This is a genomic window from Serratia sp. Res13-Sevr-LER1-36-b (assembly GCF_015673035.1).
Taxonomy (GTDB): domain Bacteria; phylum Pseudomonadota; class Gammaproteobacteria; order Enterobacterales; family Enterobacteriaceae; genus Chania; species Chania fonticola_C.
The window spans coordinates 1-57,671 of sequence record NZ_JADACK010000036.1; the positions used below are offsets into that span (position 1 = coordinate 1).

General features: G+C 54.3%; 50 protein-coding genes (1 of these 50 running past the window's edge). 39 read left to right on the forward strand and 11 right to left on the reverse strand.

Going from position 1 to position 57,671, the window contains the following annotated elements; all coding sequences use genetic code 11:
* Positions 1 to 418 precede the first annotated feature (418 nt).
* The 4 genes from IMQ33_RS20730 to IMQ33_RS20745 all read right to left on the reverse strand — a co-directional run bounded on the left by IMQ33_RS20730 (position 419) and on the right by IMQ33_RS20745 (position 5,647).
* Positions 419 to 1,129: a flagellar brake protein gene (locus IMQ33_RS20730; protein ID WP_173409260.1), complete on the reverse strand. Its 711-nt coding sequence runs from the start codon at positions 1,127 to 1,129 to the stop codon at positions 419 to 421.
* Positions 1,130 to 1,201: 72 nt separating this feature from the next.
* Positions 1,202 to 1,984, reverse strand: coding sequence for an N-formylglutamate amidohydrolase (locus IMQ33_RS20735; RefSeq protein ID WP_196061596.1), 783 nt, complete (start codon positions 1,982 to 1,984; stop codon positions 1,202 to 1,204).
* A 174-nt stretch (positions 1,985 to 2,158) separates the two neighbouring features.
* Complete coding sequence (locus IMQ33_RS20740; RefSeq protein ID WP_186579816.1) at positions 2,159 to 3,859, reverse strand: lysophospholipid acyltransferase family protein; 1,701 nt, start codon at positions 3,857 to 3,859, stop codon at positions 2,159 to 2,161.
* A gap of 126 nt (positions 3,860 to 3,985) precedes the next feature.
* On the reverse strand, positions 3,986 to 5,647 hold the full coding sequence (locus IMQ33_RS20745; RefSeq protein ID WP_196061597.1) for a DUF4091 domain-containing protein: 1,662 nt from the start codon (positions 5,645 to 5,647) through the stop codon (positions 3,986 to 3,988).
* Between the two features lie 152 nt (positions 5,648 to 5,799).
* On the opposite strand from IMQ33_RS20745, the gene IMQ33_RS20750 reads away from it, so the two are divergent.
* The 12 genes from IMQ33_RS20750 (at position 5,800) to ogt (ending at position 17,496) form a co-directional block, all read left to right on the forward strand.
* Positions 5,800 to 6,057 carry a hypothetical protein gene (locus tag IMQ33_RS20750; protein ID WP_196061598.1) on the forward strand — a complete coding sequence of 86 codons (258 nt, stop codon included), beginning with the start codon at positions 5,800 to 5,802 and terminating at the stop codon, positions 6,055 to 6,057.
* A gap of 52 nt (positions 6,058 to 6,109) precedes the next feature.
* On the forward strand, positions 6,110 to 7,363 hold the full coding sequence (locus IMQ33_RS20755) for a sugar ABC transporter substrate-binding protein (protein WP_065685788.1): 1,254 nt from the start codon (positions 6,110 to 6,112) through the stop codon (positions 7,361 to 7,363).
* A 78-nt stretch (positions 7,364 to 7,441) separates the two neighbouring features.
* On the forward strand, positions 7,442 to 8,383 hold the full coding sequence (locus IMQ33_RS20760) for a carbohydrate ABC transporter permease (protein ID WP_098931052.1): 942 nt from the start codon (positions 7,442 to 7,444) through the stop codon (positions 8,381 to 8,383).
* 10 nt (positions 8,384 to 8,393) lie between these two features.
* A complete protein-coding gene (locus IMQ33_RS20765; RefSeq protein ID WP_021177895.1) occupies positions 8,394 to 9,212 on the forward strand; it encodes a carbohydrate ABC transporter permease in 819 nt (272 codons plus the stop codon).
* 24 nt (positions 9,213 to 9,236) lie between these two features.
* Positions 9,237 to 10,373, forward strand: coding sequence for an ABC transporter ATP-binding protein (locus IMQ33_RS20770; protein ID WP_196061599.1), 1,137 nt, complete (start codon positions 9,237 to 9,239; stop codon positions 10,371 to 10,373).
* 17 nt (positions 10,374 to 10,390) lie between these two features.
* Entirely contained in the window at positions 10,391 to 11,674 is a 1,284-nt protein-coding gene (locus IMQ33_RS20775) for a Gfo/Idh/MocA family protein (protein ID WP_161740885.1), read from the forward strand.
* 19 nt (positions 11,675 to 11,693) lie between these two features.
* On the forward strand, positions 11,694 to 12,602 hold the full coding sequence (locus IMQ33_RS20780) for an ROK family protein (protein ID WP_196061615.1): 909 nt from the start codon (positions 11,694 to 11,696) through the stop codon (positions 12,600 to 12,602).
* A gap of 333 nt (positions 12,603 to 12,935) precedes the next feature.
* Positions 12,936 to 13,706 (forward strand): transcriptional repressor AgaR, encoded by a 771-nt coding sequence (gene agaR / locus IMQ33_RS20785; protein WP_196061600.1) that lies wholly within the window; start codon positions 12,936 to 12,938, stop codon positions 13,704 to 13,706.
* Between the two features lie 372 nt (positions 13,707 to 14,078).
* Positions 14,079 to 15,242: an SIS domain-containing protein gene (locus IMQ33_RS20790; RefSeq protein ID WP_186528876.1), complete on the forward strand. Its 1,164-nt coding sequence runs from the start codon at positions 14,079 to 14,081 to the stop codon at positions 15,240 to 15,242.
* A gap of 9 nt (positions 15,243 to 15,251) precedes the next feature.
* On the forward strand, positions 15,252 to 16,106 hold the full coding sequence (locus tag IMQ33_RS20795; protein ID WP_024486999.1) for a tagatose bisphosphate family class II aldolase: 855 nt from the start codon (positions 15,252 to 15,254) through the stop codon (positions 16,104 to 16,106).
* A 342-nt stretch (positions 16,107 to 16,448) separates the two neighbouring features.
* Positions 16,449 to 16,760, forward strand: a complete 312-nt coding sequence (locus IMQ33_RS20800; RefSeq protein WP_024530139.1) for a hypothetical protein — start codon at positions 16,449 to 16,451, stop codon at positions 16,758 to 16,760.
* A 211-nt stretch (positions 16,761 to 16,971) separates the two neighbouring features.
* On the forward strand, positions 16,972 to 17,496 hold the full coding sequence (gene ogt / locus IMQ33_RS20805; RefSeq protein ID WP_065685780.1) for a methylated-DNA--[protein]-cysteine S-methyltransferase: 525 nt from the start codon (positions 16,972 to 16,974) through the stop codon (positions 17,494 to 17,496).
* Here ogt and IMQ33_RS20810 read toward each other — a convergent pair.
* Positions 17,493 to 18,440 carry a sugar-binding transcriptional regulator gene (locus tag IMQ33_RS20810; RefSeq protein ID WP_024530141.1) on the reverse strand — a complete coding sequence of 316 codons (948 nt, stop codon included), beginning with the start codon at positions 18,438 to 18,440 and terminating at the stop codon, positions 17,493 to 17,495. The genes ogt and IMQ33_RS20810 overlap by 4 nt on opposite strands.
* A gap of 188 nt (positions 18,441 to 18,628) precedes the next feature.
* Between IMQ33_RS20810 and dalD the strand changes: the two genes are divergently transcribed.
* The 5 genes from dalD to uspE all read left to right on the forward strand — a co-directional run bounded on the left by dalD (position 18,629) and on the right by uspE (position 25,099).
* On the forward strand, positions 18,629 to 20,014 hold the full coding sequence (gene dalD, locus IMQ33_RS20815) for a D-arabinitol 4-dehydrogenase (RefSeq protein WP_196061601.1): 1,386 nt from the start codon (positions 18,629 to 18,631) through the stop codon (positions 20,012 to 20,014).
* 12 nt (positions 20,015 to 20,026) lie between these two features.
* Positions 20,027 to 21,490 carry a xylulokinase gene (gene xylB, locus IMQ33_RS20820; RefSeq protein ID WP_065685778.1) on the forward strand — a complete coding sequence of 488 codons (1,464 nt, stop codon included), beginning with the start codon at positions 20,027 to 20,029 and terminating at the stop codon, positions 21,488 to 21,490.
* 57 nt (positions 21,491 to 21,547) lie between these two features.
* Complete coding sequence (locus IMQ33_RS20825) at positions 21,548 to 22,837, forward strand: MFS transporter (protein WP_065685777.1); 1,290 nt, start codon at positions 21,548 to 21,550, stop codon at positions 22,835 to 22,837.
* Between the two features lie 409 nt (positions 22,838 to 23,246).
* Entirely contained in the window at positions 23,247 to 24,011 is a 765-nt protein-coding gene (locus tag IMQ33_RS20830; RefSeq protein WP_021177882.1) for an FNR family transcription factor, read from the forward strand.
* A 125-nt stretch (positions 24,012 to 24,136) separates the two neighbouring features.
* Complete coding sequence (gene uspE, locus IMQ33_RS20835; protein ID WP_024486035.1) at positions 24,137 to 25,099, forward strand: universal stress protein UspE; 963 nt, start codon at positions 24,137 to 24,139, stop codon at positions 25,097 to 25,099.
* A gap of 65 nt (positions 25,100 to 25,164) precedes the next feature.
* On the opposite strand, the gene fabV is transcribed toward uspE, so the two are convergent.
* Entirely contained in the window at positions 25,165 to 26,358 is a 1,194-nt protein-coding gene (fabV, locus tag IMQ33_RS20840) for an enoyl-ACP reductase FabV (RefSeq protein ID WP_021177880.1), read from the reverse strand.
* 155 nt (positions 26,359 to 26,513) lie between these two features.
* Entirely contained in the window at positions 26,514 to 27,332 is an 819-nt protein-coding gene (locus IMQ33_RS20845; protein ID WP_024530145.1) for an IclR family transcriptional regulator, read from the reverse strand.
* A gap of 373 nt (positions 27,333 to 27,705) precedes the next feature.
* Here IMQ33_RS20845 and IMQ33_RS20850 point away from each other — a divergent pair, with 373 nt between their 5' ends.
* The 12 genes from IMQ33_RS20850 to araD all read left to right on the forward strand — a co-directional run bounded on the left by IMQ33_RS20850 (position 27,706) and on the right by araD (position 40,181).
* Complete coding sequence (locus IMQ33_RS20850; protein ID WP_196061602.1) at positions 27,706 to 29,247, forward strand: sugar ABC transporter ATP-binding protein; 1,542 nt, start codon at positions 27,706 to 27,708, stop codon at positions 29,245 to 29,247.
* Positions 29,237 to 30,322, forward strand: coding sequence for an ABC transporter permease (locus tag IMQ33_RS20855; RefSeq protein WP_196061603.1), 1,086 nt, complete (start codon positions 29,237 to 29,239; stop codon positions 30,320 to 30,322). The genes IMQ33_RS20850 and IMQ33_RS20855 overlap by 11 nt, the downstream gene beginning before the upstream one ends.
* 14 nt (positions 30,323 to 30,336) lie before the next feature.
* The gene (locus tag IMQ33_RS20860) at positions 30,337 to 31,437 is read left to right on the forward strand and encodes a substrate-binding domain-containing protein (protein WP_196061604.1); all 1,101 of its coding nucleotides are present in this window, start codon (positions 30,337 to 30,339) and stop codon (positions 31,435 to 31,437) included.
* Between the two features lie 13 nt (positions 31,438 to 31,450).
* Positions 31,451 to 32,299 carry an SMP-30/gluconolactonase/LRE family protein gene (locus tag IMQ33_RS20865; RefSeq protein WP_098931042.1) on the forward strand — a complete coding sequence of 283 codons (849 nt, stop codon included), beginning with the start codon at positions 31,451 to 31,453 and terminating at the stop codon, positions 32,297 to 32,299.
* A 256-nt stretch (positions 32,300 to 32,555) separates the two neighbouring features.
* Positions 32,556 to 33,554: a 3-dehydro-L-gulonate 2-dehydrogenase gene (gene yiaK / locus IMQ33_RS20870; protein WP_065685773.1), complete on the forward strand. Its 999-nt coding sequence runs from the start codon at positions 32,556 to 32,558 to the stop codon at positions 33,552 to 33,554.
* Positions 33,555 to 33,564: 10 nt separating this feature from the next.
* Complete coding sequence (locus tag IMQ33_RS20875) at positions 33,565 to 34,044, forward strand: YhcH/YjgK/YiaL family protein (protein WP_161712339.1); 480 nt, start codon at positions 33,565 to 33,567, stop codon at positions 34,042 to 34,044.
* A 61-nt stretch (positions 34,045 to 34,105) separates the two neighbouring features.
* The gene (locus IMQ33_RS20880; RefSeq protein WP_196061605.1) at positions 34,106 to 35,086 is read left to right on the forward strand and encodes a DUF4862 family protein; all 981 of its coding nucleotides are present in this window, start codon (positions 34,106 to 34,108) and stop codon (positions 35,084 to 35,086) included.
* A 96-nt stretch (positions 35,087 to 35,182) separates the two neighbouring features.
* Positions 35,183 to 36,481 carry an MFS transporter gene (locus IMQ33_RS20885; RefSeq protein ID WP_196061606.1) on the forward strand — a complete coding sequence of 433 codons (1,299 nt, stop codon included), beginning with the start codon at positions 35,183 to 35,185 and terminating at the stop codon, positions 36,479 to 36,481.
* Positions 36,478 to 37,971, forward strand: coding sequence for an FGGY-family carbohydrate kinase (locus IMQ33_RS20890; RefSeq protein WP_196061607.1), 1,494 nt, complete (start codon positions 36,478 to 36,480; stop codon positions 37,969 to 37,971). Before IMQ33_RS20885 ends, IMQ33_RS20890 begins: the two co-directional genes overlap by 4 nt.
* Entirely contained in the window at positions 37,968 to 38,624 is a 657-nt protein-coding gene (ulaD, locus tag IMQ33_RS20895; protein WP_065685769.1) for a 3-keto-L-gulonate-6-phosphate decarboxylase UlaD, read from the forward strand. The genes IMQ33_RS20890 and ulaD overlap by 4 nt, the downstream gene beginning before the upstream one ends.
* Before the next feature lies 1 nt (position 38,625).
* Positions 38,626 to 39,486, forward strand: a complete 861-nt coding sequence (locus IMQ33_RS20900) for an L-ribulose-5-phosphate 3-epimerase (RefSeq protein WP_196061608.1) — start codon at positions 38,626 to 38,628, stop codon at positions 39,484 to 39,486.
* On the forward strand, positions 39,480 to 40,181 hold the full coding sequence (gene araD / locus IMQ33_RS20905; RefSeq protein WP_065685767.1) for an L-ribulose-5-phosphate 4-epimerase: 702 nt from the start codon (positions 39,480 to 39,482) through the stop codon (positions 40,179 to 40,181). The genes IMQ33_RS20900 and araD overlap by 7 nt, the downstream gene beginning before the upstream one ends.
* A gap of 160 nt (positions 40,182 to 40,341) precedes the next feature.
* On the opposite strand, the gene pntB is transcribed toward araD, so the two are convergent.
* Entirely contained in the window at positions 40,342 to 41,733 is a 1,392-nt protein-coding gene (gene pntB / locus IMQ33_RS20910) for a Re/Si-specific NAD(P)(+) transhydrogenase subunit beta (RefSeq protein ID WP_021177867.1), read from the reverse strand.
* 12 nt (positions 41,734 to 41,745) lie between these two features.
* Entirely contained in the window at positions 41,746 to 43,272 is a 1,527-nt protein-coding gene (gene pntA, locus IMQ33_RS20915) for a Re/Si-specific NAD(P)(+) transhydrogenase subunit alpha (RefSeq protein ID WP_024486776.1), read from the reverse strand.
* A 538-nt stretch (positions 43,273 to 43,810) separates the two neighbouring features.
* Here pntA and ydgH point away from each other — a divergent pair.
* Both ydgH and IMQ33_RS20925 read left to right on the forward strand, forming a co-directional pair.
* The gene (gene ydgH, locus IMQ33_RS20920) at positions 43,811 to 44,761 is read left to right on the forward strand and encodes a DUF1471 family protein YdgH (protein WP_024486777.1); all 951 of its coding nucleotides are present in this window, start codon (positions 43,811 to 43,813) and stop codon (positions 44,759 to 44,761) included.
* A 229-nt stretch (positions 44,762 to 44,990) separates the two neighbouring features.
* On the forward strand, positions 44,991 to 46,382 hold the full coding sequence (locus IMQ33_RS20925; RefSeq protein ID WP_065685766.1) for an amino acid permease: 1,392 nt from the start codon (positions 44,991 to 44,993) through the stop codon (positions 46,380 to 46,382).
* Positions 46,383 to 46,412: 30 nt separating this feature from the next.
* On the opposite strand, the gene IMQ33_RS20930 is transcribed toward IMQ33_RS20925, so the two are convergent.
* Positions 46,413 to 46,829 (reverse strand): hypothetical protein, encoded by a 417-nt coding sequence (locus tag IMQ33_RS20930; protein WP_098931026.1) that lies wholly within the window; start codon positions 46,827 to 46,829, stop codon positions 46,413 to 46,415.
* Positions 46,830 to 46,949: 120 nt separating this feature from the next.
* On the opposite strand from IMQ33_RS20930, the gene folM reads away from it, so the two are divergent.
* The 8 genes from folM to IMQ33_RS20970 all read left to right on the forward strand — a co-directional run bounded on the left by folM (position 46,950) and on the right by IMQ33_RS20970 (position 57,414).
* The gene (folM, locus tag IMQ33_RS20935; protein WP_024486780.1) at positions 46,950 to 47,672 is read left to right on the forward strand and encodes a dihydromonapterin reductase; all 723 of its coding nucleotides are present in this window, start codon (positions 46,950 to 46,952) and stop codon (positions 47,670 to 47,672) included.
* Between the two features lie 71 nt (positions 47,673 to 47,743).
* Positions 47,744 to 48,472, forward strand: coding sequence for a two-component system response regulator RstA (rstA, locus tag IMQ33_RS20940; RefSeq protein ID WP_021806502.1), 729 nt, complete (start codon positions 47,744 to 47,746; stop codon positions 48,470 to 48,472).
* Entirely contained in the window at positions 48,469 to 49,773 is a 1,305-nt protein-coding gene (rstB, locus tag IMQ33_RS20945; protein WP_065685764.1) for a two-component system sensor histidine kinase RstB, read from the forward strand. Before rstA ends, rstB begins: the two co-directional genes overlap by 4 nt.
* A 46-nt stretch (positions 49,774 to 49,819) precedes the next feature.
* Positions 49,820 to 51,316 carry a carboxypeptidase M32 gene (locus tag IMQ33_RS20950; protein WP_196061609.1) on the forward strand — a complete coding sequence of 499 codons (1,497 nt, stop codon included), beginning with the start codon at positions 49,820 to 49,822 and terminating at the stop codon, positions 51,314 to 51,316.
* A 71-nt stretch (positions 51,317 to 51,387) separates the two neighbouring features.
* Entirely contained in the window at positions 51,388 to 52,188 is an 801-nt protein-coding gene (locus IMQ33_RS20955) for an MBL fold metallo-hydrolase (protein ID WP_098931022.1), read from the forward strand.
* Between the two features lie 396 nt (positions 52,189 to 52,584).
* Positions 52,585 to 52,875 carry an acid resistance repetitive basic protein Asr gene (asr, locus tag IMQ33_RS20960; RefSeq protein WP_065685761.1) on the forward strand — a complete coding sequence of 97 codons (291 nt, stop codon included), beginning with the start codon at positions 52,585 to 52,587 and terminating at the stop codon, positions 52,873 to 52,875.
* Between the two features lie 296 nt (positions 52,876 to 53,171).
* Positions 53,172 to 53,993: a serine protease gene (locus IMQ33_RS20965; protein WP_065685760.1), complete on the forward strand. Its 822-nt coding sequence runs from the start codon at positions 53,172 to 53,174 to the stop codon at positions 53,991 to 53,993.
* Between the two features lie 376 nt (positions 53,994 to 54,369).
* The gene (locus IMQ33_RS20970) at positions 54,370 to 57,414 is read left to right on the forward strand and encodes an amino acid adenylation domain-containing protein (protein WP_370571776.1); all 3,045 of its coding nucleotides are present in this window, start codon (positions 54,370 to 54,372) and stop codon (positions 57,412 to 57,414) included.
* A gap of 168 nt (positions 57,415 to 57,582) precedes the next feature.
* Here IMQ33_RS20970 and IMQ33_RS20975 read toward each other — a convergent pair whose 3' ends face one another.
* A protein-coding gene (locus IMQ33_RS20975) for a helix-turn-helix transcriptional regulator (protein WP_196061610.1) crosses the window boundary here: on the reverse strand, positions 57,583 to 57,671 show its 3' end. It continues 694 nt past the right edge of the window; only the last 89 of its 783 coding nucleotides appear in the window; its start codon lies beyond the right edge, outside the window — the gene reads right to left on this strand; its stop codon occupies positions 57,583 to 57,585.

Consider the following 57,671-nt stretch of genomic DNA (forward strand, 5'->3'; position numbering starts at 1 on the left):
TCAAAAGTGTCTTTGGCAATGTCGATACCGACGGTTGCATGTCCAGTCATTTCAAGTCTCCCGGCCTTGTAAGATACGGGCTGGCTGATGCCGCCCTGGCAGCTGTTCGGGTTAACAGGAAAACTGACGCTACGCCATAAGCTCTCCCGCGGGCTTGTTGTCCCAGAGGGGAAACGGGCTGTGGCGTCAGGTACAACTCGGTTAAAGTCTACCCGCCTTTGGGCGGGTAATTAAAGTGTCTTTAAACATACAAGGGGACCGATCGAGTAAGGCTGAAAGTAGAGTTATTCACCTTGAACACCGACTGACTCAACTTGGTTGCAGGGGCGAGTGAGGTTGCTGAAATTACCTCTGTACTTCCAAATTAGCAGGGGCTATCAGCTCCCTCTCCCTGTGGGAGAGGTTTGGGGTGAGGGGTTCAACGTTTTTTCTTTTTATTGAAATCCAATTCAAAAGCAAACACCGCGCTTTGAATTTTGCGTTCGGTCAGCATACCCATCTTGAGAAAACGGCAGGACAGGCGCATGAAATGATGCGCTTGGTCTTCATCAATATCATGATCTTGATTCACGGCAATCAGTTCCATATTCACCTTGAACTTGCCGTAATCCCCCAAATCCAGCTGAGCCTTATTAAACACCAGCCCCGGCTGCATATAGTCGGGTACCGCGCCATCAATACGCAAACCAACGCCACCCGGCGAAAGATCGTGGATACGCAGTTGATAAGGGGTGCCATCGCTGTGTTCACCGTTACAGAAGAATTCACGCCAATAAGGCGTGGTGATACGTAACTGGCGGCGACGCTGGATATAAACCAGCTGTTTCGGCAGACACGCCTCGTAAACCGGCATAGCGTTATGCTCGGTCAGCTGCGCCTGGTCAACGGAGAATTCGATTTTTGCATCGTGGTTTTCAATCACAATGCTGAATTTCCCACCGGAGATCTGCTCTGGAGCATTACAATCAAAGACGATGTTATCAGCGCCAACGCTCAATAATTGGCCGGTGAATTCATGTTGTTGATTAACGACACGCAGCGGCGTTCTTTGCTTATAGATGTCGCGTAAGATTGCCAGAACTTCAAAACGCTCCTGCTTGATAAACCGTCCGTTATCAATATGTTCCACCCGTCACTCCCAGCATTGTCCATCGACGCTAACGCTTTCCTTACGCAATCATCACCGCCATCAATACTAAAGTCAAATTTCCCAGCGTTGCCATAATAATGGCAATAGCCGGGCAAAACGAGCAGCCCATGCGGCCTGGCCTGCACTATCCCCGATTAAATCCTGGCGGATCTCGATGCCAACATAGGGTAATTCATGGCGTTCCGCATGCACCGGCAGCGTGTAGTCTGTCGCATCGGTCATCGCATAAGGCTCATTAATACCGACCTGTAAATCCCCTTCTGCACGCAGCAACTCCGCCAACAGCAGGGCAAATTGTGGCTGGCGGTTAAACAACAGCCCAACCTGCCACGGCCGCGCATCGCCTTTAAACACCGGCGTAAAGCTGTGCATAGCGATCACCGCGCAGGGTTGGTTATTGGCGCGGCGAGCTGCCAACGTGTGATTGATGGTCTGGTGATAAGGCTGAAAAATTTCCTGTTCACGGGCGCCCGCTTCGGCCGCGCTGATCCCTTGGTTGCCGGGAATTGGCGTGACTTCCGATAGCGCTGGGATCGAACTGGCAATCCCGGGCGTTCGGTTACAGTCGATCACCAAACGCGAGTAATGCTGATGGATTAATGTCGCATCCAACTGTTGGGCCAGCAGGCGGGAAACTGCCAGCGCACCAATATCCCAGCCGATATGTCGATCGATATCGCCGCTGGCCAGACCAAGATCGCCCAGACGTTTTGGGATGGCCTGCCCCGCGTGATCGCACAGCAGTAAGAAAGGAGAAGTCGCCTGTGGCAGCTCAACGCTCACGGCCGCAGGCTCATCGGCAGACAACAAGGTTGGGGTATAGGGGTGATACATAGGGCACTCCGGCGCGAGAAAGCGCTAATTCTAGGCGATCCTCTCGCCGGCTACCAATTTCCCATGGGAGAATTTGGCGCGGCCGCACTTTCGGTCAAAATGGAGCCGGTGTGTCATGATCCATTGATTTTATGAATGGGCGCAACATGTGCCGCCCTCACGTTGTGAGCCGATCTAAAGATGAACGGCAATATAGCGCTGATAGCGGGCAGGCTTCAGCCGCGTCAGGTCGACCAACACTAAACCATCGATACAGTGGTTAAACGCCGGATCGGTACCGAAGTCGATAAACTGCACACCACCGGGCTCACACAGCTCGGTGTATTGCTTGTACAAGGTCGGGATCGAACAGCCGAGGTTACTCAACAGGCTTTTCAGGCGCAGCAAATCTTGCTGATAATCATCACCGGCGAACTGGGCCAATACCTGCGGCAAAGAGGCCGGATAAGGCTGCCGTGACTGAGCCATAGCATGGTCTGGAGAGAAATAGAGGCGATAGAAAGCAATCAGCAAATCGCGAGCGGCAACCGGCATACCACCTGAAATCGACACCGGGCCAAACAGGTAACGATACTGCGGATATTTGGCCAGATAGGCACCAATGCCGAGCCACAGGTAATCCAGACCGCGCTTCCCCCAATAGGCCGGTTGAATAAAGCTGCGGCCCAACTCAATCCCTTGTTCAAGGATTGGGGTCATATCGCGATCGTAATGGAACAGGCTGTTGCTATAGATGCCGTCCAGTCCTTTACTGGCCAACTGCGGTGCAGTGGGGATAAAGCGATAGGCTCCGATAATCTCCAGTTCCTCCTCATCCCACAGCACCAGGTGATAATAATCGTCGTCATAGCTGTCTAAATCACGCCGCCGCCCCGAACCTTCGCCCACGGCACGGAAAGCGATCTCACGCAGACGGCCAAGCTCCCGCAGGATCGGTGTTCTGGCCTCCCCCTGTCGGCGATAAAGGAAAATGGTTTTTCCATCCGGCGTAACCCCCAGACGCTCGCAGGCAGCCAACGCTTTTTTCAACTCGAGGCGATCCTCCGCCAAAGCGATGGCCGATTCGCTGGTAAACAGCCCCGGTTTCCCCTGACCAAGCCGATAAACATGGCGGCGGAAACGTTCGGCAAGATCGCGTGCTTGAGTATGGCCATCGTGCCAATGGGCAAATGGAATGCGCCCGCCGATGCGGATTTTGATCCGTCCGCCCCGCTGTTTGAACATCTCACGCACCAACAGCAAGGTGGATAACGGGCGATAAATCAGCGAGGTCAAATAGAACAGGCCGCTGTTTCGGGCGCTGATATGGATGGGAACGATCGGCACACGAGCCTTGGCGGCTAGCCGCAGGAATCCGGTATGCCAGTGACCATCGCGTATCCCTTTGGGACTCATGCGGGATACTTCCCCCGCCGGGAACAGGATCAGCACACCCTGATTATCCAATTGAGCCTGCATGGCTGCAATCTGCTGGCGGTTGGTACGGTTACCCAGGTTATCAACCGGCACAAACAGATTGCGTAAGGGTTCAATACAGCTCAGCAGCTGGTTGGCCACTACCTTGACGTCTGGCCGAACCGCCGCCACCGTCCGCAGCAGTACCAAACCGTCCAGCGAACCAATGGGATGGTTGGCAACCAACACCACCGGGCCTTGGCTGGGGATGTTTTCCAGATCCCCATCCACCAGTTCACAGCTCAAATTAAAGTAGTCCACCACCTGCTCAATCAGATCCAATCCTTTCAGGTGCGGATAGTCGGCAGCAAACTGTTTGAATTCTTTTTCGCGCAGTAAGGTTCTTAGCAGGCTACGCTGCCAGGCTGGGGGAGAACGCTGTGGGAAGACATCTTGCAGCAGGCTATCCAAAGTAAACATCGGGTCATCTCCTGGCCTAGTCGCTGCAAACTTAAGCCAGCGCCATGACCTGAACATGACCGTTTGATGACGAAAAGATGAAATCAAAAGCCAGGGGCGAACATGCTCACCCCTCTACCCTCTAGTTTACAGAGCCGCTTCAATACAGGCGTTAACCTGTTCCCGCAGCCGCAGTAGCGCAGAAGCCTGGTGAGGATAACGTTTGAAAGTGATGCGCATCCCCAGTTCCTGATCGATCAACTGCTCCACCGTGGCACGATTGGTCAGGCTCTCCAGCAGCTGCAATGCCCGCAGATCCTGTAGCCCCTGATGGAACACCCGCAAACGCAGCGATTCTATCGGCATAAAATTCGGCCCTGGATAAACCACAAAAGGATCGCCAGAGGGGAAGGCGTTGCCGCTGTCGGTTACCGCATAGGGATTCAGTTTCTCCCGGGAATGGCTACTATTATAGAAGTTGTAGCCCCAGTGGAGGAAACCGCTGATGTTATAGAGGTAAAGCTGGATACCCAGAATGCGGTTGCGGGCCGAAGGCTGAGCAAAGAAGCGGTTGGCCACCTCGGTTCTTTGCACGCAGCAGTAATAGGCCCACAGCTGCGGGGTTTGATGCTCGAGGAACGGCTCGATATGATCGGTGGCGACTACCGGAGTTTCTACCAGCCCACGCTGATAGAAGTCAAAGTCGGAGAGCGCATCGAAAGTGCGGAACCCGTCCAGCAAGGGCCGCAGTGAATCGCTGGCACGTTGGTAGGCGGCGATATTTTCCAGTTTAGGTTCATCCGAAATGTGGAACCACACCTGTCGTTGCAAATCCCGCGCCCGGAACCAGCCGGTTAACGCTGGCATCAATGCCCGCAGAAACTGCTGATATTCGCTGCCGTGGGCATCGGTATGCCAACCAAACAGCGGCTGGGTTTCCCCCGCAACCTCAACCATAATTTTGGGCGCATGCGCCGCGCCCCATTGGGTAAACAGGTGAGCAATTTCGAAGTGTTCGATCCCCTCCTCCTGCGCCAATGCTACCCACTGCGCCAACCGTTCAAAATCAAATTGGTAACCTGCAACGGTGCGTTTTACCCCAACCAGCTGCACGGTGGTGCGTTCGCCGCCGATGGCGGTATCCAGCGGCGGCGTAAAGATTGGCGTTAGCAGCATATTCACGCCGTTTGCCACCGCGTTACGCACCAGGTTGCGCACCGCCAGCCAGTATTGCGGGCTGAACACCGCAATCTGATAATAGTCCGCCAGACAGTCGGTATGTAACCATTCGGTATGGAGCAGCCTCTGTTTTGGCAACGCGGCAGGTACCACATGCAGCGTCATGCTGGCTGCGGCCAACTCTTCCCCCGTTTCTTGATCGAACAGCCGCAGCGTTAGCGGATAGTCGCCACCGGCAATACCCTGCGCTGGCGGCGTAAAGGTCAGCCACAGGCTGGCGTAATAACGGCAGGCGGCAAAAAAACGCCGATCCTGAATGGGCATTAGCGGGTCGGGAAATAGGCCAGGCTCGGTCGTCAGATAGTTCTCATCAGCCTCGGCATAGCAGGGAAAATGGCTGGGCACCGACTGCACATGGCGCACGCTGATATCATCGGCCAATTCCCCCTCAAGTTGATAACGTAATTCCCGACGGGTTTCATTATCCTCACGGTACAGACAATACACACCTTGCCATGAGAGGCTTTCATTATTCAGGCAACTGAATTGGTTTTGCTGTTCTACCTGCGGTGCGGCTTGGCGATGGAATATCTTCTCCAGGCAATGGATAAATAGTAGCGTGAGACGCATAATAGCTGCCCTGTTTTTATTTATGGTGAGATTGAATTAATTTCAGGCTAGCGCGTTTTTTCGCCACAGGCAATATAGGCCAACAAAAAAAGCCAGCAAAATCCCTCTCGCCCAGCAAAAAAATAATTTTTTTGTTTATTTGCATCACAAAAATGAAAGATGCCGTGGCCTGCACAATAAAAACGTTTTTAATCCCCATTATGGTGCAAGGGTTATCAGTTAATCCTATGACCCCAGCAAGCCATAACTGCCGCCCGACAACGGATTTTCGCCCTTCGACATTAACAATTCATCAACAAAAAAGGCTTTCGGTTGTTGGCTTTGACCTTTCGTTGTTAACAACAGTGAAAGATACACGCCCCATTTTTGGGCAAAATGGCTGCATTGACACATTGAAAGTTAAGGGATAGAAAGAAATCACGTTCACCAAAAAATGTATTCGCCGACACCGAGGGTAAAGCAATGTCACCTAGAAAAAACGCCGGACGTTTTCTGTTGCATTCCGCTGTTGCAGCCGCTTTATTGTTGCCGACCATGTTATATGCCGCCGACCAGATAACGTTACGTTATGCGGTTTGGGATCGAAACCAATTACCGGCCGAACAGGAAATTGCCAAGCGATTTGAGCAGGCCAACCCGAATATCAAAGTGGAAATAGAATTAACCCCCGCCGCACAATACTTTGTTAAATTAGACTCCGCCGCCGCCGGTGGTGTCGCGCCAGATATATTCTGGATTAATATGCCCTATTTTGTGCAATATGCCAAAAACGGCATTATGCAGCCGCTGGGCGATTATTTAAAAGACGGCACGGTCAATCTGGATAATATCGTTGCCAGCTCCGTTAAGGCTTATCAATACGACGGCCAGCAGATGGCCATCCCGCGCGACGTCGACTCCATCGCCGTGTGGTACAACAAAAAACTGTTCGATCAGGCTGGCGTCAGCTATCCCACCAGCGACTGGACCTGGGACGACATGAAGAAAAAGGCCGCCGAATTGCAAACCGGCCTGAAGGGCAGCGCCTTCCCGCTAGTGATGGATCTCAGCATCGACGGCCAGGACAGCTATATGAACCTGCTGTTCCAGAAAGGCAATCATATCGTGCCAAAAAATGGCCAACCCACCGATATCGCCAACGACAACGCCATCTGGGTCTACCAGCAGTTACAAGGGATGATGAAAGACGGCCTGATGCCGACCGCCCAACAGATGAGCGAAGTGAAGACCGAGAACATCTTCCAGTCCAACCGCGCCGCCATGGTGTATGCCGGTTCCTGGCTGGCCGCACCGTTCGCCAACAATCCGCTGATCAACGAGCACATCGGCGTGGTGATGATGCCGAAAATCGAGCGCCAGTCTGGCGTGGCCCACAGCCTGGCCTATGCCATGTCCGCCAAGAGCGATCACAAGCAGGAAGCCTGGAAGTACATCGAATTTATGAGCAGCGAAGCCTCGCAGGCCACCCTGGCGAAGGTGGTGATCCCGGCCAACAAGGTCGCGGCTAAAGCCTGGGCGGAGGAAGTCAAAAAGGTTGACGTCACTCCGTACATCCAAACGCTGGAGGTGACCGAGGCCTACCCAACCGCAGGCACCAACACGCCTAAGTGGCAAAACATGTGGATTGGCAGCCTGAAGAAAATCTTTATGGGCGCGGATGCCCGTACGGAAATGGATAAATCGATCAAGAAGATCGAACGCATCATGGAGCAGTAATTCCCCCCGTTGCGGCCTGCCTGCCCGAAGACAGGTCGCAGCGGAAACACTGAGCAGCCAAAGGTGAGGAATGGCGACATGTCGCTGGCAGAAACGGCTACGGCCAATATAAAACAGGCAAAGAGCAAACCTCGTGCCGCATTAAGCCGCCTGGAGCGAGCCGAACGCTTCTGGGGCTGGGTGATGATCCTGCCGCTGGTGATCGGCCTGACGGTGTTTTACTTCATCCCGTTTTTACAGAACATTTTTTACAGCTTTACCGACCTCAACCAGTTTATGAGCTGGACGACCATCAGCTTTGACAATTACATCAACCTGTTTGAGGACGATGACTTCTATACCGCCGCCTTCAACACCCTGTTTTATGTGGTGGTGTGCGTGCCGGTGATCTTGCTGCTGTCGTTGCTGCTGGCGATTGGGCTGAACCAGAACATTCGTGGCAAGGCGCTGTTGCGCACCCTGCTGTTCTTACCGGCGGTGACCATGCCCGCCGCCGTGGCAATGGTGTGGCAGTGGCTGTTCAACAAGGATTTTGGCCTGATTAACCAAGGACTAAACCTGCTGCACATTGCGCCGGTCGCCTGGCTGTCCGATCCGGACGTGGTACGCATCAGCGTGTCCATCATCATTATCTGGTCGTCGCTGGCGCTGAAAATCATCATCCTGCTGGCCGGTTTGCAAAGCATCCCCCGCCAGCTGTATGAAGCCGCCGATATCGACGGTATCAGCACCCTGCGCCGCTTCTTCTTTATCACGCTGCCGATGATGGTACCGACGCTGTTCTTTGTGTCGGTGATGAGCTTTATCGAGATCCTGCAAATCTTTGACGTGGTGTTCCTGATGTTCGACCGCGCCCTGGTGGAGGGTGACGTGATGACCATCACCAACCTGTTCTACAAATACGCCTTCTATCTGCAAGAGAAAGGTTATGCCTCTGCCATTACCGTGGTGCTGTTCGCCGTGACGCTGGTGATCACGCTTGTGCAGATGGCGATCGGCAAACGCCTGAGAGTGAGCTGAGGATCCATTGATGACGATAAGCAAACAAGCCCTGGTCTATCTGTTTATGACGCTAGCGGCGCTGGCCTCGGTGGTGCCCTTTATCTGGATGCTGGTGACCTCGCTGAAAACCCAGGCCGAAAGCATTCAGATCCCGCTGACCCTGCTGCCGGAAAACCCCAGCTTGCAGGCCTACGGCAAGATCATGCGTGAGATCCCTTTTGCGGATTTTTATATCAACTCGCTGCTGGCCACCTTCTCCACGGTGACGCTGCAAATGGTGATCGCCACCATGGCCGCGTATGGCTTCTCCCGCCTGCACTTTCGTGGCCGTGACGCGGTGTTCCTGGTGTGCATCTCGATCCTGATGGTGCCCGGCCAGGCATTTCTAATCCCGCAGTTCCTGGTAGTGCAGAAAATGGGGCTGGTTAACAGCATTACCGGCCTGGTGCTGCCGGGGATCTTCAGCATTTATGCCACTTTCCTGCTGCGGCAGTTCTTCCTGGCGGTACCTAAGGAGATGGAAGAAGCGGCGCTGATCGACGGCTACAGCTACTTCGCCATCTTCTGGCGCATCATGCTGCCGCTGATCCGCCCCGGCATCATCGCCTGCATCATCATTAACGGTTTGTGGAGCTGGAATAACCTGATGTGGCCGCTGATCGTCAACACCACCACCGAGAAATTGACGCTGCCGGTGGGGCTGGCTTCGCTGTCCAGCCGTGCCGGAGTGGAATACCCGCTGCTGATGGCCGGTGCCTTGATGGCGGTGATCCCGATGCTGATGCTGTTCATTCTTTTCCAACGTTATTTCATCCAGGGCATCGCCAGCGCTGGCGTTAAAGGCTAACCGCGAACAATAAGGTAAACAGACATGGCCGGTATTCAATTATACAGTGTGAAAAAGGTCTATCCCAACGGTTTCCGGGCGTTGCATGGCGTGGATCTGGATATCAAGGACGGTGAGTTTATGGTGTTTGTCGGGCCTTCCGGCTGCGCCAAATCCACCCTGTTGCGCATGATCGCCGGGCTGGAAAGCGTCAGTGAAGGCCAAATCATGATCCACGACCGCTGCGTTAACGACACCATGCCCAAAGATCGCGGCATCGCGATGGTGTTTCAGAACTATGCGCTCTATCCGCATATGACCGTCTACAAGAACATGGCCTTTGGTCTGATTGGTAAAGAGAGCAAGGCTGAGATCGACCGGCGGGTGCAGGATGCCGCCGAGAAGCTGGAAATCACCAACCTGCTGCACCGCAAACCCGGCCAGCTCTCCGGTGGCCAGTGCCAGCGTGTGGCGGTTGGGCGGGCCATCGTGCGTAAACCCAAGGTGTTCTTGTTCGACGAGCCGCTCTCCAACCTGGATGCCAAATTGCGCGTCTCCATGCGTGTGCAGCTCATCGAACTGCATAACCGACTGAAACAAGAAGGCGCCGCCGCCACCATGGTGTATGTGACGCACGATCAGGTCGAGGCGATGACCATGGGCGACCGCATCTGCGTGATGAACCGGGGCACCATCATGCAGGTAGACAAGCCGATCAACCTGTATCACCACCCCGCCAACCGCTTTGTCGCCGAGTTTATCGGCAGCCCGTCGATGAACCTGCACGATCTGGACTTGCTGCGTAATGCTCAGGGAACACAGCTGCGTATCGACGATCGCTATCTGCTGACCCTGCCGCCCGCGCTGGAAAAGCAGTTGGAAAACTATCCGCACCAGCGCGTTTGCCTGGGTATTCGCCCTGAAGCCCTGCGCCTGTGCGCTGCCGGTACCCAAAACTGTTTCCCGGCCCGTATCGCCACCATCGAACGCATGGGTAACGAAGAGTTGCTGCACTGTGAACTGGCCGGATTACGCTTCGTGCTGCGGATTGCGTCTCAGCCGGACTGGGAACCGAGCATCGGCGAACAGATCCATTTGACGTTTGATTTGGCCCGCGCCCACCTGTTCGATCAGGCCAGCGGTGACAACCTGAATAATAACTCTACCCAGTCACTGGGATAATTTGGGAGTACTTTGCAATGTCGTCAGCTCAACCTAATGACTATACCGGACGCCCGGTACGCGTGTTGGTGATTGGTGCCGGTGCTCGTGGGGAAATTTATTCCCGCTATGCGCTCGCCCATCCAGAATTGATGCAAGTGGTGGCGGTCGCAGAGCCGCGCGATACCTATCGCCAGCAGTTTGTAGCCCAGCATGGTATCTCGCCCGAAAACGTGTTTACCGACTGGCAGCAGGCCGTAGCGGCGGGCAAACTGGCCGATGCGGTGATGATTTGTACCCAGGACACTCTGCATCTGGCTCCGGCCCTGGCCTTCGCCAAACAGGGTTACCACATGCTGTTGGAAAAACCGCTGTCGCCGGACGCGAGTGAGTGCCGCACCATCGTTGAAGAAGTCGAGCGCCAGGGGATCATCTTCTCCGTTGGGCACGTGCTGCGCTATACCCGCTATACCCAGAAACTCAAGCAACTGCTGCGCGATAAGGTCATCGGCGACATCGTTAGCCTGCAGCATCTGGAGCCGGTGGGCTATTGGCATCAGGCCCACTCTTTCGTGCGCGGTAACTGGCGCAATGACCAGCAAGCGGCCTTTATGCTGTTGCAAAAATCCTGTCACGATATCGACTGGATCCGTTACGTGATGGATACCCCTTGCGAACAGGTCAGCTCATTTGGTGGGTTACGCCACTTCCGCCAGGAAAACCAGCCTCAAGGCGCAGCGGATAACTGCCTGGACTGCAACGTTGAGGCTGAATGCCCCTATTCCGCCAAACGCATCTACCTTGGCGATAATCACAAGGCAACACCGGGTTTCCTGCGGGTGCTGACGCCGGAAGTCGATCAGGAGCATCTGGTCGCCGCGCTGCGCAACGGCCCGTATGGCCGCTGTGTCTACCGCTGTGATAACAACGTGGTGGATCATCAGGTGGTGAATATGCAGTTTAGCGGTGGCCGCACCGCCGCCTTTACCATGACCGCCTTCACCAAAATGGAAGATCGCAAAACGCGCATTTTTGGCAGCCAGGGATGTCTGGAGGGCGATGGCCGCTACATCCGCATCACCTCCTTCCTTGACGACCGCGAAACGCTGTATGACGTGGATGAAGCCGAAGATTTGCACACCATGTCTGGCCACGGCGGCGGCGATTATTATCTGATGCAGCATTTTATCGCCGCCGTGCGCGCCAACGATCCTTCACAAGTGTTGTCTGGCCCGCAGGAAACTTTGCAGAGCCACCTGATGGTCTTTGCCGCCGAACGCGCCCGCAGGGAAAACGCCGTCATCACCTTGGGCGAGGAGTAAAGCCGTGGCTACTCATGCTATGCGTTACGGTTTTGATATTGGCGGCACCAAAATCGAAATGGCCGCCTATGACGCCCAGTTGAATCAGGTGCTGTGCCAGCGCGTCAGTACGCCCACCGGTGACTACCGCGAGTTTCTCGCCTGCATCGCGCAGTTGGTCAGCCAAGCCGATCGCAGCCTGCACACCCAAGGCAGCATAGGCATTGGCTTGCCGGGGATCACCGACCCACGCAGCCGCAAGCAGTTGGCGGTAAACGTACCCTGCCTGACCGGCCACTGTCTGGCGGACGATCTGACCCAAGAGCTGTCGCGACCGGTAGAGATTGAAAACGATTGCCGCTGTTTTGCACTTTCGGAGGCCAGCACGCCCCAGACCGAACGGTTGGAAGTGGTATTTGGTGCCATCATCGGTACCGGCGCTGGCGGTGGGCTGGTGATGAACAAACGGCTACACAAGGGCCGCAATGGGCTGGCTGGCGAATGGGGGCATACGCCTATCTCGGCCCAGTTGGCGCAGCGTTACGATCTGCCGCTGTTTGTCTGCAACTGCGGTCTGACCGGCTGTTTTGAGCGTTACGTCTCCGGCAGCGGTCTGCTGGCCCTGAGCCAACACTTTGGCCATAGCGCGGCCAACGTCCCGGCACTGATCGCCAGTTACCGTCAGGACGATCCATTAGCGCAACACCTGATGGGGATCTACATCGATATCCTGGCCAGCGCGTTGGCCAGCCTGCAACTGCTGCTGGATGTGGATGCTTTCGTGTTAGGGGGCGGGCTTTCTAACGTGAGTGAACTCTATGCACAGTTGCCCGCCGCGATGTGCCGCTGGCTACTGCCAGGGACGGAACCCGCGATGGTTTATCCCCCAGTGTATGGCGACAGCAGCGGCGTACGTGGTGCGGCACTGTTGCGCCAAAGCTGGCAATAAAAAATTTAAGGAAAGCTCACCCGCATTATTCACCGTGGGTAGCTTTCATCCACGACGGAATTAATTGGCGCCTCCACGGAGATATTAGCCGAATAAATAAGGCATTACCGGTTTTCAGTTTATTTTCATGCTGCTTTCAGTTGATGACCAACCGAAAGATATCATGACAATAACCAATTGAAATATAAGATTATATTTAAATTTTTCCATTGCGTTGCGCGGTTTCGTTTGCTGTAATTTGCAACGAAAGACTGAAAATACGCCTGTAACGGTTGCTGTGGCCCCTATGCCACGGCCGGGGTTTGCTACGGGTAAATCAGGAGTCAGCTATTCATGATCAATACCGTAAAACGGCGGGAATTAATTATCGACCAGCTATGCCGTGAGGGCACGGTACGCGTGGAGCAATTGAGCAGCCAGTTTGCCGTCTCTACCGTCACCATTCGCAGCGATCTGCGCCATCTGGAAAAAAGTGGCTGTGCGGTACGGGCCTACGGCGGCGCGATGCTCAATAAACAGTTCGCCTTCGATCGCCCGCTACAGGACAAGGGGCGCATCAACCGCGATGTGAAATTCGCCATTGCCTGTGCCGCCGCCGCGTTAGTGAACGACGGTGATGCGATCATTCTCGACTCGGGTTCCACCACTAGCCAGATGGCTACCCAGTTGGCTGGTAAGAAAGACCTGGTGGTCATGACCAACGCCTTGAATATCGCCTTCGAATTGGCCAGTAACGAACAGGTGGATTTGATGGTGGTCGGCGGCAGCGTACGGCGCAAGTCTTGGTCGCTGTACGGTCCTGCTGCCGAGCAGCATATTCGCCAATATCGCTTTGATAAGTTCTTCCTCGGCGTTGACGGCTTTGATTTGGTGGGTGGTATCACCACGCCAGATCCCGGTGAGGCGCAGCTCAACCGCGCCATGTGTGAAGTGGCTCGCGAAGTGATTGCAGTGGTTGACGCCAGCAAGTTTGGCCGCAGCAGCTTCTGCATGATCCGCGAGATCGGCCAGATCCACCGATTGGTTACCGACAGCCGCATTCCGGCCAACTACCTGCAAGCACTGCAAAATCTGGGGGTCCAGGTGATTATCGCCGACCAATGAATCGCCCCTCACCCCAACCCTCTCCCACAGGGAGAGGGAGCTGGTACGGCGCAGCCGTCAGGTACAGAGGCTACTTCGAAAGCAGGCAGTTATACGGCATGAACGGAACGGTGGTCAGGTCCAGGAGTATTAGGCATCCGTGTTCGCCCCCTCACCCCAACCCTCTCCCTCAAGGGAGAGGGAGCTGATACGGAGCAGCCGTCAGATGCAGGAGCTAGTGTGTGGTGAGCGCAGGAGTTGGCCGGTGGCACGGTTCGATCCCCTCTCCCTGTGGGAGAGGGTTAGGGTGAGGGGCAGCAACAGCACCGGACCCTCCGCATCCACAGGTATTTATAGCGTATTAACCGTTTTATTTTTTAAGGAGTTACCATCATGACAGGTTATTTTTCTTACGATGCGGACTGGCTGGAGCAACATCATGCGCTGCATACCGCCCGTGAGATTTGGCAGCAACCGGATCTTTGGGCTGCCTTGCACCAGCAGTTGGTCGCCCAACAGGAGCAATGCTCCGCTTTCCTGACGCCGCTGCTGCAAAACCCACGCCTGCAGATTGTGCTGTGCGGTGCTGGCAGTTCAGCCTTTGCTGGTCGGGCCTTGGCCCCATGGCTGAGAGAAAAAACCGGCCGAGATGTTGCGGCCTATGGCACCACCGATATCGTCGCCAATCCGCAGCAGTTTCTCGATCCATCACGCCCGACGCTGCTGGTCTCTTTCGCCCGTTCCGGCAACAGCCCGGAAAGCGTCGCCTCGGTGGCGCTGGCAGATCAACTGCTCCCCCAGTGCTATCACCTGATGCTGGTGTGCAACCCGGACAGCCAGTTGGCCAACTACGCGCACGGCCGTAAGAACGTCTGTGCCCTGGTGATGCCACAGGGCTCAAACGACCAGAGCTTTGCCATGACTTCCAGCTTCAGCTGCATGATGCTCAGCACCGCGCTGCTGTTAGGCCCCTATTCCCTGGACGCCGCCAAGCAACCACTGGTGCAAATGATCGAGCGCTGTAGAGAACTGCGTGAAACGCTGCAATCCCAAGTAAAAAACCTGGCCAGCAGCGGCTTTAACCGTTACATCGTGCTCGGCAGTAGCTGTTTCACCGGCCTGGCGGAGGAAGCCTCGCTGAAAATGCTGGAACTGACCGCCGGGCAGATCGTCACCCGCTACGACTCGCCACTGGGCCTGCGTCACGGCCCTAAATTTATGGTCGATCCACAGACGTTGGTGCTGCTGATGCTCTCCAGCAACCGCTATACCGAGCGTTATGAGCAGGATCTGTGGGACGAACTCCAGCGCGACGGTTTGGCCAAACAAATGGTTGGCCTTGGTAACTCGCCAACAGAGAAAACGGGCCAGTCCGATTTGCATCATGCCGACGACGATATCTGGCTGTTATTCCCCTATCTGCTGTTCGCCCAAATGCTGGCGTTTGAAACCTCGCTGGCGCGCGGCCTGACTCCGGATAACCCTTGTCCAACCGGAGAAGTCAACCGCGTGGTAAAAGGCGTGACCATTTATCCCTACTCTGCTACCGAGCTGTAAGGAGCCGTTATGTATCTGATATCCAACCGTGAAATGCTGTTGAAAGCACAAAGGCAGGGCTATGCCGTACCGGCGTTCAACGTCCACAATCTTGAAACGGTGCAGGTAGTGGCAGAAACCGCCGCCGAACTGCAATCCCCGGTGATCATGGCCGGGACACCAGGCACCTTCAGCTATGCGGGTACCGACTATCTGGTGGGAATTTGCCGTTCGGCAGCCCAGCGCCATGACCTGCCGCTGGCACTGCATCTGGACCATCACGAAGAACTCGAGGATATCGCCACCAAGGTCAGAGCCGGGATCCGTTCGGTAATGATCGATGGCTCGCACCTGCCTTTTGAGCAGAACATCGCGTTGGTTGCGCAAGCCGTCGCGTTATGCCATCGCTATGGGGCCAGCGTAGAGGCGGAGCTGGGCCGCCTGGGTGGCCAGGAAGACGATCTGATTGTCGATGCCGCAGACGGCTTTTATACCGACCCCAAAGCCGCCCGCGAGTTTGTCGCGGCGACCGGGATCGACTCCCTCGCCGTCGCCATCGGTTCGGCTCATGGGCTGTACCACGGGGAGCCCAAGCTGGATTTTGACCGTCTGGCGCTGATCCGCGAACAGCTGGAGATCCCGTTGGTGCTGCACGGTGCCTCCGGTATCCCGGAAGCGATGGTCAAGCGAGCCATCTCGCTGGGGGTGTGTAAGGTGAACGTGGCGACCGAACTCAAAATCGCCTTTGCCGATGCGGTGAAGAGCTATTTCTCGCAGCATCCGGAGGCCAACGATCCGCGTAAATACATCGTCCCGGGTAAATTGGCGATGAAAGAAGTGGTAGCAGAAAAGATCCGTATCTGTGGCAGCGCAGGGATGTTGTAACTCTAAAGAGTAAGATCAAGGGCCGCAGAATAACCATGAATATGCGGCCTTAACATTAATATCGCTATTTAAAGTCACACCCGTTATTATAAGCAGTATCAAAAGTAATAATTCTCACATTAGCCCCTAAATTCCCCCCACTATGATCTAAATCATGGTTTTACTGCCTGCCCATCCCTACTATTAAATTCAATTAACAAACGATTGCTGTTATTATTATTTACTCAATACATGATAGTAACGTTGGAAATTAAATCACCAGGCAATGGAAGTTTATTTTTTAGACAATAATCGACTTTTTTGTTAATGGATGGTTTTACTTTATGCTAATAGGAATAGCTTATGAAATCTATTATTACTGCTTTGGCCATACTGGCAGCCTTACCACTTTCGGCCCATTCAAAACAAGATGTTAGCCACAACGCCATCTCAGGGAGCATCCAGTTTTCCGGCAAAATCAGCGCACCAACCTGCGAGATTTCGCGCAACAATGGTCAGTATATATCCAGTTGCTATCGTGAAACCGCCTTCAACACCAATGAATTTATCCAAATGCCATTGGATAATATGGGTTCGGAATTAATGGGAAAACCTATTCGTGAATCGGTGTTTAATGACCCTTCTCTACAACGAATTACGTTAATTTACAATTAATCCTAATCGACGTAATTATGTCATACAATTAGCTAGCGAAAATGACCTTGTTATTTTATAAACATTTCGGCGTTTCACCTTTCGGGGTATACCTACTTGGGTGTACCCCGTTTTTTCCTATAGCCTCGCCCCATCAGCATGTCCGAAATCCGCCATCACATCCGGCTCTTTCATGTAATAATCGCCTTATCAAACGCAAGGAGTGAACAACATGCTGACCTTTTTTATTGATCGTATGCCGACGCCGGTCGGTGAACTGGTGTTGATCGGAGATGAGCAAGGACGGATGCGCGCGCTGGACTGGACCGATCACGAGGCTCGCCTGATGAAGCTGCTCAACAGCCACTATCGAGCCACCCCCTTCGTGATACAGGAGCGAGCCAACCCGGGCGGCCTGACGGAAGTGATGCAGCGTTATTTTGCTGGCGAGTTGGCAGCCATCGACACTGTGCCAGTGATGACTGCGGGCACCGAGTTCCAGCGCACGGTTTGGCAGCAACTGCGGCAAATTCCCTGTGGGGAGATCATCACCTACGGTGAATTGGCCAAACGCATTGGCAGGCCAACCGCATCACGCGCAGTTGGCATGGCAAACGGCACTAACCCAATCAGTATCGTGGTGCCCTGCCACCGAGTGATCGGTTCACAGGGAGCGCTGACCGGTTACGCCGGAGGGGTGCAGCGCAAGCAATGGCTGCTGAAACATGAAGGTTTCCTGCCCCAGGATCTGATTTAATCGGCCAGCAGCGCCAACGCGCTCTCCTCATCCGTCACCAGGCCGTTGATCCAGCGGCCCAGCAAGGCGGCACGAATGGCCTGATGTTTTTCCGCCCCTCCGGCCAGTGCAATCACCGGCTTTTCCGGCCGCTGGCGCAGATTGACGCTGGTCAGCCGCCGATCGAGTTCACTGGCCACCCGCTGGCCCTGCGGATCGATAAAATGGCCGAGCATTTCTGCCACCGCGTTAGATTCGCACAGGCGATCGACATCTTCTGCGGTGATAAACCCATCCTTGTGCAGCGGGCAGTGATATTCGATGGTGCCAATACCGATAAAGGTCACATCGGCCTGGCTGGCCTTATCGTTCACCGTGCGGTAAATGCGGTGGTTACACCACAGGGCGCGATCCTGTTCGCTATCGGCAAACAGCGGTGCGGGCAGGATAAAATAGCGGCCCTGGGTTTTCTCCGCCATCCATAGCGGTACGTCATAACGGGTACAGGAGCCATCAGCCGCGATCGCCCCAATCAGTGAGACGCAACTATGCTGTGGCCGCTCCAATTCTGGCAGCTCATCAATCGCCGCCTTCAGGCTACGGCCTGAACCAACCCCAATGTTCAATGGCTGTTCACTGCGCAAAAACTGCGCCATCACTTCAGCCCCGGCCACCGCCACCGCGCGGTTTATCCCGGCACTCTCCATTCCCTGGCTAGGCACCACCTGGCACAGCGTTAAGCCATAGCGTGCGCTAAGACGGGCCGATAATTCCATGCAGCGCCCTACCGGGTGGGAAATGTTGACGCTGATCAGTCCGCTGTCGATCGCCAATGCGACCAGCCGCTGTGCAACCTGGCGCGATACGCCCAACGCTTCGGCAATTTCATTCTGAGTCTGTCCGGCCACGTAATACATCCAGGCGGCCCGTGCCGCCTGATCCAGCTTCTTATCGTGTTTGACCATGTTGTTTCACCCGCTACCCCTGATGACCTCATTTTACTGGCATTCCTGCTGCCCGCAGAGGTCGATTTGCACATTTGTGAGCTAAAGCCCATTTAAAGGGCAAAAGTTTATTTACTCTATCGTCATTAATGGAGCAAATGCCCAACAAAAGGGCGGATGCCCTAAAATAACCTTTAGTGGAGAACCTTATGAGCAAACCAGTGAACTCTTCTCAGGCCATTTGGCTGCATATCGGCGCCGGATCTTTCCATCGAGCTCATCAGGCGTGGTATCTACACCGGCTGATTGCAGCGGGCGATAGCCGCTGGTCAATTGCGCTTGCCAACATTCGCGATGACGCAACACCGTTACTGGATACGCTGGCTGAGCAACAAGGCCAATACGTGCTGGAGACCGTCACTCCACAGGGCGTACGCCAGTATGAAACCATTACCTCCATCAGTAAGGTCATTCCCTGGGATAACGAACTGGCCGCGTTGACCGAACAGGGGGCCAAACCAGAAACCCGCGTCATTTCCTTCACCGTCACCGAAGGTGGCTATTATCTGGATAACCAGTTCAACCTGGATCGCGCTAACGCTGATATTCAGGCCGATCTGCTGGGAGCCTGCCGCACCATTTACGGCACCATGGCACAGTTGCTGGCACGTAGAAAGCAGCTCAATGGTGACCCTGTCACGTTATTGAACTGCGATAACCTGCGCCATAACGGTGAACGCTTCCGTCACGGCCTGATGCAGTTCCTACAGCTGCGTAAAGAGCCAGAGCTGATCGCCTGGATCGATAGCCACACCCGCTGCCCCAACACCATGGTTGACCGCATCACGCCACGGCCAGCGCCGGAAGTTGCCGAGCGCGTTGCCGAAGCCACCGGCTTCCAGGACCGTGCGCCAGTAATGGGGGAAGCCTTTATCCAATGGGTGATCGAAGATGATTTCATCAATGGGCGGCCAGCGTTGGAAAACGTCGGCGTCGAAATGGTTGAATCAGTGCTGCCCTATGAAGAAGCCAAGATCCGCATCCTCAACGCCAGCCATAGCTGCATTGCCTGGGCCGGTACGCTGATTGGCCAAAGCTTTATTCATGAAAGCACCGGCACCCCGGGCATCCACCAGTTGGCTTATGACTATGTGACCCAGGACGTGATCCCTTCCCTGACGCCTAGCCCGCTCGACTTGGCCGCCTACCGTGACGTGGTTCTGGAACGCTTTAGCAACCCCTATATTCGCGATACCAACCAGCGCGTCACCGCCGACGGTTTTTCCAAAATCCCCGGTTTCATTACCCCAACGCTGCAAGAGTGTTATCAGCGCGGTCAGGAGCCGAAAGCCACGGCCATGCTGCCTGCTCTGTTCTTTGTCTTTATGCAGCGCTGGCACCAAGGCCAACTGCCTTATGAATATCAGGACGGCATTCTGGACGCCGCCGCAGTCCACCAGATGTTCGAAGCGGCCGATCCGGTGGCGGTATTTGCCTCAGATGAGAAATTGTTCAGCACCTTGGCTCACAGCAATGCCTTTAGCCAACTGCTTCGCCAATCCATCGATCGGGTTAACCACTGGCTGGCGCAATAAAGGGAGCGAACCATGTATCTAGGACTCGATTTAGGCACCTCAGAAATCAAAGCCGTGGTGATTGATGACCACGGCACTCTGATCGCCAGCGCCGGTGAACCGCTGGAAGTACAACGCCCGCATCCTCACTGGGCAGAGCAGGATCCGGCCGATTGGTGGCGAGCAACGCAGGCAGTGGTGAGCCGTTTACGCGCCAAAATTCCACAACAATGGCCGCAGATCCGCTCGCTAGGGCTTTCCGGCCAGATGCACGGTGCGGTTCTGCTCAACCGTGATAATCAGGTTTTGCGCCCGGCGATTTTATGGAATGACACTCGCAGCGCAGAACAATGCAAACAGTTGACGCAGAACGCACCAGAGTTGCATGACGTTGCCGGTAACCTGGCGATGCCGGGTTTCACCGCACCCAAGCTGTTATGGGTTGCCAAGCATGAACCAGATATCTTCGCGCAAATCGCCACCGTGCTGCTGCCCAAGGACTTCCTGCGCTGGATGATGAGTGGCGACAAGGTTTCGGATATGTCGGACGCGGCGGGTACGCTGTGGCTCGACGTCGGCAAGCGGGACTGGTCAGATTCCTTGCTTGCCGCCTGTGGCCTCAACCGCGATCAGATGCCTCGTCTGGTAGAAGGCAGCGAAGTCTCCGGCCAGTTGAAAGGTGATATTGCCCGCTCCTGGGGCCTTGCTGACAATATTATCATCGCCGGTGGCGGTGGAGATAACGCAGCCAGCGCGGTGGGCATTGGCGCGGTTAACCCAGGTGACGCCTTTATCTCGTTGGGGACGTCCGGCGTACTGTTTGCCGTTAACGATCGCTTCCGCCCCAATCCACAATCCGCCGTCCATGCGTTTTGCCATGCCCTGCCTGAGCGTTGGCATCAGATGAGCGTGATGCTTACCGCCGCCAGTGCCCTGCGCTGGTTCTGCCAACTGGTGGGTAGTAATGAACCCACGCTGTTGGCCGAAATCGCCCAGATGAACCTGGCGGAACAGCGCCTGGCACCGGTCTTTCTGCCCTACCTGTCCGGTGAACGGACGCCGCACAACGATCCGCTGGCGACCGGTGCGTTCCACGGCCTGACCCACAGCCATCAGCGTGCATCAATGGGCTATGCGGTACTGGAAGGCGTGGCATTCGGCATGGCGGACGGCCTTGAGGTGCTTTCGCAAGCGGGAACCCGACTGGAGCAATGCTCACTGATTGGCGGCGGCGCTCGTAGCGAACATTGGGCACAACTGATGGCCGACGTACTCGATTTGCCGGTGGTCACCCATCTTGGCGGCGAAGCCGGTGGCGCTTTGGGCGCGGCGCGGTTGGGATGGTTGGCAGCGGGTGGAACGGTGGATCAGGTTTGCCACAAACCCGCCATCGATCGGCGCTTCCTGCCGGACGGCGAACGCCAACCTTTACTCGCGGAACGTCTGGCCACCTACCGTCAGCTCTATCAACAACAATTGGCCCTGCGCCGGGCATGATCCTGGCGCAGTAAAAAATAATAAGACTGTACCCTTACACCTATCCTGGAGTTTGTTATGCCACAAACACATAAACACTGGTTCGGCCTGCCAATGAACCTGTTCTGGGGCTACATCGCCATCGCCATTTTCATGAGCGGCGACGGCTTTGAGATGGCTTTTCTGTCTAAACACATCACCGATATGGGGTTCACTCCGGCACAGTCGGCGCTGGTGTTTACCGTGTATGGCCTGGCAGCGGCGCTGGCAGCCTGGAGCTCCGGCGTGGTGGCCGAAATCATCACGCCACAAAAGGCAATGCGCATCGGCTTTATCCTGTGGCTGGTGATGCACGTGCTGTTTATGCTGTTTGGCCTGGGGATGCGTAACTACCCGCTGATGTTGCTGTTTTACGGCATTCGTGGCCTGGCCTATCCGCTGTTTATCTATTCGTTTGTAATGTTGGTGGTGCAGAACGTCCCTAAACAGCAGCTCTCTTCCGCGATGGGCTGGTTTTGGGCGATGTATTCGATCGGCATCGGCTGTGTCGGCAGCTATCTGCCCAGCTTTACCATTCCGTTGATGGGCGAAACCGGCACACTGTGGTTTGCGATTGTCTGGGTGGCGGCCGGTGGCTTGATGGCGATGTTCCTGCTGCGCAACGTGGGTGAGGCCAGCCCCAAGGCCGATCTGTCACCGCAGGAGAAACTCAAAGAGCTTTCCCGCGCGGTGACAATCCTGTTCACCAACCGCAATATCTTCCTCTCCTGCCTGATCCGTATCATCAACACGCTGTCGCTGTTTGGCTTTGCGGTGATTATGCCGATGCTGTATGTAGGCCGGCTGGGCTTTAGCATGTCAGAGTGGCTGCAAATTTGGGCGGTGTTCTTCTTTGTCACCATCTTCACCAACATTATGTGGGGCATTCTGGGGGAGAAAATCGGTTGGCTGCGCCAGGTGCGCTGGTTTGGCTGCATTGGTTGCGCCATCTCCAGCCTGGCGTTTTACTATCTGCCGGTGCATTTTGGCCATAACTTCTGGATCGCGCTGGTGCCAGCAGTGATGCTTGGGATCACCGTTGCGGCCTTCGTCCCCATGACCGCAGTATTCCCCGTGCTGGAACCCAACCACAAAGGCGCAGCCATCTCGATCTATAACCTTTCCGCTGGCCTGAGCAACTTCGCGGCCCCAGCCATCGCCTCTATAGTGCTGCCCTTCTTTGATATCGAAGGCGTAGTGTGGGTGTATACCGGTTTGTATCTGGTGGCGGCGGTGTTGACGCTGATCGTCAAAGTCGACCAGCCAGGACATAACAACGTCCCGCGCTATGCCCCGGCTAATGATGCTTTAGCTAAAAATAGCGCCTGATTTTAAAGCTGGGCGCAGCATGCTGCGCCCGTTCGCTCCTGCACAGTTCCGTCACAACTGGCGGGCTCATTCACCGCACAGTTTTGTGTAGAAATATTTACTCGTTAACCTACGTGACCATCACGGATGAAAGCTATCCGCCCATTAATGCCCCCACAATCGATAAGACTAATCGCAGAAAGCCGATGATAATGCGAGATTTATTCGTTTTTCATATGGTTTTAGTCAATATCAGCCAGGCTTTTCCGAAGTCAATAAATCACTAAACATCAGTATGCTACGGAATGATGAGCAAGAGGCCTGTTTAAAAAAGACACAAAATGTCGCCATTGTTGTTCTTGCTGTACTTATCACCTGCCGCAAAAGATGTTAAAATTGACTCATATCAATTATTGCGTGAGCTTAATCTATGATCCCGGAAAAACGCGTGATTCGTCGTATCCAGTCTGGTGGTTGTGCGATCCATTGCCAAGACTGCAGCATCAGCCAATTGTGTATTCCTTTTACGCTGAATACGCATGAGCTGGACCAACTCGACAACATCATCGAGAGAAAAAAGCCGATCCAGAAAGGCCAAACGCTGTTTAAAGCCGGTGACGAACTGAAATCACTGTACGCCATCCGCTCCGGGACCATCAAAAGCTACACCATCACCGAACAGGGTGACGAACAAATTACCGGCTTCCACCTGGCGGGCGATCTGGTGGGCTTTGACGCCATCGGTGGCCTGAAGCACCCAAGCTTCGCTCAGGCACTGGAAACCTCTATGGTCTGTGAAATCCCGTTTGAAACGCTGGACGATCTCTCGGGCAAAATGCCTAATCTGCGCCAGCAAATCATGCGTTTGATGAGCGGTGAGATCAAAGGCGACCAGGATATGATCCTGCTGCTGTCGAAGAAGAACGCCGAAGAGCGCCTGGCCGCTTTCGTGTATAACCTGTCGCACCGCTTTGCCGAACGAGGCTTCTCACCGCGTGAGTTCCGTTTGACCATGACCCGTGGCGATATCGGCAACTATCTGGGCCTGACGGTGGAAACCATCAGCCGCCTGTTGGGGCGTTTCCAGAAAAGCGAAATCCTCAGCGTGAAAGGCAAATACATCACCATCGAAAACGCAGACGCCCTGTCACAACTGGCAGGTGCCGCACGCATCAACGTCTCCGTAAGCGCCTAACCCCTACTGGGCCAATAATTCGCTGAAATTGTTGGCCTAGTCCCCCTCTGCCGCTGTTCTGTTTTTCAATGTTGGGTTACTCTGTATGTAAACAGACTGTTGATCTACAGCTGTAAGGAGGCCCTATGGCGAAGTATCAGAATCTACTGGTGGCTATTGACCCCAATCAGGACGATCAACCGGCACTGCGCCGGGCAGTTTACCTGATCAAGCGGAACGGTGGGCGGATTAAGGCCTTCCTTCCTATCTATGATTTCTCTTACGAAATGACCACCCTGCTTTCCCCTGACGAAAGAACGGCAATGCGGCAAGGGGTGATCAGCCAACGGGCGGCGTGGATTAAAGAGCAATGCCGCTTCTATCTTGAAGACGGTGTCCCCATTGAAATCAAAGTGGTGTGGCACAATCGCCCCTATGAGGCGATCATTCAGGAAGTGCTGAGCGGCAAGCACGATTTATTGTTGAAGATGGCCCATCAGCACGACAGGCTGGAATCGGTGATCTTCACCCCAACAGACTGGCATCTGCTGCGCAAATGCCCTTGCCCGGTGTGGATGGTGAAAGACCAACCCTGGCCTGAAGGGGGTAAAGCGCTGGTGGCGGTTAATCTATCCAGCGAAGAGCCTTATCACGACCCACTCAATATCCGGCTGGTGAAAGAAACGCTCGAACTGGCGCAAAACGTCGATCAAACCGAAGTGCACCTGGTGGGTGCCTACCCGGTTACCCCCATCAATATCGCCATCGAACTGCCCGATTTTGACCCCAGCATCTATAACGATGCGATCCGCGGGCAGCATCTGATCGCCATGAAGGCGTTACGGCAGAAATTCCACATCAACGAAGAATTCACCCACGTGGAGAAAGGCCTGCCGGAGGAAGTGATCCCGGATTTGGCCGAGCATTTGCAAGCGGGCGTGGTGGTGTTAGGTAGCTTGGGCCGCACCGGTATTTCTGCTGCATTTATCGGCAATACTGCGGAACAGGTGATCGACCATCTGAAATGTGACCTGCTGGTGCTCAAGCCGGATGACTTCGACTGCCCGATCGTAATGGATGAAGACGACGAGCACGACGATGAGGATTGATTTCGGTACGTTTTAAAAACAAACAGGGCCCAATCGGGCCCTGTTTTACATTCTAGGGGTAGAAATTAAAGCTCTACCACATCGAAACGCACGTCTGGATTAACGTCCGCGTCATAGTCCACTTCTTCCAGACCAAAACCGAACAGGCGCAGGAACTCCTGCTTGTAGCCGGTGTAGTCGGTCAGTTCGCTCAGGTTTTCCGAAGTGATTGACGGCCACAGATCGCGGCAGGCCTGCTGCACATCATCACGCAGTTCCCAGTCATCCATACGGATACGGGCATGATCGTCCAGCGGCATCTCTTCGCCGTACAGACGGGTGTGCATCAAACGGGAAACCTGTTCCATACAGCCTTCGTGAATGCCCTTCTCTTTCATGATCTTGAAGGCCATGGAGATGTACAGCGGCATCACTGGGATCGCAGATGAAGCCTGGGTGACCACGGATTTCAGCACGGCAACATGTGCAGTGCCGCCCTTGGCAGCCAGGTCGCCACGGATAGCGGTTGCTGCGCGATCCAAATCTTCTTTGGCGCGGCCCAAAGTACCGTGCCAGTAGATTGGCCAGGTCAGGTCGGTACCGATATAAGAGTAGGCAACAGACTTGGCACCTTCGGCCAGCACGCCTGCTTCTTCCAGCGCCGACATCCACAGTTCCCAATCCTGGCCGCCCATCACGGTGATGGTGTTCTGGATTTCTTCTTCACTCGCCGGTTCAACAGTGGCGGTGATGATTTGGTCTTTGTTGGTGTCGATAGCGGTGGTGGTGTAAACCTCACCGATTGGCTTCAGCGCGGAACGCACTACTTCGCCAGTATCTGGCATTTTACGCACCGGCGAAGCCAGCGAGTAAACCACCAAATCGATCTGGCCCAGGTCGGCTTTGATCAGCTCAATTACCTTGGCGCGGCATTCGTTGGAGAAAGCATCACCATTGACGCTTTTCGCGTACAGGCCAGCTTCTTTAGCGGCTTTGTCAAAAGCGGCCGAGTTGTACCAGCCAGCGGTGGCGGTTTTGCTTTCGCTGCCCGCTTTCTCGAAGAATACGCCGATGGTGGCGGCGTCGCTGCCAAAGGCGGTGGCAATACGGGAAGCCAGACCATAACCGGTAGATGCACCGATCACCAGCACACGTTTAGGGCCATTGGCAATCTTGCCCTGCGCCTTGGTGTAGGCAATCTGACGACGAACATTGGCTTCACAACCGACCGGATGAGTGGTGGTGCAGATAAAGCCGCGAACCTTAGGTTTGATAATCATATGGGTCTAGGATCCGTTAAAGGGATGAAATCGGGACATAAGATAACTCATTGTGTCCCTTTTTTGTGATCTGATGTGTTGGATTGCACAAATGTTGCGCAAATCTTGTTAAATTAAGCACAAATTCCGTCAGGGATCTGCCTTGTTAAGCAAAATTACCCCTGCGTCACAAACCCCAATTCCTGAGAGATGCGCCGCGTGGTCTCCAGCAGCGGTTTCATCAACGACTGCACGCCAACCTGTTGCAGCTTGGCGGTAGGCAGCGAAACCGAAACGGAATAAGGCACCCGTTGCTGAATATCGAACACCGGGGCAGCAATACAGGACACGCCCAGCTCGTTTTCTTCGCGATCCATCGCCACGCCCTGCTTGCGGATATCCGCCAACTCCTCATACATCTTCGGCAATTCGGTAATGGTATTACGCGTCAGCACCTGGATCTCCTGCTGGTGGGTTTGCCAATAGTGATCCGGATAGTCGCTCTTGCCATAAGCCATGAAAATTTTACCCATCGCCGAACAATACAGCGGCATATGCTGGCCGATATAGGCGCGGGTACGCATCATGCCGGTGGTCGGTTCCAGCTTGTAGATCAGGATCACGTGATCGTCTTCCCGGCTGGAGAAGTTGACCGTTTCCCCCACTTCCAGGTTCAACTGCTCCAAATGAGGGGCAGCCACGTGGATGATGTTCAGTGAAGAAAGTGCCTTTTGACCAATAGAAATGAATTTGGTGGTCAGGCGGTAACTGCCTGGGGAAGGCGCCTGCGTAACATAGCCACTGGTATGCAGCCCTTGTAACAGGCGGTGCACGGTGCTTTTGTTCATCTCTGCCAGCTCGGACAGGTGTGCCAGCGGGCAGCCATTAGGGAAATTGCTCAATATTTCAATCAGCTGCAAACCACGAAACAGGCTTTGGCTGCCCAGGGGTTTGTCTTTTTTGTCATCTTTTTCGTCAACAGCTTTCAGGCTCATAGCGAAGTCTCTCCATTGTTGAGCCGCCAGCCGTTGCCACGGCGTAAGAAGCGGACCTACTGGAGGAGAATGTTACTCCATGGGCCGCATCAGGTGAAGTTGGAACGCCGTATCATTTTCAGTAACGAGGTTAAAACCCGCAACATTCCGGTAACCTTATAAGTGAGTTGTGCGTCACAAATTGACAAAATTAAAAATAATCCATTGTTTATTAAAGAGAATTAAAACTGTCCCGGCTTTGCTTTAGCTCGACGTTAGGCATATCATTTTTGAAATCAGATTTCGCATGTTGAAATTTAAGGTTGATTTAAACAGCAGCAGTTCACTTATTGGCATCGCGCTGATGGCGCGAACCGACACAGGGGCGCATCAAATGATTCAAGGCAATGCGGATCAACCCATTCTTACGCTCAGCCATATCGTCAAACGTTTTGGCGGCAACATCGCGGTTAACGACGTCAGCCTGCAGGTGATGCCCGGCGAAGTGCTGGCGTTGCTAGGAGAAAACGGCGCGGGTAAATCCACGTTGATCAAAGTCCTGGCCGGAGTGTATCCGCGCGATGGCGGCGACATCCACTTTCAAGGTAACAGCATTGCCTCGGCCGCGGCGATCAAAAGTGATAGCCGCCAGCCGATTGCCTTTATCCATCAGGATCTGGGCCTGATTGAATGGATGACGGTAGCGGAGAACATGGCGCTGGTGATGGGGTTTCCCCGCCGTTTCGGGCTGATCGACTGGCGTGCCATTCGCCGCCGTGCGCTGGAAGCCTTGCAGGACGTTGGGATTGCCCTGGACCCTGACGCGCGCGTATTTGAACTTTCCCGCACGGAGAAATCGTTGCTGGCCATTGCCAGAGCGGTGGCGGTGAATGCCGAACTGCTGGTGTTGGATGAGCCCACCGCTTCCCTACCCGCCAACGACGTGCGTCATCTGTTTGCGGTGATCAACCGTCTACGCGCCAAAAAGGTCGGCATGATTTACGTCACCCATCGCCTGGATGAAGTGATTGAAATTGCCGATCGGGTTTGCGTCATGCGTGATGGCCGCTACGTTGCCGGAGGCAACACCGCCGATTATTCCCTGCGCGATCTGGTGCAGATGATCGTGGGTGAAGCGATGGCGGAAGATCAGCGTGAACCGCTGCCGCAGCACCAGCCACCAGTGTTACAACTGCATAACGTCAGCGTCGGGGATATCGGCCCGGTCAGCTTCGAATTGCAGCCGGGTGAAATGCTCGCTCTTGCCGGGCTGCGCGGCGCTGGCCAGGAAGAGATTGGCCGCCTGCTGTTTGGCCTGCGTCAGCGAGACAGCGGCGAAATCCAGTTCCGCGATAAACCTTACGCGGCCTGTACCCCACAGCAGGCGATGGCTTGTGGCGTGTCTCTGGTCGCAGGCGATCGCACCGGCGAAAGCCTGGTGATGTCGATGAGCGTACGGGAAAACCTGTTTATCAACCCCTGTGCCAGCGGCCATAAGCTGTTCTCACGCTATAGCCGCCGCGCCGAAATCGGGGCCAGTTGGTGGAAGGTGCAACTGTTCGACGTGCGGCCCAAGGACGTCAATATCGATATCAGCGCCCTGTCGGGTGGCAATCAACAAAAAGTGGTGATGGCCCGCTGGATGCATCTTGCGGCACCGCTGCTGATCCTGGAAGACCCCACAGCCGGGGTTGACGTGGGCGCCCGCGCCGAAATCTATCATCTGTTAAATAAATCCCTGGCAACCGGAGTGGCGGTATTGGTGATCTCCAACGATTTTGAAGAGATCGCGCATATCTGTAACCGCGCCCTGGTGTTTAACCGAGGGAAAGTGGTGGGCGAGTTGAAGAACCAGCAGGTCTCGTTCGCCAATTTATTGGAGCTGGCCTCTGCCAGCACCGGGGAAGCCGTTGTGGAGGAATACCATGTCGAATAAAACGTCCGTCAAATCAACGGCGCTGGAACAGCGTGTCAGCCTGGGGCAGGACGGCCTTGGCCCATGGCTGATGCAAATCATCACCCGCTACGGCCTGCTGCTGCTGTGTATCGCGCTGGTGATGGTCTTCTCACTCACCACGCCGTCGTTCGCCTCGATGCTGACGGTACAGGCAATCCTTTCCAGCAAGGCCAAAATCGCCCTGCTGGCGCTGGCGGCCACCATTCCGATGATCGTCGGCAAGATCGACCTGAACGTCGGTTTCGGTATCGTGCTGTGGCACATCCTGGCGATCACCTTGCAGGTGGAATATGGCTTCTCCTGGCAGATGGCGGTGCTGACCGTGCTGGTCATTTCCGCGCTATACGGCCTGCTTAACGGCATCCTGGTGGCGCTGGCGGATATCGACAGCTTCGTGGCCACCCTGGGTTCAGGCACCGTGCTATATGCGGTGGCGCTGTGGCACTCCGGCGGTCGGCAGATTGTCGGCGACTTGCCTGACGCCTTTATCGCCTTGCATCACACTGAAATTGCCGGGATCCCGATTGTGGCCTTTTACGTGCTGATCGTCGCCATCATCCTGTGGCTGATCACCGAACACACCCCGCTGGGCCGCTGCATGTATGCGGTAGGCGGCAATCCGGCTGCAGCGCGGCTCAACGGTATTTCGGTCAATCGCTTTACCATTGGCGCCTTTATCGCCTCGAGCGTGCTCACCGGTTTTAGCGGCGTGCTGATCGCTGCCGAACAGGGCGTAGGCCAGGCCAGCGTCGGGATGGATTACCTGTTACCCGCCTTGGTGGGCGCATTCCTCGGTAGTACCACTATTCGCCCAGGACGGGTGAACGTCTGGGGCACCGTGGTCGGCATTGCCATTCTGGCGATCGGCATCGCGGGGATCCAGCAGTTTGGTGGGGAATTCTGGGTCGAACCGTTATTCAACGGCGCCACGCTGCTGCTGTCCATCACGCTGGCGGGCTATGCCCAACGCCGTCGGTTACTCAATCAGAAAGCAGTACAACGCAGTCAGGCGGCATCTGCCGACAACAACAACCAAAAAGCGATCAATCCTTAATCAGGAGCACAGCCATGAAACATTGTTGGATTTTGCCCGGGATCACCACTCTGCTGTTGGCCACCTCATCGGCCTGGGCAGATGCCTATCTCGATCAGGCTACGGCGGCGGTAGCCAAAGCCACGGCCAGCAGTACCCAATGGGATGGCCCTACCAGCGGGCCGCAGTTGCAGGCGAACAAGAAAATCATCTTTATTGCCTCCGACATGAAGAACGGCGGCGTGCAGGGAGTGCAGCAAGGGCTGAGCGAAGCGGCCAAGGTGGCAGGCTGGCAGTTGGAAACGCTGGACGGTGGCGGCTCGGTTAAAGACCAACTGTCGTCGCTGAATCAGGCCATTGCCCAAAAGCCAGACGGGATCGTGATCGGCGGCTGGAACCCTAACGTGGCTAAAATCCCGCTGAAAAAGGCGGTGGCTCAGGGGATCGTTCTGACAGCCTGGCATGCTGTGCCAGAGCCTGGCCCCATCGCCAAATACGATGTGTTCTATAACGTCACTTCCGATTCCAACGAGGTAGCGCGCATCGCCGCACAATATGCGGTAGTGAAGTCCGACGGGCAGGCCAACGTGCTGATCTTTACCGATTCGCTGTACCAAATCGCTCTGGACAAAGCCAACGTGATGAAAGAGGAAGTGGCTAAATGCAGCGGTTGTAAGCTGGTCGAGTTTATCGATACCCCGCTGGCAGACACCGCCAGCCGCATGCCAGCCATGACCTTCAGCCTGTTGCAGAAATACGGTGACAAGTTCCAGTACGCGCTGGCGATCAACGATCTGTATTTCGATTTTATGGCCCCAGCGCTGAAAACAGCCGGTAAAGGCGGCAGCAATGCGCCGTTCAATATCTCGGCCGGTGACGGCTCCATTTCTGCCTATCAACGTATTCGTTCCGGTGACAACCAGTCTGCCACCGTGCCCGAGCCGCTGAAGCTGCACGGCTGGCAGTTGCTGGATGAGTTTAACCGTGCCTTCGCCAAGCAGGCGCCTTCCGGTTACGTGACTCCGGCCCATCTGGTCACCCGCGAGAACATCGCCAATGACGGTGGCCCGAATAATATGTATGACCCACAAAATGACTATCAGGGACATTACAAAACAATTTGGGGCGTGAAGTGATCGGGAGGTTGGGATGATCGAACAACAACTGGAACGTTTGTGTTCCCCCGCCGTCTGGGCTGAAGGCCCGGTATGGCTGCCGCAACAGGATGCAGTGGTATTCAGCGATGTAAAAGGCAATCGCATGTTCCGTTGGGAACGCAATGGCGAGCTCAGCGTATGGCGTGCTGCATCCAACTATGCCAACGGTAATGCCCGCGATGCCGAGGGGCGTGTCATCAGCTGTGAACATGGGCGGAGGGGTATCAGCCGCACCGAACACGACGGCAGTGTCCAACTGCTGGTCGACCGGGTGGACGGTAAGCGTTTCAACTCACCAAACGACATCGTGGTGCGTTCCGACGGTACATTATGGTTTACCGATCCGCCGTACGGCATCATCGGCGATGAAGAGGGCTACAAGTCTGAAAGCCAGGTGATCGGCTGTTATCTGTATTGCTACGATCCCCGGGATGGCTCGCTGAACATTGCCGCCAGCGATCTGCAACGGCCCAACGGCCTGGCTTTCTCACCGGATGAAAGCCTGCTGTATGTGGCGGATATGTCGATTATTGACTTCCCTACCCTTGGGCGTCGAGAGCTGCGGGTGTATCAGGTTGAAGGGCGGGAGTTGAAGGCTGGCAGGCATTTTGCTCAGGTCGCGCCGGGGATCCCAGATGGCTTCTGCCTGGATAGCGCCGGTAATCTGTTTTGCAGCTGTGCCGACGGCGTGATTATCTTTAATCCGCGTGGGGAGCAAATTGGCAAAATTCCGGTGCCGGAGTGCGTTTCCAACTGCACCTTCGGCGGGCCAGAAGGCAATGAGCTCTACATTACCGCCACCACATCGTTGTACCGCATTGTCCTGAATACCCACGGGTAATCATGGGCTGATCATCACGCAGGGGGAGTTTGCCTCTCCCTGCTTCGTCACGTCTGTAGCACGCCAACTCCCTCAAACTGTGTTGCCGATCACATAATCGCCAGGTTAATTTAACCATCTGTTTTTACGAGATAATTTCCTACACTCCGGCTTTGACTTCGTCCCGACAGGGGTATAGCATTTATTTGAAATGCAATTTCGCATATTGAAATTAAAAGAACACAAAACATTCGATTCGCCATAGGGGAACAGCAGTATGAGAGTGAGCTATACCGAGTTAAAACAGCAATTCAAACGCGTGTTGCTGGCACGGGGAGTGGCGGAACCGACGGCGAATGAGTGTGCCACTCTGTTTGCCGATACCACCGAAAGCGGCGTCTATTCCCACGGGGTCAACCGCTTCCCACGCTTTATTCAGCAGTTGGACGCAGGTGATATCGTGCCTGACGCCGAACCGAGCAAGCTGCTTTCGTTAGGCGCAATCGAACAGTGGGATGCCCATCAGGGCATTGGCAACCTGACCGCCCGCAAGATGATGGATCGCGCCATGCAGTTAGCGGATCAACACGGGATTGGTCTGGTAGCATTGCGTAATGCCAACCACTGGATGCGGGGCGGAGGTTACGGCTGGCAAGCGGCAGAGCAAGGCTATATCGGCATTTGCTGGACCAACTCGATCGCCGTCATGCCACCTTGGGGAGCTAAAGAGTGCCGTATCGGCACTAACCCGCTGATCGTCGCCGTGCCGAGTAACCCGATCACCATGGTAGATATGTCGATGTCGATGTTCTCCTACGGTGCGCTGGAAATGAATCGCCTGGCGGGCAAAAAACTGGCGGTAGACGGCGGTTTCGATAACGACGGTAACCTGACGCGCGATCCGGCTATCATCGAAGAAAATCGGCGTATCTTGCCGATGGGCTATTGGAAGGGGTCTGCGCTGTCGATAGTGCTGGATATGATCGCTACCCTGCTCTCTGGCGGTTCATCGGTCGCTGAAGTTACCGAAGATAACCGCGATGAATACGGCATTTCGCAGGTGTTTATCGCCATTGAGATCGACCGCCTGATCGACGGCAAAACCCGTGATGAAAAGCTGCAGCGCATTATGGATTACGTGACCAGCGCCGAGCGTGATAACCCAGAGGTCGCCATTCGCTTGCCGGGCCACCGCTTCCCGCGCGTCCGCGCCGAAAATCAACGCGATGGCATCCCGGTAGACGATCGCGTCTGGGCCCGCATTCAGGCACTTTAAGGAGCAGTTTATGATCTTCGGCCATATTGCCCATACGGCAGCAGAACACTATCCCCCGGCGATTGCCAAAGCCGTGGCCTATTTGCAGAACACCGATTTTACCAGCCTGTCTGCCGGGCGTTATGAGGATCCGGCAACCGGTTATGTGGTGCAGGTACTGGATCTACACACACAGCATAAAGATGAGTTGCGCCCTGAAGTGCACCGTAAAAATATCGACGTGCAGTTCCTGGTAAGCGGCACTGAATTAATAGGCGTTGCGGCGGACAGAGGAAATAACGTTATTCATCAGGAGTTATTAGCACAGCGCGACATTATTTTCTATCAGGATGTGGAAGACGAATCCTGGTTAACCATGCAGCCCGGTAATTTTGCGGTATTTTACCCGCAGGATGTCCATCGCCCTGCCTGTATTAATCAATCGCCCTGCGATATCAGAAAGGTGGTGGTGAAAATACCGATAACATTACTTTCCAGCACGATGAAATAAACACTGTCTCATAACGTGAATTTAGCCGTTTCATTGATTGCAATAATATCAGGTGAAAAATATGGAAAACACAACGCCGGGCTTTATTATTGGTGCTTATCCTTGTGCACCTTCATTTCATCAACTCGAACGTGAGAAGGAAGTTCAATTCTGGGATCGGCTGGCTGAACTGCCGCTGATCCGTGGGCTGGAGCAACCTTGTCTGGATGACCTGCATCCTTATGGTGACGATTTCTTGCTTAAGCAGATCCCCAACCACTGGCAACTGGTGCTTACCGCGGTGATGGGGACTATGCAACGACGCGGTAGCGGGCGGGATTTTGGCCTCGCCGCCCGTAATGAAGAGGAGCGCCAGGCTGCGGTGGATTATATCCGCTTAATACATGACAAAGTTAAGCGCACCAACGATCGCGCCGGTCGCCAACAGGTGGTAGCCCTGGAGCTGCAATCCGCTCCCAACCGGCAGGAAAAAGACAGTGCGGCGGCGCGACAGGCCTTCATTGCCTCGTTGGAAGACATTGCCGGTTGGCACTGGGAATGCGATTTGGTGATTGAGCACTGCGATGCGCTGACCGGGCCCATACCACGCAAGGGTTTCCTGACGCTGGAAGATGAGATCATCGCGGCACAGGCGATTAACCGCCACTTTGACGATACGCTGACCCTTGCCATCAACTGGGGCCGATCTGCTATTGAGGGGCATAATGATCATCTGCCTTTGCAGCAGGTGAAGCAGTGTCAACAGGCAGGGTTATTAAGCGCCCTGATGTTCTCCGGCACCGCCAGCCACGGTGCTTATGGCGAATGGGAGGATACACATGCGCCCTTCGCCCCATTTGATGGCAGTCATTATGTATGTCATGAATCATTAATGACGCTGGACAGTGCGCGGCAATTATTTAATCAGGCTCCGCTGGCAGAATTAAACTATGCCGGTATCAAATTACTGTCCACCTCAGCACAAGAGAGCGTCGAGCAACGGATCGCTATTATCAAGGATGGTATCAACGCCCTGGCATTAAGCAGCGGCCTAATATCATGACGTCCAAAAGATAGAACATCAAATAATACCTATAAAACGGTAAACAATAATACGGATTTATTCCGAGCCCCCTATTTATGCGAAGGTATCAATAACATGAATACTGCTTCTGTTGCTGTTAGCCAAAGTCAGGCCATACCCAAATTACGCTGGCTGAGAATTGTGCCGCCAATTCTGATTACCTGCATTATTTCTTATATGGACCGCGTTAATATCGCCTTCGCCATGCCTGGCGGCATGGACGCCGAATTGGGGATCACCGCCTCAATGGCTGGTTTGGCGGGCGGCATCTTCTTTATCGGTTATCTGTTTCTGCAAGTGCCCGGCGGTAAGCTGGCCGTTAACGGTAACGGCAAGAAGTTTATTGGCTGGTCGCTGCTGGCCTGGGCGGTGATCTCGGTGCTGACCGGTTTGGTGACCAATCAATACCAACTGCTGTTCCTGCGCTTTGCCCTGGGCGTTTCCGAAGGCGGGATGCTGCCGGTGGTGCTGACCATGATCAGCAACTGGTTCCCGGACAAGGAGCGGGGCCGTGCCAACGCCATCGTGATCATGTTCGTGCCGATCGCCGGTATCCTCACCGCCCCGCTATCCGGCTGGATCATCACCGCCTGGGACTGGCGCATGCTGTTCCTGGTAGAAGGTGGCCTATCACTGGTGGTGATGGCGTTGTGGTGCTTCACCATTAGCAACCGCCCGCAGGAAGCCAAATGGATTTCGCAGGCCGAAAAAGACTACCTGATTAAAACACTGCATGACGAACAACTGCTGATCAAAGGCAAAACGGTACGCAATGCTTCGCTGCGGCGCGTGCTGGGCGACCGGATCATGTGGCAACTGATCCTGGTTAACTTCTTCTACCAAACCGGGATCTACGGCTACACGCTGTGGCTGCCCACCATTCTGAAAGGCCTGACCAACGGCAATATGGAACAGGTGGGCTGGCTTGCCGTACTGCCCTACATTGGTGCCATTTTCGGCATGCTGATCGTTTCCACGCTGTCCGACCGCACCGGTAAACGCAAAGTGTTCGTTGCTCTGCCGCTGGCCTGCTTTGCTATTTGCATGGCGCTTTCCGTGCTGCTGAAAGATCACATCTGGTGGTCTTATGCCGCGTTAGTCGGCTGCGGCGTGTTTATTCAGGCGGCCGCAGGCGTGTTCTGGACTATTCCCCCCAAATTATTCAACGCCGAAGTGGCCGGTGGCGCACGTGGTGTGATCAATGCCTTGGGCAACCTCGGTGGCTTCTGCGGCCCCTATATGGTCGGCGTGCTGATCACGGTGTTCAACAAGGACGTTGGCGTCTACAGCCTGGCTGCCTCACTGGCGATCGCCGCACTGCTGGCGCTGATGTTGCCAAATAAATGCGACCAGGTCGCCGGGAGCGATCAATGAAATACTGGCTAGGGCTCGATTGCGGTGGCACCTTTATCAAGGCCGGTTTGTATAACGCCGAGGGTAAAGAACTGGCCATTGCCCGCCGTAATCTGGCAATCGTTGCCCCGCAACCTGGCTGGGCGGAGCGGGATATGCCCACACTATGGCAAACTGCCGCCAGCGTGATCCGTGAGGTGTTGGAACACAACGGTATCGCCGCGTCTGCCGTTCAGGGGCTGGGGATTTCGGCCCAGGGCAAAGGCGTGTTCCTGTTGGATAGACAGGGGAAACCACTGGGTAACGCCATTCTGTCTTCCGATCAGCGGGCACTGGCCCAGGTGATGGCCTGGCAACAAGCGGGCATGCCGCAAGCCCTGTACGATCAAACTCGCCAGACGTTATGGACCGGCCATCCGGTTTCACTGCTGCACTGGATCAAGCAGCATCAACCCGAGCGCTATGCCCAGATCGGCAGCGTGATGATGGCGCATGACTACCTGCGCTACTGCCTGACGGGCGAACTGGCCTGTGAAGAAACCAATATCTCCGAATCCAACCTGTATCAGATGGAGCGCGGCCGTTATGAGCCGGCGTTGGCAGAGCTGCTTGGCATCGGCGAGATCGTGCCGGCCCTACCGCCGATTGTCGGTTCTGCCGAGATCGCCGGGCGCGTTAGTGCGGAAGCAGCGGCGCTGACTGGCTTGCAAGTCGGCACCCCGGTGGTGGGCGGTTTGTTTGACGTGGTATCCACCGCACTCTGTGCCGGATTGCAGGATGAAACCCGACTCAACGCGGTAATGGGCACCTGGTCTGTCACCAGCGGTATCACCGCAACGATCGCTTCCGACTCCGGCTATCCATTCGTTTATGGCCGCCATGCCGAGCAAGGCAAATACATCGTCCACGAAGCCAGCCCCACCTCCGCTGCGAATCTGGAGTGGTTTTGCCAGCAATGGGGCCTGCACGATTACGCGCAGCTCAACCGCTGGGTGGCTGGCCTACCCAAGGCTGGCAGCCAGTTGCTGTTTGCCCCCTTCCTTTATGGTTCCAACGCCGGGCTGGGATTAAGTGCCAGCTTCTACGGTATGCAGGCCTTCCATCAGCGCGAACATCTGGTACAGGCGATTTTCGAGGGCGTGGTGTTCTGCCATATGACCCACCTGAACCGTATGCGGCAACGTTTCCCCCAGACCAAGGCACTTCGCGTCACCGGCGGGCCGGCTAAATCGGCACCCTGGATGCAAATGTTTGCCGACGTCAGCGGCTTACCGGTCGAGCTCCCGCAGGTGGAGGAAACCGGCTGTTTAGGTGCAGCAATGGCTGCCATGGTGGGCACAGGCGCTTTCAGCGACTTTGCCGCCGCGCAGTGGGCATTGGCTCCACGCATCGAAACCGTTCTGCCCGATCCCGCTGCTCAGGATGCTTATCACCGTAAATACCAACGTTATCAGGCGCTGGTTACCACGCTACAAACGCTGCAACACGGCGACTTTCAGGAGGCTTTATGACCATCAACCCGCGCCTGCAGTTGGCGCTTGATCACACCCGGCTGGATGCCGCTCTGCAAACGGTTGACCGTCTGCATCCGTACGTCGACATCATCGAGGCGGGCACTATTTTATGCATCAGCGCCGGGATCCAGGCAGTGAGCGCCCTGCGTGAACGTTGCCCACAACACACGCTGGTCGCCGATCTGAAGGTGGCCGATGCCGGAGCTACCCTGGCCGAACAGGCTTTTTCGCAGGGAGCCAACTGGATGACCGTGATATGCGCAGCCCCCCTGGCCACCATGGCTAGTGCGCTGGAAGTCGCCGGGCGCTACCGGGGTGAAATCCAGATTGAGCTGTTTGGCCGCTGGACGCTGGAAGATGCCAAAGCCTGGCGCGATCTGGGCATAAAACAGGCGATTTACCACCGGGGCCGCGATGCTCAGGCCAGCGGACAAACCTGGGGCCAACAGGATCTGGATACCATGAAGGCGCTGTCCGATCTGGGGATTGAGCTTTCGGTGACCGGCGGGATCGTCCCGGCCGATTTGCCGCTGTTTAAAAACATTGCCGTGACGGCGTTTATCGCCGGGCGTGCGCTGGCCGAGGCTGCCGATCCGGTGGTGGCCGCACGCCAATTCCGTACCGCCATTGATGACATTTGGAGATCTTGATATGCGCCAGCATCCGTTGGGAATTTACGAAAAAGCGCTGCCGAAACACCTGAGTTGGCCGGAGCGGCTGGCATTGGCAAAAGCCTGCGGCTTTGATTTTGTCGAGATGTCGGTCGATGAAAGTGATGAGCGTTTATCACGTCTGAGCTGGAACAAAGAGCAGCGTCTTTCGCTGGTCAGCGCCATGTTGGAAACCGGCATCAGCATCCCCTCGATGTGCCTTTCCGGCCACCGCCGCTTCCCGTTCGGCAGCCATGACGAGGCCACGCGGCAACAGGCTTATCTGATCATGGAACAGGCGATCCAGTTGGCCAAAGACGTTGGCATCCGCACCATTCAGTTGGCGGGTTATGACGTGTATTACGAGCAGCAGGATGAAGGAACTCTCACCCGCTTTACCGAGGGGATGCAATGGGCGGTGGAACGTGCCGCTGCCGCGCAGGTGATGCTGGCGGTCGAAATTATGGATACCGAATTCATAAGTTCCATCAGCAAGTGGAAAACTTGGGACGCCCTGCTGGCTTCCCCATGGTTCACGGTCTATCCGGACGTTGGCAATCTCAGCGCCTGGGGTAACGATGTAGCGCAAGAATTGCAGCTCGGTATTGACCGCATCGCGGCCATTCACCTCAAAGACACCTTCCCGGTCACTGAGACGTCACCCGGCCAGTTCCGCGATGTGCCATTCGGTGAAGGCTGTGTGGATTTTGTCGCCCTGTTCCGCACGTTGAAGCAGCTCAACTATCGTGGCGCATTCCTGATTGAGATGTGGACCGAAAAGGCCGACGAACCGGTTGCCGAGATCGTGCAAGCCCGCCGTTGGATTGAACAGCAAATGCAGCAAGGAGGAATGACATGCTAACTCTGCCACAGCTAAAACAGCAGGTATTGGAGGCCAACCTCGACCTCCCACGCCACAAGTTGGTGACCTTTACCTGGGGTAACGTCAGCGCCGTTGACCGCGAACGCGGGTTGGTGGTGATCAAACCTTCGGGCGTCGAATATGCGCATATGCAGGTGGAGGATATGGTGGTAGTCAATCTGAGCGATGGCCAACGGATCGAGGGGAGTAAGAAACCCTCTTCGGATACTGCTACCCATCTGGCGCTGTACCGCGAGTTTGCCGACATCGGCGGCATTGTGCATACCCATTCACGCCATGCCACCATCTGGGCACAGGCCGGGCTGGATATCCCTGCCTGGGGCACCACTCATGCCGACTATTTCTACGGCGCGATCCCTTGCACGCGTTTGATGACCGCAGATGAAATAGAGCGCGATTATGAACTGGATACCGGCAAGGTGATTATTGAAACCTTCCGCGAGCGCGGCATCAGCCCAAGCGCCATCCCGGCGGTACTGGTCAACGCCCACGGACCGTTTGCCTGGGGCAAGGATGCGCATGACGCGGTTCATAATGCGGTCGTACTGGAAGAAATTGCTTATATGGGGATTTTTTCACGGCAGTTGACGCCGGGGATTGGCAACATGCAGCAGGTGCTGTTGGATAAGCATTACCTTCGTAAGCACGGCAAGAACGCCTATTACGGACAATAGTACTTCTCCCACAGGGAGAGGGAGCTGTTAGCCTCTGCGCTTTTGGAAGTAAAGAGGTCATCTCAGCAAACTCGATCGGTCCTCGCTCTGAGAAAGGGTTCAATACAAAAAATACCAGCCACTGAGAAGTGGCTGGCATTGTGTTTTTCCTACAGTGATATTACAGCGCGCGCAGGATCGCTTCCACGCTGGCCTTGGCATCGCCAAACAGCATCTGGGTGTTCTCTTTAAAGAACAGCGGGTTCTGCACCCCGGCATAGCCGGTATTCATCGAGCGTTTGAACGCGATAACGTTTTGCGCTTTCCACACTTCCAGCACCGGCATGCCGGCGATAGGGCTGCGTGGATCTTCCAACGCCGCCGGGTTCACCGTGTCGTTGGCGCCAATGACCAGGACGGTATCAGTGTCCGGGAAGTCATCGTTGATCTCGTCCATTTCCAGCACCACATCGTACGGCACGCGGGCTTCCGCCAGCAGCACGTTCATGTGGCCCGGTAAACGCCCCGCCACCGGGTGAATACCAAAGCGCACCTTGATGCCACGCGCACGCAGCTTCTCGGTGATTTCCGCTACCGGATACTGCGCCTGCGCCACCGCCATGCCGTAGCCTGGGGTGATGATCACCGAGGTGGAGTTACGCAGCTGTTCAGCCACTTCTTCCGCCGTGGTTTCGCGGTATTCGCCCATTTCTTCTGCGTCACCGGTTGAGGAACCATCGGTACCAAAACCACCGGCAATCACGCTGATAAACGAACGGTTCATCGCCTTACACATGATGTACGACAGGATCGCACCGGAAGAACCGACCAGCGCACCGGTCACGATCAGCAGGTCGTTGCTCAGCATAAAGCCTGCCGCCGCCGCTGCCCAACCGGAGTAGGAGTTCAGCATCGATACCACCACCGGCATGTCTGCCCCACCGATTGACGCAACCAGATGCCAGCCGAAGCCAAGAGCAATCACGGTCATGATCAACAGTGCGAACACTTCCCAACCAACACTGTTGGTACGTACGAACAGCACCATCAGCAGGAAGGAAACCACCAGAGCAGCCAGGTTCAGCTTGTGACGGTTAGGCAACATCAGCGGCTTGGAAGAGATGATGCCGCGCAGTTTGCCAAAGGCGACGATAGAGCCGGTAAAGGTCACCGCACCGATAAAGATGCCGAGGAACACTTCGGTAAGATGGATATTTTCCATCACCGGCTCCATGGCGACCGTACCGTGATCCAGGTAGCTGTTGAAGCCGACCAGCACCGCAGCCAGACCCACGAAGCTGTGCAGTACCGCCACCAGTTCCGGCATTTCGGTCATTTCGACCTTCTTGGCCAGATACACGCCGATGGAACCACCGATGATCATCGCGATAATGATCCAGCCCACGTTACCGGAATCCGGCCCGAGGATGGTGGCGATCAGCGCGATCGCCATCCCAGCCACGCCGAACAGGTTGCCCTGCTTGGACGTTTCATGGCGCGAAAGACCAGCCAGGCTGAAAATAAACAGAATAGCGGCAACAATGTATGCAGCTGTAACTAATCCACCAGACATTTTTGCTACCCCTTAGTTTTTGCGGAACATCTTCAGCATGCGCTGAGTGACGGTGAATCCACCAAAAATGTTGATGCTGGCGATCAGTACCGCGACAAAGGAGAGGAAACTCACCCAGCCGCCATGACCAATCTGCAACAACGCACCGACCACGATAATCCCTGAGATCGCGTTAGTGACCGACATCAACGGGGTATGCAATGCATGGCTGACGTTCCAGACCACGTAGTAACCCACCACGCAGGCCAGCGCAAACACGGTAAAGTGAGACAGGAACTCTTTCGGTGCCGAATTGGCAAACCAGCCGAACAGGATAATCGCCAGCGCGATCAGTCCGTATTTCACCATCGGTGAGGTTGGTTTCTTTTCAACTTTCTCGATTGGTGCAGCGGCAGCCTGCTTCGGCTGGGCGGATACCTGGATCGGCGGTGCTGGCCAGGTAACTTCGCCATCGCGAACCACGGTGACACCACGGATCACGGTGTCTTCGAAATCGATATCGATTTCGCCGTTTTTCTCTTTCGACAACAGCTTCAGCAGGTTCACCAGGTTGGTGCCGTAAAGCTGTGAGGACTGCGTCGGCAAACGGCTTGGCAGATCGGTATAGCCGATAATCTTCACGCCGTTTTCGGTGATGGTCACCTGGTCGGCCACGGTCAGCTCACAGTTGCCACCGGTTTGCGCGGCCAGATCGACAATCACGCTGCCCGGCTTCATGGAAGCCACCATCTCTTTGGTAATAAGCTTTGGTGCCGGGCGGCCAGGGATCAGCGCCGTGGTCACGATAATGTCCACTTCCTCTGCCTGGGCGGCAAACAGCGCCATTTCCGCTTTGATAAAGGCTTCAGACATTACTTTGGCATAGCCATCGCCGCTGCCTGCTTCTTCCTCAAAGTCCAGCTCGAGGAATTCTGCGCCCATACTCTGCACTTGCTCTTTCACTTCCGGGCGGGTGTCGAAGGCGCGAACGATCGCCCCCAGGCTACCAGCCGCACCGATAGCGGCCAAGCCAGCAACCCCAGCACCAATGATCATCACTTTGGCCGGGGGAACTTTACCAGCGGCGGTGATCTGGCCGGTGAAGAAACGCCCGAACTCGTGCGCCGCCTCAACGATAGCGCGATAACCGGCGATATTGGCCATTGAGCTCAGCGCATCCAGGGACTGCGCACGTGAAATACGTGGCACGGAATCCATGGCCATAGCGGTCACGTTGCGGGCCGCCAGCTTCGCCATCAATTCTGGATTTTGTGCAGGCCAGATAAAGCTGACTAACGTACTGCCTTCACGCATTAACGCAATTTCTTCCTCAAGAGGTGCGTTAACCTTCAGGATCAGATCCGATTGCCACACATCGGCTGTATCGGTAATTGTCGCCCCTGCGGCTTGATAAGCTGCATCTTCAAAGCTTGCCAGTTTTCCCGCCGCGCTTTCGATCGCGACGGTAAAGCCCAGTTTCAGCAGCTGTTCTACCGTTTTCGGCGTTGCTGCAACTCGGGCTTCATTGGCCAACCGTTCTCTTGGTACACCAATACGCATAATGTTCCCTTCTCACCTGTTCTGATGATGTTTATTATCGTCTTACCCATAGCGATAGCACCGGCTGGCAAGTTTTTTATCAGCCTTGCCTGTCTGCAAATTAAGGTGCCACCTATAACCTACTGAAAATGTGATCGATGATCCATAATTGCTTACGTTTACCCGTCAGTTTTTACATAAAAATGCAGCTAAGGCTATGACAAATCTCAAATCTGGATGCAAAAACTGTCTGGAAGGCCCTTTTCAACGCACTATTGTGCAGAACCTGGCCTAGGCCATTTCCTGTCAGCCGGGGACAGCGAGCATAAAAGTTATAAAATTGTGAATAATTAACATTAATGAGATTAAACGCTTTATTATTGAAACTTATAACCTGTTGGCCCAACGTGGTTCACCTAGTGCGGCTCAGCTTTGTCGCATCGCATCACATAAAATGCTGAGACACCTGCCAAGGTTACATGGCATAATCTGCGGCTGAATTACACCTAAACTGTTCAGCACGTTATAAACGTTACTGCGCTTGGCGAAAGGATTTTTTATGAAGCTGAAGACCACGATCATCGCATCAGCCTTGTTATCACTTACTGCGCTGTCTGTGCATGCCGCGCAAGAGTTAACTCCTGAGAAAGCAGCGGCCATCAAGCCGTTTGATCGCATCACCATTACCGGCCGTTTTATTGCCATCAACGAAGCTGCCGATGCCGTATCTCGCCGTGCAGATAAAATGGGGGCCGATGCCTTCTATATCCAGGACATCAACAACAGTAACAATGGCGGCAACTGGCGCGTCACCGCAGACGTCTATCATAAAGATGCCCCAGAAGTCAGCAAAGAGACCAAGTACCGCGTGATAAACGGTGTGAAAGAGCTGCCGAAGGACGAAGCCTTCCTGCTTGAACCTTACGATACCGTGACCGTCAGCGGCTTCTACCGCAGCCAGCCAGACATCAACGATGCCATCTCCAAAGCCGCACAGAAGAAAGGCGCTGCCTCGTTCTTTATCGTGCGTCAGGTGGATGCCAACCAGGGCGGCAACCAGTTCATTACCGCTTATATCTATAAAGCCGATGCGCCGAAACGTATGGTGCAGAGCCCGGATGCCGTACCTGCCGATTCTGAAGCCGGTAAAGCCATGCTGGCTGCCGGTGGTGCAGAAGCCGCCAAGGTCGAGATCCCAGGCGTTGCCTCTTCCGGCTCACCAGCCCGCGACGTTGGCCGCTTCTTCGAGACTCAGACGTCTACCGGCCAGCGTTACACTGTAACTCTGCCGAACGGGACCAAGATCCAGGAAGTGAATAACGTCACAGCAGCGCAGATGGTGCCGTTTGATTCCGTGACCTTTACCGGCCACTTCAACAGCATGACAGACGTCTCTACCGAAGTGGCCAAGCGTGCCGCTGAGAAAGGCGCCAAGTACTACCATGTGACGCGCCAGTGGCAGAACAAGAGCGGCGGCAACCTGACCGTCAGTGCCGATCTGTTCAAATAATCACTGTTGTCTCCTTGCTCGAAGGGCTGCCACCGTGCAGCCTTTTTTTATGCCGCTGCTGAATAAGTTTTTATCCATCGCGCATAACCAATCATTGCATCCGCAAGCATCTCCCCTTAGAATTTGCGCCAATTTTTAGCTCCATTGCCTGCCCTTGCGGTAATTGCCATGACGTTATGGCTGGCCTGCACGGAACGCATAGTTGTTTATTCTGTCTCGGGATCCATCATTGGAAAGAAAACTTGGTCTTACCGCGTTAACCGCCTTGGTGCTCAGCTCAATGCTGGGTGCAGGCGTCTTTAGCCTGCCACAGAATATGGCCGAAGTTGCCAGCCCGGCGGCCTTGCTGATTGGTTGGGCCATCACCGGCGTCGGTATTCTGTTCCTGGCCTTTGCCATGTTGCTGCTGACACGCCTGCGTCCCGATCTGGACGGTGGCATCTTTACCTACGCCAAAGAAGGCTTTGGCGAACTGGTAGGCTTCTGCTCTGCGTGGGGTTACTGGCTGTGTGCAGTGATCGCCAACGTCTCTTATCTGGTGATCGTGTTTGCCGCACTGAGCCTGTTTACTGACCGAAGCGGCACGGTGATCCTGGGTGATGGCAATACCTGGCAGGCGCTGATCGCCGAATCCTTGTTGCTGTGGATCGTCCATGCCTTGGTATTGCGTGGCGTGCAAACGGCGGCCAGCATCAATCTGGTGGCCACCCTAGCCAAGTTGCTGCCCCTCGGCCTCTTTGCCGTGCTGGCCGCTATCGCGTTCCGCATGGAGACCTTTACCCTGGATTTCCACGGCGTTGCCCTTGGTACACCAGTTTGGCAACAGGTGAAAGACACCATGCTGATCACCCTGTGGGTGTTTATCGGTGTTGAAGGTGCTGTGGTGGTTTCCGCCCGTGCCCGGCAGAAAAAGGACGTTGGCCGCGCCACCATGCTGGCCGTGATTTCCGCTTTGGCGGTGTATCTGGTGATCACCCTGCTGTCGCTCGGCGTGGTGCCACGCAGTGAGCTGGCGGAAATGCGTAACCCGTCAATGGCGGTGCTGATGGTTGATCTGATCGGCCCTTGGGGTGATGTGATCATCGCCACTGGCCTGATCGTTTCGGTTTGCGGGGCTTACCTCAGCTGGACCATCATGGCGGCCGAAGTTCCTCTGCTGGCCGCTCAACACGGCGCTTTCCCCAAGATTTTCCGCAAGCAAAACCGCAACCACGCCCCGTCCGCCTCTTTGTGGTTGACCAATGGTGCGGTGCAAATTGCGCTGGTGATTATCTGGCTGACCGGTAGCAACTACAACTCGCTGCTGACCATCGCTTCCGAGATGATCCTGGTGCCGTATTTCCTGGTGGGAGCCTTCCTGTTCAAGGTGGCGCGTCAGCGGCAGGACAAGCGTCTGATTTTCGCCGCCAGCGGTGCCTGCCTGTATGGGCTGTGGCTACTCTATGCTTCAGGTCTGATGCACCTGTTGATGTCGGTACTGCTGTATGCACCTGGCTTGCTGGTGTTTATGTATGCCCGCAGTGGACATCAGGATGTGAAATTGCTCAACCGGCTAGAGAAAAGCACCGTTATGCTGCTGTTGGCCGCAACCCTCCCGGCCGGATGGTTTATGTTACATTGATCGACCCAATTAACCGGGTGATTCACCCGGTTAATTGCTACCCACCGGTTGGGCGTTAATGGTGATCCGCTCGCCCACCTGCGTCACTACCACCGATTCGCCGCACTCTTTCTCAATGGCGACCAACTGCTCCGCCGCCAGCGGATACGGCAGTTGAATATCAAACACCACCAACTGCTGCTGCCGGGCCAGATCGATCAGGCGAACAATGTTGACCTCATCGCTGACCTGCGTCGAAACCACCTGTAACGCCAACTCTTTCAACTGCTCCTGACGTGAGCGTGAGTCTGCCACGCGCGATTTCACTACCATGCCAAAGATGGGCATCACGCCATAGATTGCATCGATAAAACGCCACTGCTTCTTACAGGAGGCAGATAAAAAATGGGTGTAGTCAAAACAGACTCTCTCACTGCGCGCGACGAATGCAAGATGATCGTTGTTCATCTTCGTTACCCTTCTGGTGGCCAGTGCTGAAATGTCATCGATGGCAAGCGTTATCCGCTTTCTGACGTATAATGGCATAATTACCTTAATGTTTGCCAGTTTGCTCAGGAGCTTTACTCGATGGTCTCTCACAACTCGGCCCCTGTGCTGATCACCGGCGGTGCCCGCAGAATTGGGCTGGCTCTGGCCAAGTCGTTCTTACAGCGGGGCGTTCCGGTCATTATCGCCTATCGCAGTGAATACCCGGCATTAGCCGAACTCCAAGACCTTGGCGCGATCTGCCTGCAGGGCGACTTCTCTGCCCACGAAGGGATCTATCGTTTTGCCGATCAGGTAAAACAGGTTGCTCCAAAGCTGCGCGCCGTGATCCATAACGCTAGTGCCTGGTTGGCAGAATCCGCCGAGACTCCGCCGGAACAGGTGATGGCTTCAATGCTCCAGATCCACGTTTACACTCCCTACCTGTTAAACCAACTGCTGGAGCCCTGCCTGCTTGGCCAGGGGCAAGCCGGTGCCGATATTATCCACCTGACAGATTATGTGGTGGAGAAAGGCAGCGACAAGCACATTGCCTATGCAGCCAGCAAGGCCGCGCTGGATAATATGACCCGTTCCTTTGCCCGTAAACTGGCCCCCGATGTCAAAGTCAATGCCATTGCCCCGGCACTAATTATGTTCAACACCGGTGACGATGAAGCCTATCGCCAGCAGGCGCTGACCAAATCCCTGATGCAGATCGCCCCAGGGGAAAGTGAAGTGGTCAATCTGGTGGATTATCTGATGGGCAGCCGCTACGTCACCGGGCGCACTCACGGCGTGGATGGCGGGCGACCGCTGCGCTGAATAATGGGCATGGCGCAACACCGATCAGCGCGCTATGCTGGATGCCGTTTTTCCTATAAAACCACCCTATTATGACTAAAATTGTTTTTGTAGAAGACGATCCTGAAGTTGGCAAACTGATTGCCGCCTATCTGGGCAAACATGACATTGACGTCATCATCGAACCCCGTGGCGATACGGCACAGGCCTGTATTGAGCGGGAACAGCCAGACTTGGTGCTGTTGGATATCATGCTACCCGGCAAGGATGGGATGACACTATGCCGCGATCTGCGCCCTGTTTATCCCGGCCCGATCGTGTTGCTCACCTCCCTGGACAGCGATATGAATCACATCCTGTCATTGGAAATGGGTGCGCATGACTACATCCTGAAAACCACACCGCCTGCGGTGCTGCTGGCTCGCCTGCGTTTACACCTGCGCCAACACGGTGGCAACCAGCCAAAAGAAGAGCAAACACAGAACATCACCCAGCATAATGCCGTGCATTTTGGTTTGCTGTGCATCGATCCGGTCAACCGCCAAGTGACGCTGGGGGAAGAGATCGTTACCCTTTCCACCTCAGATTTCGATCTGCTGTGGGAACTGGCGACCCATGCCGGGCAAATCATGGCCCGTGAAGCATTGCTGCAGAACCTGCGCGGCGTCAGCTACGACGGTATGGATCGCAGCATTGATGTGGCCATCTCACGCCTGCGCCGCAAGCTGTATGACAATGCCCTGGAGCCGTTTCGCATCAAGACCGTGCGTAACAAAGGCTATCTGTTTGCCCCCAACGCCTGGGCATCGGTGCAACAATGAGAAAACTGTTCGTGCAGTTCTTTTTACTGCTGTTCGTCTGCTTTCTGGTGATGGCGATGCTGGTTGGTCTGGTTTACAAGGTCACCGCCGAACGTGCCGGGCGCCAATCGATGGACGACCTGATGAAAAGTTCGCTGTATCTGATGCGCAGCGAGCTGCGGGAGATCCCGCTAAAGGACTGGAACAAAACCATCGCCACCCTGGATTTAAACCTGTCGTTCAAACTGCATATCGAGCCTCTCGGTAAGCAGAACCTGAATGAAGACCTCACCAAGCGGCTGCACCTAGGGGAGATTATCGCGCTGGACGATCGCTATACCTTTATGCAGCGCATTCCCCGTAGCCACTACGTGCTGGTCGTTGGCCCCATCCCTTATCTGTTTTATCTGCACCAGATGCGCATCCTGGATTTGGTGCTGCTGATTTTTATCGGCTTATCGCTGGCCCTGCCGGTGTTCCTGTGGATGCGCCCGCATTGGCAAGACTTGCTGAAACTGGAAAATGCCGCCCAACGTCTGGGGGCCGGGCATCTCGATGAACGTACACACTTTGTACCCACCTCGAGTCTTTACCGGCTTGGCGTTGCTTTTAATCAGATGGCCGATAACGTCAACACGCTGATTGTCAGTAAAAAGCAGCTGATTGACGGTATTGCCCATGAGCTACGGACTCCGCTGGTACGCCTGCGCTACCGGTTAGCTATGAGCGATAACCTGACCGACGGCGAGCAGCAGGCGCTGAATCGGGATATCGGCCAGCTAGAATCCCTAATCGACGAGCTATTGACCTATGCGCGTCTGGATCGGCCTCAGGTAGCCTTGAATATTGAGCCTATCGATTTGCCCGGCTGGCTACAGGATAAGGTGGCCGATATCCAGTTGATCCATCCAGAGCGCGACATTGAGCTGAACATCCCGCATGTCGGTGACTTTGGCGGCGTCGATCTGCGGCTGATGGAGCGCGTGTTAGACAACCTGGTCAACAATGGCCTGCGCTATAGCGAACGGCGTTTACGCGTTGGCCTGTGGTTTGACGGTGACGCCGCGTGCCTGCAGGTGGAAGACGATGGCCCAGGTATTCCGCCAGAAGAGCGCGAACGGGTATTCGAACCCTTCGTCCGCCTCGATCCCAGCCGCGATCGCGCTACCGGCGGCTGCGGGCTTGGGTTGGCGATCGTGCATTCCATCGCCGTGGCCTATCAGGGCCAGGTCTTTGTGGAGGCAAGCTCTTTGGGCGGCGCCAGTTTCCGCTTCTGCTGGCCGATTAAACCCCCTTTAGATACCAAAACAGAACCGGCATAACGATCCGGCCCCGTTGGTTCAACGGACCCACTATGGAGTTGAATAAATGACATCTGCATCATCCTCTACGGCCTACGGCCAACTTCGCGCCCTATTCACCCGCCTTTCGCGTTTTGACCACCTTTCAGCCATCAGCGGCTGGGACATGCAAACCATGATGCCGCCGGGTGGCAATAAGGCGCGTTCCGAAGCCCTGGCGGAATTGAGCGTGTTGAAGCATCAAATCCTGACGGCACAGAAAACGGGTGAACTGCTCGACCGTGCGCAACAAGAAACGCTGGATGAGTTTGACCGTGCCAACCTGCTCGAAATGCGCCGCCAGTATGATAATGCCGTGCTGGTGCCAGAAGCGCTGGTCGAAGCCAAATCCCTTGCAGGTGCGCGCTGCGAACATGCCTGGCGAGCACAACGCCCGGCCAACGACTGGGAAGGCTTTAGTGATAACCTACGCCAGGTGGTCAAACTGAGCCGTGAAGAAGCGCAGATCCGCGCACAGGCGGCGGGTGTCAGCCGTTATGATGCGTTGCTCAATCTGTATGAACCTGGCATGCGCAGCAGCGATCTGGACCGTATCTTTGGCGATCTGAAAACCTGGTTGCCCGACCTATTGCAAAAGGTGGTCGCCAAACAGCAGCAAGAGCCTTGCCTGATCCCGCAAGGTCCGTTCGATGTCGACACCCAGCGTAAGCTGAGCCTGAGCGTGATGAAGCTGCTCGGCTTTGACTTTGATGGTGGCCGGGTTGACGTTAGTGCTCATCCGTTCTGCGGCGGCGTGCCGGAAGATGTGCGTATCACTACACGCTACAACGAGAAAGAGTTCCTTACCGCGCTGCTTGGCATCGTGCATGAAACCGGCCACGCCCGTTACGAACAAAACCTGCCGCGTGAGTGGCTGGGTCAACCCGTGGCGCAAGCTCGGTCGACGGCGATCCACGAATCACAAAGCCTGTTCTTTGAAATGCAGCTGGCTCGCGGGAGTGACTTCCTGAAAGTCCTGCGGCCGCTGATCGTCAATCAGTTTGGTGAACAACCGGCCCTGGAAGAAAGCAACTTTATTCGCCTTAATCAACGGGTAAAGCCTGGCCTGATCCGCGTCGATGCCGACGAGGTCAGCTACCCTGCCCATGTGATATTACGCTATGAAATCGAGCGTGCGTTGATTGAGGGCGAGATCGAGGTAGAAGATATTCCGGCGCTGTGGAATGAGAAGATGCACAGCTACCTTGGCCTGGATACCGTGGGCGATTATCGCAACGGCTGTATGCAAGACATCCACTGGACGGACGGTGCCTTTGGTTACTTCCCAACTTACACCTTGGGTGCCATGTATGCGGCCCAACTGTTCGACAGTGCTCGCAGCGCAATGCCCAAGCTGGGCGAAGATATTGCTGCCGGTAATTTAACCGCGCTATTCCATTGGTTACAGCAAAACATCTGGCGTCACGCCAGCCGTTACCCTACCGATACGTTGATCACCAACGCCACGGGTAAGACGTTAGACCCAAGCTATTTCCGCCGGCATCTGGAAAGCCGTTACCTGTAATCTCCGCCCCCTCCGTACGTTAAGGTGTTACTGGTATAGCTTAACGTACGGATTTGCCAAACAGAGTCCACATGACCCTAACCATCAATGTGTTACTTGAAAACCGTCGGGCTGCCGGGGCGGATAAAGCGTTAATCGCCAAAGCCGGGTTGAGCCTGCTAGTTCAGGATGAATCAGACAGCGTGCTTTTTGATACCGGGCCGGACGGCAGTTTTTTACAGAATGCAGCCCAAATGGGGATTAACCTCGACAACCTGACCGCTACCGTGCTCTCGCATGGCCATTACGATCACAGCGGTGGCGTCCCCTGGTTGCCCGATAACAGCAGAATAGTTTGCCACCCCGGCGTGCAAGACGTGCGCTATGCCGCCGTTAATCTTCTGGGCCGCGTGAAGAAAATCAAACGTTTATCGCCGGAAGTGGATTACTCGCGCCACGCCATGGAGTTGACACGAGCCCCGGTGCAAATCAGTGAGCGGTTCCTCTGGTCCGGTGAAATCGAGGTGCCTGCCCCCAAAGCCTACGGCATTATTGAAAATGCCCAACAATCCCCTGATTACGTCGCCGATGAAGGAGTGCTGATTTATAAATCCGATCGAGGTCTGATTATCATCACTGGCTGCGGCCACCGGGGAATAATCAATATTGTGCGGCACTGCCAGAAGATCACCGGTATCGATAAGATCCACGCGCTGATTGGCGGCTTTCACCTGAGATATGCCTCTCCGCTACGCTTATTGCAGGTACAGCGTTTTCTCAAACAAATCAAACCCGAGAAAGTAATGGGCTGCCATTGCACCGGTCCTTGGGGGCAATTGTGGTTGCCTAAAACGATTAGCCCGGCGACGGGGGATAGGATTACGTTAGCGTGAATCTTCCGGGGCATTGCGCACCGGCATGCCTGCCGTAATAGTATCCTGCCCTATTTCTACCTACTAAGCCTGCGGATGTTCCATAGTGTACGTTCTCTCCTACAGCACTGGTGCCACAGGAGAGAAGTTTGCACAACCATCAATGTATGTTGTAACTAATTTAGTTTATTTTGATACACGCACTGCGTGGCGGTGTTCAGCATCATCCGTGACAGCAGCACAAATATGCTAGCTATCACGGCCTGCAAAGCTGCAACGCTCCCTCCCCCAGGTACTCGTACATTAGGTTACACGCCGAAACCAATCACTCACGGAAAGTAATCCTCGGTTTGCATAAGATTGTTTCAACGGCCCCGCAGTGGGGTTACAAACCAACAGACATTTGAGGATCTACCGATGAAAAAAGTATTAGCTCTGGTTGTTGCCGCTGCAATGGGCTTGTCATCTATCGCGTTCGCCGCTGAAGCTGCCGCTCCTGCTGCTGCACCAGCCGCCACTACTCAGACAGCACCGGCTAAAACTACTCACGTGAAAAAACATCACGCGAAGAAAACCACCGAGCAAAAAGCTCAGGCGGCCAAAAAGCACCATAAAGCCAGCGGCAAAAAAGCCCCGGCCCAGAAAGCTCAAGCAGCTAAAAAGCATCACAAAAATTCCAGCAAGAAAGCAGCAACTCCGGCTGCCTGATAGTCAACCGGCGTGAGGCACCCCTCACCTGTTCTGGTCAGAGTTGTTCAACACCCGGTTCGCCGGGTGTTTTTTCATCGGGGGTTGTCTATGCTGCGTCGCTATCGGTTCGAAATCATCCTTGGCACCCTGATCGTTTGCGGGCTCATCGCCAGCTTTTTTTATCTGTAAGCTCCGATTTTTCTCAGGAAATTATCGGAAAATCAATCACCGACCATCTACACAGCGGCTAAATCAGTCTATAGTTAGCATTCAGTGTGTCTATGGATGATCCGAATTTGTCAGGCAAGAAACCTATGCGCATCTCTGTTTTACTGTTGTTGTGCTCATTTCCTTTGGCTTTATCTCATTCTGCGCATGCTGATAGCCCTTCCGAGGCGTCTGCGGCCGATCAAACCCGTCTGTTTTTTGGCAAAGATGACCGTATTAAAGTCACCGAAACCAGCGGTTGGCCGTGGCAGGCCATTGGTCAGGTAGAAACCGCCAGTGGCAACCTGTGTACCGCTACGCTGATCTCCCCTCATCTGGCGCTCACCGCAGGCCACTGCGTACTGGCCCCTCCCGGCAATCTTGATAAGGCCGTGGCGCTGCGCTTTATTTCCGGCAGCAAAGGCTGGCAATACCAGACAGAAAATATCGAAACGCTGGTCGATAAGTCATTAGGTAAAAAGCTGAAGGCGGATGGCGACGGCTGGATCGTGCCACCGGCGGCGGCGGCGTATGATTTTGCGTTGATCAGGTTAAAAGATAACAAGCCGCTGGCGATTAAACCGTTGCCATTATGGCAAGGTGACGGAAAAGCGTTAACGCAAACCTTAAAGCTGGCAAAGCGCCTGGTCACCCAGGCCGGTTATCCAGAAGATCATCTGGACGATCTGTACAGCCATCAAAATTGTAAAGTCACCGGTTGGGCGCAACAGGGCGTGCTATCACACCAGTGTGATACCTTACCCGGTGACAGCGGTTCCCCATTGATATTGAAGACCGCCGAAGGCTGGCGACTTATCGCTATCCAGAGTTCTGCACCCGCAGCACAAGACCGCTACCGTGCCGATAACCGCGCGCTGTCAGTTACCGGCATTCGCGATGCATTGGATCTGTTAGCCGCCGGTAAATAACTCTTCCGAACAGCGCAGGCCACCGTTATCCCACTGGACTATAACGGTGGCCTGCTACAGCAACGAACAGCCACGCATGCATAATCGGTAGAAATTATGAAACTGGTTGCGTTTGAAATGGACATTCATTACATAACGTCTGGAAAATAATGATAATCAAGGAGATTCATGCCCCCCTCCATCAAAAAGGCGATGTCCGTCGTACCCCTGTTTGTCATTTCCTACAGTATTTCCCCTCTATCGGCAAATTTGAATTCCCCCATGAAGAATAATTAACTTACTAATCTTTAAGAAAAAATAAAAACATCAACTTTCTTAAAACATTCTAGACTTTATTGATATCGCGATCATTCCGTGCTTTTTGGAGAGATATACAGTGAATATCATACTCCCCGCTGAATTGCCATCTAATCAACCTGACGGATTTATTCAGCGTTTTTTTATGCATGTTCATAATCTTCCTGATAAAAAAGCCATCATTACACCCGAGAAGACGCTTACTTATCATGAACTGGCTAAACAAGCAGGAATTATTGCACAAGTCTTACAGAGCAAAGGTGTTACTAGGGAGGCGCCTGTTGCCATCCTTTTACCTCCAGGGATTGAACAAATCATCTGCCAAACAGCTATCTTGATAGCTAAGGGAAGTTGTGTTCCTTTAGATCCCAATATGCCAGAGGACCGCCTTAACGATATGCTGAACGATTTACATATTCAGTGGACAATAGGCACATCACTGGAAAAACATAAAAAACTGCATACTACACTGCTTGATTTTCATGTTTTAATAAAAAAAATAAAGCATACCAATGGTACTTATGACGATATATCACCAGGACATCGAACCCATGTTTTATTCACATCTGGAACTACAGGAAAACCAAAGGCAGTTGAAATAGAAGCCAAAGGGATTTTACGCCTGGTTGTGAATACCCACTATATTGATTTCTCAACCGATGATCGTATCGCTTGCATTGCCAATCCGACCTTTGATGCTTCACTATTTGAAATCTGGGGTGCATTACTTAATGGAGCAACCACGGTCATCATTCCAAAACAAGATATTCTGAACATCCATCATTTCCAAGAGGAACTGATTCGACAAAAGATAACCATTATGTTTATCACCGCATCATTGTTCAATCTTATCGCGACAACTGCTCCTCAAGCATTTCGATTTTTTCGTTACTTATTAGTGGGTGGCGAAGCACTGAACCCCCATGCTCTCAAGCTTATTTTGGATATCGGACCTCCCCAGCATCTTCTTAACGGGTACGGCCCCACAGAAAGTACTACCTTTGCAATGACACACGATATTCAAATGGATGATTTAGCCAGCGGTAGTGTTCCCATAGGTAAACCTATTGACCGCACTACTGCTTTTATCCTTGATGATTGTCTGCAACCTGTAGTACAAGGGGAAATCGGTCACTTGTACGTCGGCGGTGATGGATTGGCGCGCGGTTACTGGAATCGCGATGCACTGAATAAAGAACGATTCGTTAGCGTCACTTTGCCTGGTTATTCGAATCCCTTGAGACTTTACCAAACAGGAGATCTGAGTCTGCAACGTGCCGATGGTGTATTTATGTATTACGGTCGCATAGATAACCAAGTCAAAATACGCGGACATCGTATTGAATTAGAGGAAATTGAATGCCAGATCCTAAAAAGTGGTCACGTGAAAGCAACCTCTGCTATTATGGTAAAAAAAGAGAATGCAGAACCCTTCTTAGCAGCATTTATCGTTCCACTTAACCCTGGCAGTTTTAAGACAGTCGATCTGGATAAAAAATTACACCAATACTTACCAGAATATATGTTACCCCGCTTGTTTGTCGTTGACACTATTCCGCTGACGCCTACCGGAAAAACCGATAAAAATCGACTATTAACGCAATTGGTAGAAAACGTAGTAACAGTTGAAAGACCTGAAGCGTTCAACGATACGGAATATGCACTATTGCTTATCTGGCGAAAAGTTTTGAATAAAACCGAGATTGATGTGGATGATAATTTTTTTCAGCTTGGTGGCAACTCATTACAGGCAGCATGCTTGATCATCGAGTTAGGGCGGCAATTCATCCAGCATTTATCAGTACAAACACTCTATGAGTTCCCTACGTTACGAGCACTAGCCAACATAATTTCACAAAAAAACGCTACTCGTATACAGGATGACGTTGCACAGTGGCTGCAAGATACTCAGTTGCCGAATGACATCCAGGCATTACACGGCGTTCCTCCAAATTGGAGTATTTTAAAAGGAGCAACAGTTCTGTTGACCGGCGCCACTGGTTTCCTAGGTGCATTTTTTTTGCGTGACCTATTGGCGATGCCCAACATCAAGCAGGTTGTTTGTCTGATTCGTGCAAACGATATGATGACTGCTCGCCTACGGGTTGAAAAGAACCTTTTGCAATATGGTTTATGGGATCCTATATATAACCAGCGTATCACCATTATTACTGGCGATTTGTCACTACCAAAATTGGGGTTAAGTGATGAACTATATTATAGTTTGGCTACCGAGAGCGATGTGATCTTTCACCTTGGTGCACATGTTAATTATATCCAACCTTATCAGACACATCGGGCAGCCAATATTGAAGGAACGCTGAATATTTTACGTCTGGCTACACATAGTAAACCTAAGCCGCTGCACTATGCATCCACTATCGCAGCTTATGGCCCGGCAGGACTATTTAATAAAACACATCGAGTTTATGAGGACGACGATTTAAAACCCTACCTTGAAGGCCTGAAATATGATTCAGGATATTCACAAAGCCAATGGGTCGTCGAACAGTTTATCTGGGAGGCAAAAAATAGAGGGGTCCCGTTATCGGTATATCGCCCCGGATTTATTATGGGAAATAGTATAAATGGTATAGGAAATCCGAAAGATTTTGTCTCCAGGTTAATCAGAGGGTGTATTGCGATTGGTGCTTACCCTATTCTGCCCCGGCAGCGCAAAGAGTTTATCCCGGTCGATTATGTCAGCGCTGCATTATTAACCATCTCAAAGGATAACAATAATCTTGGAAAAGCTTATCATCTGGTTCCTCCAGATCATACTCAATCCATCGATCTTGATCAATTCTTCGAATTGATATGTAAAAGCGGCTATCGTCTGCAAAAAGCGCCATACTCCGAGTGGATTGCTAAACTAGTGACAGACCCAAGGCTTTATGAAAACCCCCTGATGCCGTTACTACCAATGCTGTCCGAGACGGTTTATCAAAAACAGACTCGTTGGGAAGTGTATGAAAATATGCCAGCCTATGATGCCAGCAATACACAAGCGGCTCTGGCTGCAGCTAACAGCCACCTGAAATTTACGCCAATGGATAAGCATCTGTTACTGCTGCATCTGGATTTCTGGCGAAGAAACGGCTTATTACCTGATCATAAAAATTAGTTGTGGTTCTGCTGCAATAAACTTTACTCAGATAGCGGCGTTTTGATAATCACAGAGCAGAAAACGCCGCTAACCAGAGTCCGTCAGTAGAAGAGAGAAGAACCAACGGTCTTTAATGAAGAGTAATAATAGCAACGTCTTGGATTCAGACATTCCTCCCCTATGCCCTCATCCCATCCCTCCACCCGCCATAAACCGCTTGGGCGTGGTGCCGGTATACTGGCGGAAAAAGGCGATAAACGCGCTGTCGCTAGAGA

Excerpts from the sequence above, each read along its gene's own strand:
- IMQ33_RS20735 (WP_196061596.1), bottom strand. The coding sequence starts at position 1,984 with ATGTATCACCCCTATACCCCAACCTTGTTGTCTGCCGATGAGCCTGCG.
- IMQ33_RS20740 (WP_186579816.1), bottom strand. The coding sequence starts at position 3,859 with ATGTTTACTTTGGATAGCCTGCTGCAAGATGTCTTCCCACAGCGTTCT.
- IMQ33_RS20745 (WP_196061597.1), bottom strand. The coding sequence starts at position 5,647 with ATGCGTCTCACGCTACTATTTATCCATTGCCTGGAGAAGATATTCCAT.
- IMQ33_RS20750 (WP_196061598.1), top strand. The coding sequence starts at position 5,800 with ATGAAAGATGCCGTGGCCTGCACAATAAAAACGTTTTTAATCCCCATT.
- IMQ33_RS20755 (WP_065685788.1), top strand. The coding sequence starts at position 6,110 with ATGTCACCTAGAAAAAACGCCGGACGTTTTCTGTTGCATTCCGCTGTT.
- IMQ33_RS20760 (WP_098931052.1), top strand. The coding sequence starts at position 7,442 with ATGTCGCTGGCAGAAACGGCTACGGCCAATATAAAACAGGCAAAGAGC.
- IMQ33_RS20765 (WP_021177895.1), top strand. The coding sequence starts at position 8,394 with ATGACGATAAGCAAACAAGCCCTGGTCTATCTGTTTATGACGCTAGCG.
- IMQ33_RS20770 (WP_196061599.1), top strand. The coding sequence starts at position 9,237 with ATGGCCGGTATTCAATTATACAGTGTGAAAAAGGTCTATCCCAACGGT.
- IMQ33_RS20775 (WP_161740885.1), top strand. The coding sequence starts at position 10,391 with ATGTCGTCAGCTCAACCTAATGACTATACCGGACGCCCGGTACGCGTG.
- IMQ33_RS20780 (WP_196061615.1), top strand. The coding sequence starts at position 11,694 with ATGCGTTACGGTTTTGATATTGGCGGCACCAAAATCGAAATGGCCGCC.
- agaR (WP_196061600.1), top strand. The coding sequence starts at position 12,936 with ATGATCAATACCGTAAAACGGCGGGAATTAATTATCGACCAGCTATGC.
- IMQ33_RS20790 (WP_186528876.1), top strand. The coding sequence starts at position 14,079 with ATGACAGGTTATTTTTCTTACGATGCGGACTGGCTGGAGCAACATCAT.
- IMQ33_RS20795 (WP_024486999.1), top strand. The coding sequence starts at position 15,252 with ATGTATCTGATATCCAACCGTGAAATGCTGTTGAAAGCACAAAGGCAG.
- IMQ33_RS20800 (WP_024530139.1), top strand. The coding sequence starts at position 16,449 with ATGAAATCTATTATTACTGCTTTGGCCATACTGGCAGCCTTACCACTT.
- ogt (WP_065685780.1), top strand. The coding sequence starts at position 16,972 with ATGCTGACCTTTTTTATTGATCGTATGCCGACGCCGGTCGGTGAACTG.
- IMQ33_RS20810 (WP_024530141.1), bottom strand. The coding sequence starts at position 18,440 with ATGGTCAAACACGATAAGAAGCTGGATCAGGCGGCACGGGCCGCCTGG.
- dalD (WP_196061601.1), top strand. The coding sequence starts at position 18,629 with ATGAGCAAACCAGTGAACTCTTCTCAGGCCATTTGGCTGCATATCGGC.
- xylB (WP_065685778.1), top strand. The coding sequence starts at position 20,027 with ATGTATCTAGGACTCGATTTAGGCACCTCAGAAATCAAAGCCGTGGTG.
- IMQ33_RS20825 (WP_065685777.1), top strand. The coding sequence starts at position 21,548 with ATGCCACAAACACATAAACACTGGTTCGGCCTGCCAATGAACCTGTTC.
- IMQ33_RS20830 (WP_021177882.1), top strand. The coding sequence starts at position 23,247 with ATGATCCCGGAAAAACGCGTGATTCGTCGTATCCAGTCTGGTGGTTGT.
- uspE (WP_024486035.1), top strand. The coding sequence starts at position 24,137 with ATGGCGAAGTATCAGAATCTACTGGTGGCTATTGACCCCAATCAGGAC.
- fabV (WP_021177880.1), bottom strand. The coding sequence starts at position 26,358 with ATGATTATCAAACCTAAGGTTCGCGGCTTTATCTGCACCACCACTCAT.
- IMQ33_RS20845 (WP_024530145.1), bottom strand. The coding sequence starts at position 27,332 with ATGAGCCTGAAAGCTGTTGACGAAAAAGATGACAAAAAAGACAAACCC.
- IMQ33_RS20850 (WP_196061602.1), top strand. The coding sequence starts at position 27,706 with ATGATTCAAGGCAATGCGGATCAACCCATTCTTACGCTCAGCCATATC.
- IMQ33_RS20855 (WP_196061603.1), top strand. The coding sequence starts at position 29,237 with ATGTCGAATAAAACGTCCGTCAAATCAACGGCGCTGGAACAGCGTGTC.
- IMQ33_RS20860 (WP_196061604.1), top strand. The coding sequence starts at position 30,337 with ATGAAACATTGTTGGATTTTGCCCGGGATCACCACTCTGCTGTTGGCC.
- IMQ33_RS20865 (WP_098931042.1), top strand. The coding sequence starts at position 31,451 with ATGATCGAACAACAACTGGAACGTTTGTGTTCCCCCGCCGTCTGGGCT.
- yiaK (WP_065685773.1), top strand. The coding sequence starts at position 32,556 with ATGAGAGTGAGCTATACCGAGTTAAAACAGCAATTCAAACGCGTGTTG.
- IMQ33_RS20875 (WP_161712339.1), top strand. The coding sequence starts at position 33,565 with ATGATCTTCGGCCATATTGCCCATACGGCAGCAGAACACTATCCCCCG.
- IMQ33_RS20880 (WP_196061605.1), top strand. The coding sequence starts at position 34,106 with ATGGAAAACACAACGCCGGGCTTTATTATTGGTGCTTATCCTTGTGCA.
- IMQ33_RS20885 (WP_196061606.1), top strand. The coding sequence starts at position 35,183 with ATGAATACTGCTTCTGTTGCTGTTAGCCAAAGTCAGGCCATACCCAAA.
- IMQ33_RS20890 (WP_196061607.1), top strand. The coding sequence starts at position 36,478 with ATGAAATACTGGCTAGGGCTCGATTGCGGTGGCACCTTTATCAAGGCC.
- ulaD (WP_065685769.1), top strand. The coding sequence starts at position 37,968 with ATGACCATCAACCCGCGCCTGCAGTTGGCGCTTGATCACACCCGGCTG.
- IMQ33_RS20900 (WP_196061608.1), top strand. The coding sequence starts at position 38,626 with ATGCGCCAGCATCCGTTGGGAATTTACGAAAAAGCGCTGCCGAAACAC.
- araD (WP_065685767.1), top strand. The coding sequence starts at position 39,480 with ATGCTAACTCTGCCACAGCTAAAACAGCAGGTATTGGAGGCCAACCTC.
- pntB (WP_021177867.1), bottom strand. The coding sequence starts at position 41,733 with ATGTCTGGTGGATTAGTTACAGCTGCATACATTGTTGCCGCTATTCTG.
- pntA (WP_024486776.1), bottom strand. The coding sequence starts at position 43,272 with ATGCGTATTGGTGTACCAAGAGAACGGTTGGCCAATGAAGCCCGAGTT.
- ydgH (WP_024486777.1), top strand. The coding sequence starts at position 43,811 with ATGAAGCTGAAGACCACGATCATCGCATCAGCCTTGTTATCACTTACT.
- IMQ33_RS20930 (WP_098931026.1), bottom strand. The coding sequence starts at position 46,829 with ATGAACAACGATCATCTTGCATTCGTCGCGCGCAGTGAGAGAGTCTGT.
- folM (WP_024486780.1), top strand. The coding sequence starts at position 46,950 with ATGGTCTCTCACAACTCGGCCCCTGTGCTGATCACCGGCGGTGCCCGC.
- rstA (WP_021806502.1), top strand. The coding sequence starts at position 47,744 with ATGACTAAAATTGTTTTTGTAGAAGACGATCCTGAAGTTGGCAAACTG.
- rstB (WP_065685764.1), top strand. The coding sequence starts at position 48,469 with ATGAGAAAACTGTTCGTGCAGTTCTTTTTACTGCTGTTCGTCTGCTTT.
- IMQ33_RS20950 (WP_196061609.1), top strand. The coding sequence starts at position 49,820 with ATGACATCTGCATCATCCTCTACGGCCTACGGCCAACTTCGCGCCCTA.
- IMQ33_RS20955 (WP_098931022.1), top strand. The coding sequence starts at position 51,388 with ATGACCCTAACCATCAATGTGTTACTTGAAAACCGTCGGGCTGCCGGG.
- asr (WP_065685761.1), top strand. The coding sequence starts at position 52,585 with ATGAAAAAAGTATTAGCTCTGGTTGTTGCCGCTGCAATGGGCTTGTCA.
- IMQ33_RS20965 (WP_065685760.1), top strand. The coding sequence starts at position 53,172 with ATGCGCATCTCTGTTTTACTGTTGTTGTGCTCATTTCCTTTGGCTTTA.